The following is a 56,214-nucleotide window of genomic DNA, read 5'->3' as shown; positions in this document are numbered from 1 at the left end:
GGACCAGCTCTCCCAGGACGTCCAGTCCCTGACGTTCTCCCCGGACGGCTACACAGGCCTGTACGACACCACCCTGGCCGCCTACCGCCAGGTGCTCCACGACGACGCCCCCGGTCACCTGCGCACGGTCATCGTGCTGTCCGACGGCATGAACCACGACCCCGACTCGATTGCGCTGGACGAGCTGCTCTCCACGCTGAAGGCCGAGCAGGACGCCGAGAACCCGGTGCGGATCATCACCGTGGGGGTCTCGAAAGACGCGGACGCCACGGTGCTGCGGCAGATCGCGGAGGCCACCGGCGGCTCGTCCCACGTGGCGCGCACGCCGCAGGACATCCAGAAGGTGTTCGTGGACGCGCTGACGGGGGCCTGAGGGGCGCCCGTCGCAGACGCGGGCGCGGTCTCGGGCGGCGACGCGTGAGGTGCGGTTCTGCCAAGGATTTTCGCGACTAGGCGGGCAGAAATGCACCTCATGCGCTTCGGGCGCTGAGAACACCTCGGATCTGGCGGTGGACCTCCCGACGGTGTCCGATCCTCCGCACCAGGATCACCAGCTCCCCATCGAGGATCTCGTAGATGACGCGATGGTCGCCCACCCAGATACGCATCTCCCCCGCGCCGCCCTTCAACTGGATGAAGCCCGGTGGGCGTGGGGCCCGGGCAAGTTTCCCGATTGCTTCCCGAAGACGCCGCGCAGTGCGCTGGCCCAGCTTGCGCAGCGTCGTCGACGCCGAGGCCGCATAGCTGATCGCGTAGGCCATGGCAGGGTCTCAGATGCCGAGTTCTCGCCGCAGGTCCTCGTGGGAGACCCGTGGCTCCTGCTCGGCGCGCGCTTCTGCCGCCGCCCGGGCATCGGCCACGTCCTTGAGGGCCGCCACCACACGGTCGTAGAACTCGGGCGAGACCACGACGGCGCGTCGTCCCGCGCCCCTCGAGGTGATCTCGACTGGCTCGCGCTGAGCTATTGCGATGTAGTCGCTCTGCTGGTTGCGGAACTGGGAAAGCGTCACGGAGACCATACCGAAAGCGTGCACCTTGTACGTTTGCACCGCTGCTGATGGGGGTAGTGATGTGCGAACAGATATTCAATTGGTGCTTTGGCTTTGTCCCCAGGACTAGTATTCGGACATGATTGAGACCAGTCGTCTCCTACTTCGCAGGCCCTGCCCCGCTGACATCGATGCCGTCTATGCCTACCGGTCCCGAGCAGATGTCGCCCGCTACTTGAGTGCAGGAACGTGGACCCGCCAGAAAACTGGCGAGGAAATCGATACCTATGCCGATGCACAGCTGAATGGACCCGGCGACGAATTGGTGCTCCTGGCCGAGCTCCGCGCCACCCGGGAAGTCGTGGGCGAGGTGGGGCTGACGTGGACCGACGCGGACAACGCCGCCGAAATCGGGTACGTGTTCAACCCTGCTTACATGGGGCTGGGCCTGGCCTCCGAAGCTGTCTCCGGTGTTCTCTCCGCAGCCCTCGGCGCATGGGGCTTCACCCGGGTCAGTGCGCGAACCGATGCTGACAACCGGGCCTCCCGCTTGCTGTGTGAGCGGGTGGGAATGACGCTCGCCTCCCGCTCTCTGAGCACAGATGGGCGCGACGTGGAAGAAGTAACCTACATCAAATCCCGCGCGCAGTGATCTCTGTACGGGATCAGGACACCATCAAGCCCCCGCAGCCACAAGTTCCGCTGTGAATCCTGCGGAATTCACCAGCCAGCCAGCATAGTGCTCAGGGCCACCGGCACGGGGATAGCGCTCCTGGTACAGCGGGCGCCAGCCATGCTCGGGGGCAGCTCGCATGATCTCATCCACACGTGCGGATCGGCCCGCGGTGAATGCGAGATGGTTCATCCCCGGGGCTCGACGGTCGTGGACAGCACCGGAAAGATTTGGCGACGTGGTCAGCGTGAGATAAGCGCCCCCTCCTGACCAGGACTCGCCCTCAACCCACTTACCCGACTGGCTGAACCCAAGTTCCTCGAGGAGCCAACCCCACTCGGACCGCGCCTGAGCCAGATCAGCCACCCACACTTCGACATGATGAAATCCCGTCATGGATCCCTGGTGCCACCCTCGAAAAGACTGGCCGTTCGACCATGGTGCCGCCTCCCCGGTCGCACCTACCGTGGTGGGATGGCTACCACCACTTCGTCCCGAGCCCCCTGGCTCGTCGTTCTCGGCGTCCTGCTGGCCGTCGCGGCCGCGGCGCTGATCACGTTCACCGACCTCGCCTGGCGCGGCCTCATCGGCTGGCCACTGCTGCTGGTGGCACTGCTCCTGGTGGTGACCGGCGGCATCCGTCGCGGTCAGCAGCGGAGGGACACCCACCGAGCCTGAGACCCTCGAAGCGGCCCGCGCTTCGCGGGGTCGCACCGCCCCACCGCACCCGGACATGACACGAGCCGCGCCCCCGGCCTCCCGGGAGCGCGGCTCGCGTTCGCTCCGATCCCAGACCTCGAATGTCCGGGGCCAGCAGCCGGTCGGCCTGCGAGCGCCCGGCCCCCGGGACCCGCAGGCCGCCGAGCGCCGGGCGTCAGGCACGACGCCGCCGGGTCAGCGCACCAGCTCGTCCACCACCCGCTGCATGGACTGGCTGTGGTTGCCGAAGCGGTGCATGGTGATGGACACGGCCTGCTCGGCCAGCATGTACATCATCTCCACGCGCCCGGTGCCCACCACGTCCTCCGTGATCAGGGCGATGTCCGGGTGCTCGGCGCGCACCGCGTAGAGGTCCTTGAGGTCCTCCTCGGAGCCGTCCCACGGGGAGATCACGCGGACGCGGGCGCCGTGGCGGACGTCGAGGGCGTCGTCGTCCAGGGCGCGCAGGTCCGAGAGCTGACCCAGCGGGCCCAGGGAGCCGGTGCCCAGGGCATGCGCGAACTCGGCGTCGGACGCCGGGTTCAGCACCGTGGCGAACAGCCCGTTCACGGCTGCGGGCAGCGAGTCCGCGGCGCTGAGGACCACCTGCGAACCCGAGCGCACGGCCGCGAGGCCCACGCGCAGGACGTCCGTGAGGGACGCACCCTCCTGGGCGCGCACCACCACGGTGCGGGGGCGGTAGCGGAACAGGTTGGCCTCGCTGCGCAGGGCGGTGGGGTCCTTGACCTGGCCGAACTCGCGCTGCCACTCGGACTGGTCCGACTGCGCGGCACGGCGCAGCCACACGAGGTCATCGGCCGAGATCAGCGGGGTCACGGCGTCCAGCGCGCGGTGCACGCGCGGATCGAGGACCCACGCACCGGCCGCACCCCGGTCCGTGCTGGAGTCCGAGAACCCGGCGCGCTTCCAGCGGCCCAGCGACGCCAGGTAGTTGGGGCCACCCGCCTTCGCGCCGAGACCCACGGAGGAGCGCTTCCAACCACCGAACGGCTGGCGCTGCACGATCGCACCGGTGATCCCGCGGTTCACGTAGAGGTTGCCGGCCTGCACGGAGTCGATCCAGCGCAGGATCTCGTCCGCGTCCAGGGAGTGGATGCCCGCCGTGAGCCCGTAGTCGGTGGCGTTCTGCAGCTCCACCGCCTCCTCGAGGCTGTCCGCGGACATGAGCCCCAGGACGGGGCCGAAGCACTCGGTGAGGTGGAAGAAGGATCCGGGCTTCACGCCCGTGCGGATCCCGGGACGCCACAGCCGACCGGAGTCGTCCAGCTGCTTCGGCTCGATGAGCCACTCCTCGCCCGGCTCCAGCTTGGTGAGCCCGCGCAGGAGCTTGTCCGAGGGCTGCTCCACGGTGGGGCCCACGGTGGCCTGCAGGTTCACGGGCCAGTCCACCACCATGGAGGAGGCTGCGTCCACGAGCTGGCGGCGGAACCGCTCGGACGTGGCCACGGAGCCCACCAGGATGCCGAGCGACGCCGCGGAGCACTTCTGCCCCGCGTGCCCGAAGGCGCTGGAGACGAGGTCCCACACCGCCTGGTCCCGGTCCGCGCTGGGGGTGATCACCAGGGCGTTCTTGCCGGAGGTCTCCGCGGTGAGCGGGCGCTGCGGATCCCACGAGGCGAACAGCTGCGCGGTCTCGTACGCGCCGGTGAGCACCACGCGCTCCACGTCCGGGTGGGAGATCAGCGTCTTGCCGGCCTCGCCCTCCACGGCGTCCACGAGCTGCAGCACGTCGCGCGGCACACCGGCCTCCCACAGCGCCTCGCACACCGCGGTGGAGCAGCGGCGGGACTCGGGGGACGGCTTGTGGATCACGGCCGAGCCGGTGGCCAGTGGCGCCACGGTGGTGCCCGTGGGGATGGCCAGCGGGAAGTTCCACGGCGGGGTCACCACGGTCACGGCGTGCGGCACGAAGTCGCCGCCGTCCACGAACTCCAGCTCCAGCGCGCGGCGGGCGTAGTAGCGGCAGAAGTCCACGGCCTCGGAGACCTCGGGGTCCGCCTGCTCCAGCACCTTGCCGGTCTCGGCACCCGCCACGGCCATGAGGTGGCCGCGGCGCGCGGCGAGGATGTCCGCGGCGCGGTTGAGGATCTCGGCGCGCTCACGGGCGGGGGTGTCCGCCCAGCGCGTGCCTGCGGCCTTGGCGGTGGCCACGACGTCGTTCACGGCCTGCACGGCCTCGTCCGAGTCCTGGTCCAAGTCCTTCAGCAGCTCGGGCACGGCCACGGAGGCGTACCACTCGCTGCTGCCGATCTTCTCGGCCAGGGTCTCGGCCCAGCGCTGGTTGGCGGGCACGGAGACGTCCGTGTCCGGCTCGTTGCGGAACGGCTCGTCCAGCGGGATGGTGGGGGTCTCCCCCACGGTCTCCGCGCTGCGGTCCTGCACGCGGCGCGGTGAGGGCACCTGCGGGTCCTGCTCGAGGTCCGCGAGGGCGGCGCGGAAGCGGCCCTCCTCGCGCTGGAACACCCAGTTGTCCGGACCCAGGTCGAAGATCCCGGACATGAAGTTCTCGCTCGCGGAGTTCTCCTCGAGCCGGCGCACCAGGTAGGACACGGCGACGTCGAACTCCGCGGGCTTCACGGCCGGAACGTAGAGCAGCAGCTGGCCCACGTCCGTGGCCACGGCCTCGCTCTGCGCGGTGGCCATGCCCTGCAGCATCTCGAACTCGATGCGCTCGGTCACGCCGCGCTGCTCCGCGAGCAGGTGCGCGAACGCGATGTCGAACAGGTTGTGCCCGGCCACGCCCAGGCGCATGCCCTTCATGCGCTCGGGGTGGAACAGCCAGGCCAGCACCCGCTTGTAGTTGGTGTCCGTGGCCTGCTTGGACTCCATGGTGGCCAGCGGCCAGCCGTGCATCTCGGCGTCCACGTTCTCCATGGCGAGGTTCGCGCCCTTGACCAGGCGAACCTTGATCTGGGCGCCTCCGTCCGCCACGCGCTGCGCGGACCACTCGGAGAGCCGCTCCACGGCGCTGAGCGCGTCCGGGAGGTAGGCCTGGACCACGATGCCGGCCTCGAGGTTCTTCAGCTGCGGCTTGTCGAGCAGCCGCTTGAACACCTCGATGGTCAGCTCCAGGTCCGAGTAGACCTCCATGTCCAGGTTGATGAACATCTTCCCGGTGCCCTTGGTGGCCGCGGTCTCGTACAGCGGCAGCAGCCGCTCCACCACGCGCTCGGCGGTGCGCTCGAAGCCCCAGTGGGACAGCTGCGGCACCACGGAGGAGACCTTCAGGGAGACGTAGTCCACGTCGTCGCGGCGCAGCAGGCCCTCGGCGTCCGCGAGGTGCTTCTTGGCCTCGTCCTCGCCCAGCACCTCCTCGCCCAGGAGGTTGATGTTGAGCCGGTGGCCCTGCTGCTTGATGTTCTTCACGGACTTGCCGAACGGCCCGGGGCGGGCGTCCACGACCATGTGGCCCACCATCTGGCGCAGCCGGGTGCGCGCGGCGGGGACCACCACGGAGGGCAGCGCTCCGGAGAGCACGGTGCCCGCCTGGATCTGCGCACGGTCCGCCACGGACATGGACTGCGGGGTCAGCTTGGTGATGTCCTGCAGCGCCTTTGCCGCAGCCTTCGTGTCCTCCGTGCGGATCACGCGGTCCACGAAGCCCACCGTGAACTCCAGCCCGTTCGGGTCCTGGAGCACGGCGGCCAGACGGTCCTCCGCAGGGTTCTTCTGCTTGTTCCTGCGCTGATTCTCCTGCGCCCGCTGCAGCCAGGTGCGCACGAGCTCCACGGCGGAGTCGGCGAGGGCGTGGGGATCAGTCACGGTATTGACGGTGCGTGCCATTGCAGCGCCTCCAAGGTCTCGGCCCGGCGACGGTGCCGAGGCACTCCCTCGGCCACCAGCCGAGTCACACCGGGCCCGGCGTAGCTGGTGCGCTCACGCTACCGTGCGCCTCTGGGTCGCCAGTAATCGGTTCCGCCCCGAACCCGGCACATGACGCCCCGCACCGTCGTCCGCCTCGCACGGGGGTCACGACGACGCCGCACGGCCGCCTCCCGCGCGCCCCGCACCCGGCTGCCGGCGGCCGTGCACGGCTCCCCGGGCGGCGTCGTGGCCCGTTGCGTCAGGAGGCGTCCGGGGCGGTCTCCGCCTGCAGGATGTCGAGCACGCGGATCAGGCGAAGGTGCGCCTCCACCTGGGGGAAGTTGCCCGTGGCGCGGTGCTGGGTGGGCGAGTACGTGGAGGGCAGCAGACCCAGCTCGTTGGCGGTGCCCAGGGCCACGTCCGTGAGGCGCACCGCGTCCTGCGTGTGCCCGCACAGCGCGAGCTGCTCGGCGAGCTGCAGCGTGGCGGAGACGGACGGCGCGGACTGGCCCGCGAAGCCGTCCTGGCCGATCGAGGACGCGAACGCCTCGACGTCGTCCAGGTCCGTGAGCTGCGGCAGGTTGCGGTAGCGGTGCAGCAGCCCGGAGCTGTCCGTGAGCTCGGTACGGATGCGCTGGACGGTGCCGAGCATGCGCTCGTCGTCGTAGGCCACGAAGCCCACCATGGGCAGGTGCAGCAGGGAGGCGTCCACGTCCGTGGAGCCGTAGTACTGCACGAACGATCCCACCTGGGGGTCGTAGCCGCTGGTCCAGATCTCGTGCGCGAGCTGGTCCCGGTGCTCCTCCCACGTCTCCACGTCACCGGGCAGGCCGTGGATGCGCACCGCGTCCACACCCGCCTGCATGGCGGCCCACATCATCACGCGCGAGTGCGTGTAGTACTGGGGCTCGCCGCGCATCTCCCAGATGCCCTGGTCCTTCTCCTCGTAGTTGGCCACCACGGCGCGCAGCAGCGCCTGCTGCAGCGGCCACGAGAGGTGGTCCTCCTGCACACCGCGCCGGCGCAGCATCTCGAACACGCGCAGCACGTGCCCGGCCACGTCCGACTGGTAGTGGCTGCCGGAGGAATTGCCGTCGCGCACGGGCCGCGAGCGCTCGTAACCCGGCAGGTCCACCAGCCGCTCGCGGATCTGGGGTGAGCCGTCCAGCGTGTAGATGTTCGAGGGGTTGTTGACGTCCCCGGCCACCGCGCGCAGCAGCCAGTTGCGCAGCTGGGCGGCCTCACGGTCGTGGCCGTGGTCCAGCATGACCTCCAGCGCGGACGCGGCATCCCGGGGCCACGAGAGCCGGTGGTCCCAGTTGCGCTCCGCGCCCACGACCTCCGGCAGGGACGTGGTGGGGGCACCGATCAGCCCGCCCGTGGCCTGGTGCATCAGTCCGCGCACCACCAACAGGCTGCGCCGGACGAGGTCCGCGGGCTCGTCGTCCGTGGCCGTGAGCGTGAACCCGCCCAGGGCGGCGCCCTCGTGGTGGGGGCGGTCCCCGTGACGACCCACGTCCCGTGCCGAGGGGCGCTCGGAGGTGTCGAGGTCCCCGGCGCCCGCACCGGAGGCGTGCAGCGCGGGCGGCTGCTCGTCCGGGTCCGTGTGGTTCATGGCCGCGGGATCCGTGAGGGGGTCGTAGGGCTCGTAGCGCTCTGTCCACTCCTGCCACAGGTTCACGGTGGCCGTCAGCGTCTCGTTCACGTCCACCGCCTCCGGGGGCACGCCGTGGGACGGGAACCACGTGAGCGTGAAGTCCCGGGTCTGACCGGCCGCCACCGTGAACGAGCCCGCGTGGCGGCGCTTGGTCTTGTCCGGATCCGCCTCCGGCAGCGGATCGCCGTGGAAGACCACGGAGTCCGGACCGGCCATGCCCACCAGCACGGACTCGGCCTCGGCGTCCTCCGACTCGTCCTCGAGCACGTCGAAGCGGCTCAGCCACGGCACGGACGAGCCGTAGTTGAAGCGCAGCCGGAGGTCCTGGAACATCTCCACCTCACCCGTGAGGCCCTCCACCCGGCGGATCAGCTCGGTGCGGGCGTTGAGCGGCATGAAGTCCGTGACGCGCACCGTGCCGGTGTCCGTGGACCACACCGTGTGCAGCACGAACGTGTTCTCCGCGTAGAAGCGCTCCACCGCGATCACACCGGGCAGGGACATGTCCACCGCGGCGTCGTCGTCCACCGCGCAGTACGGCGCGAGCAGCCAGCGGCCGTGGTCCGGGGTGCCCAACAAAGCCGCGAACAGTGCCGGGGAGTCGAAGCGCGGCACGCACCACCAGTCCACCGACCCGTGCCGGGAGACCAGCGGCCCGCTGCGCATGTTGGACAGCAGGGCGTAGTCCTCGATCTTTGAAGCCATGCCCCCAGAATCTCACGAACGCGCGGGCGGCTCACCTCGCACGGGACACTGGCCGTGCGGCCGATGTGGGCTGAATGAATCCTCGGTACGGTGGATGGCTCACTGGTTTCCGGCCGAGCGGTTCCAGGGCCCTCTGCGGCCCTCGAACCGCATGGACGGGGCCGCAACCAATGCAGGAGGACAGCACCCATGACCATGCCGTACCAGCCCGCGGCCCGGGGCACCCAGCCCGGCGAGCCGGTGGGTCCGATCAAGGCGATCGGCAACTACTTCCGCAAGGGGTTCCAGTTCTCCGGCAGAGCCTCCCGCTCCGAGTACTGGTGGATCGCGCTGTACTCGTTCCTGTTCGCAGGCGCCCTGGAGTTCGCCCAAGCCCAAAACGAGAACTGGTTGGAGAACACCGGTGTCTTCGGCAGCGCCCTGGGGATCGTCGTGGCCTTGATAATTCTTGTTGTGGGCCTTCTTCTGACCATTTTCACCATCGCCCTGAACGTCCGCAGGCTGCACGACTGCAACCTGTCCGGCTGGTTGTACCTGCTGATCCTCGTGCCGTTCCTGGGCAGCATCGCCCTGCTGATCATGGCCGCCCTGCCCCCGGACCCGCGGGGTGTGCGCTTCGACGCCCAGCCCGCCCCCGGGACCGTCATGCCCGCCGGGAGGTAGGACTGCGTCGCTCCTTGCCCGGGCCACCTCCCCGGTCTAAAGTTCGGTACACCGAACTTTAGGATCCACGGGAGCGAGGAATTGGGATGGGACGTCGTCCGGGATGGGCAGTGGCGGCTACCGCAGCCGCGGGTGTGCTGGTGCTGAGCGGCTGCGCGGGGGCCGAGCCCGGCGGCGGCAGCTCCGAGAAGCCCACCGTGCTGACTACGTTCACCGTGCTGCAGGACATGACCGCCGCGGTGGCCGGTGACCACGTGAGCGTGGAGTCCATCACCAAGCCGGGCGCGGAGATCCACGACTACGAACCCACCCCGCAGGACGTCACCAAGGCCTCCCGCGCGGACCTGGTGCTGGACAACGGCCTGCACCTGGAGCAGTGGCTCGAGCAGTTCACCTCCTCAGCCAACGTGGCCCACAGGGTGGTCTCCGAGGGCGTGGAACCCCTGGACATCGCCGACACCCCCGGAACCCCCAACCCCCACGCGTGGATGAGCCCGCGCAACGGCGAGCGCTACGTGGACAACATCGTCACCGCACTCAGCGAGCTGGACGGAGAGCACGCCCAGCAGTTCCGGGACAACGGGGAGAAGTACAAGGAGCAGATCCGCGCGATCGGCACGGACCTGACCCGGAAGCTGGAGGCCCTGCCCCGCAACGAGCGCGCGCTGGTCACGTGCGAGGGCGCGTTCTCCTACCTGGCGCGGGACACCGGGCTCACTGAGAAGTACATCTGGCCCGTCAACGCGGAGCAGGAGGCCACCCCGCAGCAGGTCAGCTCCGCCATCGAGTTCGTGGACCGGCACAGGGTGCCCGCGGTGTTCTGCGAGTCCACCGTCTCGGACAAGCCCATGCAGCAGGTCGCGGAGGCCACCGGCGCCCGCTACGGCGGCACCCTCTACGTGGACTCCCTCTCGGAGCAGGACGGCCCGGTGCCCACCTACCTGGACCTGTTGCGCCACGACGCGGACACCATTGCCAACGGCCTGTCCGGGAGGGCGCGGTGACGCCCGCGATCCGGGCGAGCGGCGTCGTCGTGGACTACGGCCGCGTGCGCGCCCTGGACGGCGTGGACCTGGAGATCGCCCACGGGCAGGTCACCGGGCTGGTGGGCATGAACGGCTCCGGGAAATCCACGCTGTTCAAGGCGCTCATGGGCACCGTGCGGCTCGAGGCCGGCGAGGTGCGGCTGGACGGGCTGGACCCCCGCACCGCGCGGAAGCAGGGCGTGGTGGGGTACGTGCCGCAGAGCGAGGACGTGGACTGGACGTTCCCCCTGTCCGTGCGGGACGTGGTCATGACCGGGCGCTACGGGCACATGGGCCCCACCCGGCGGGCGCGTCCCGCGGACCGGACCGCCGTGGCGGACGCGCTGGAACGGGTGGAGCTCACGGAGCTGGCCGGGCGGCAGATCGGGCGGCTGTCCGGCGGGCAGCGCAAGCGCGTGTTCGTGGCCCGGGCGATCGCCCAGGGCGCGCGGACCCTACTCCTGGACGAACCGTTCGCGGGCGTGGACAAGCGCAGCGAGGCGACCATCGTGAGGCTGCTGCACGAGCTCGCCGCACAGGGCTGCGCGGTGGTGGTGGCCACCCACGACCTGCACGCACTGCCGCAGCTCGCCGAGAGCGTGGTCCTGCTGCGCCGCCACGTGCTCTTCCACGGGCCGGTCGCGGAGGGGCTCGCACCCGAGCACCTCGTGCGCGCGTTCGGCCTGGACGTGCTCTCCGACCCGTCCTCCACGCGGTCCCCGGGGGACGACGACGCCGCTCCCGCGGACCGCACGCCGCTCACCGCGGGCGCGGCCCACGAGGGTCCGCCACCGGGCCCTGCCGCGGGGGACACCCCGGCGCCGGGCACCGTCACGACCCCGGGCGGCGTCGTGCCCCCGCGCAACGGATCCGCCGCCGCGACGAAACCCGGCGCACCCACCACGCACCGAGGAGGCCGCGCATGAGCGCCCTGGAGCTGTTCACCCAGCCGCTGGAGTACGAGTTCATGCTGCGCGCGCTGGTCACCACCGTGGCCGCGGCATCCGTGTGCGCGGTGCTCTCGTGCTGGCTGGTGCTCGTGGGGTGGTCGCTCATGGGCGACGCCGTGTCCCACGCGGTGCTGCCCGGCGTGGTGCTCGCCTACATCCTGGGCATCCCGTTCACCGTGGGGGCACTGGTCGCGGGCGTGCTGGCCGTGGTGCTGATCGGCGGGCTGCGGGGGACCAGCAGGGTCAAGGAGGACGCGTCCATCGGGATCGTGTTCACGTCCCTGTTCGCGCTGGGCCTGGTGCTCATCTCGGTCACCCCCAGCCAGACAAACCTGACCCACATCATCTTCGGCAACGTGCTGGGCATCTCCGCGGCGGAGCAGCTGCAGATCTGCGCGCTGGCCGTGGTGGCGCTGGCGGTGATGGTGCTCAAGCGGCGGGACCTCACCCTCTACGCGTTCGACCCCCAGCACGCCCACGCGATCGGGCTCTCCCCCCGGTTCCTGGGCGGGCTGCTGCTGGGGCTGCTCGCGGTCACCTCCGTGGCCGCCCTGCAGGTGGTGGGAGTGGTGCTCGTGGTGGCCATGCTCATCATCCCGGGCGCCACCGCGCACCTGCTCACCGACCGGTTCGGGGCCATGCTGGTGATCGCGCCGTGCGTCTCGGCCACGTCCGCGGTGCTGGGCATCTACCTCAGCTACTGGCTCAACGCCTCCCCCGGCGGGCTGGTGGTGCTCGTCCACGCCGCTGCCTTCGCGCTCGCGTACCTGCTCAGCCCCGCGCACGGGGTGCTGGGCAGCAGACTCGCGGCACAACGTCGCCGGCGGGCGGTGGCGGGGTAGGTCGCCTCCGCGCCCGGGCAGGGTCGGGGTGTCCCGTGCCCTTCCCCTGCGACACGAGACCTGCGTGTGCGCGTCGAGCAGGCGTCGTTCCCCGCCATGCCTCGCCGCCCGAGCGGCAGCGCTATGAGCTCCGGTCCCTGGCCCGGGCGGCACGCTTCCGTTCCTGCTGCCGCGCGTAGTAGGCACGGGAGCGGTTCCGGTCCCCGCAATCTCTCGTGACGCACCAGCGCCGGTTCCGCCGGGGGGACGTGTCGAGGTAGACCCATCCGCAGGTGGCGTCCTCGCACTGGTGGAGGCGGTCGAGGTCGTCCCGGTTCATGAGTTCCACCAGGCCGCGCGTGATGCGGTGGCGGACGGTCGCCAGCGTGAGCTCGTTGTCGGACCAGCACCAGCCCGCACCGCGCCGGGACAGGTGGGAGTGGCCCAGGGTGTCCCGGAAGGCAGTGGCAATGGTCTCTGCGGCGTGCTCGTCACCGTGGAACAGGGCCTCGTAGAGCCGCTCGCGCAGCGCAACAACCCGATCCAGTTCAGCGGCGGCGGTGCACGGATCCTCTCCGGCAAGAACCCGGAGCTGTTCCTGCTCCGTCGCATCGAGCAGCCCGGACTCCCGGCACCACGTGAGCACGCGGTCGTAGGAGGTCAGATCCTCCTCCCGCGCGGGGCCGCCGAGCCGCCACTCCACGGTGTTGACCAGGTCGAGCATCCGGTCGCCCGAAATGTGGCTGAACGCCGCCATGCACCCTCCTCACAGACAGGTCAAGTCTTGCATGTGAGGGGGATCCGGGTTTGACTCTCACAAGCAACAGCAATTTCACCCGTGAGAGCCACGCACCGGCCGGCCACTCGAGAAAAGAGACCCCTCATGTCGCTCCGCCTGTCGCACACCACCTGGGACGCCATCGACCCGCACGCCGTCGCCGAGTTCTGGCGCGAGCTCACGAACTGGGCGATCCACGAACCCGACTGCTACCACCCGGGCTCCGACGAGTGCTACCTGGTGACCCCCGACGGCTACATCGTGCTCTTCTTCCGGGTCCCGGACGCCAAGAAGGTGAAGAATCGGGCCCACATGGACCTCGTTCCCCAGGGAGCCTCCCAGGAGGAGGAGGTCGCGCGGGCACTTCGACTGGGGGCAGTCATGGTCGACGACCGCCGCCACGACCTGGGCTGGGCCGTCATGGCGGACCCCGAGGGCAACGAGTTCTGCATCCTCTGACCCGCGGCCTGGCACAGGGTGGCGCCCGAGGGCCACGGGACAGAAAGTCTCCGCCTTCGCACCCCTCTCTGTCGTTGGGCTTGCCGGGCTCGCCTCGACGGCCCCGGTCCTGTCAGGAACCGACCTCGCCCAGCGAGACCCAGACCGCGTCGGTGGCGGTCTGCCCGAGGGGGACGCTGCGAGCGCCGTCGTCCAGCACGGCCTGGACCGAGCCCGAGTAGGGGCCGCCGGAGCGGATGTCCAGGGGGACCCCCACGCCGATGCCCTGCTCGGCGAAGAAGCGCAGCAGTCCCGAGTCCCGGTCCGAGATCCGTTCCACGCGCACGCGGGAACCGTCCGGGACGGTGGTGAGGGAGACGGCGTCGGGAGAGGTGATGGTGCCGTCCTTGGCGGGGATCGGATCGCCGTGCGGGTCGCGCGAGGGGCGCCCCAGGAGGTCGTCCAGGCGGTCGATCATGAAGTCCGAGACGGCGTGCTCCAGGTGCTCCGCCTCGTCGTGGACCTGGTCCCAGCGGTAGCCGAGCATCTCCACCAGGAAGGTCTCGATCAGCCGGTGCCTGCGCACCATCTCCACCGCGAGCGCCCGGCCCTGCTCGGTGAGCTCGATGGCGCCGTACGGGCTGTGCGCCACGAGACCCTGCTCCGTGAGCTTCTTGAGCGCATCCGAGACGGTGGACAGTCGCAGACCGACCTTCGCGGCCACCGCGGAGGTGCTGACGGGCTCCGCAGACCACTCCCCCAGGTTCCAGATGGCCCTCAGGTAGTTCTGGTGGCTCACCGAGAGCTTCGCGACCGACATGATGGGGAGACTAGCAAAACGGGAGCCGGGAGCTCTGGCGGCGGCAGTCAGGTCCTGCTCCAGCGGTCCAAGCTGAATTGACGGTAGTGCGTGGCCCGGCCGAGGTAGGTGGACGCCGCACCTCGCCCGGTCTCTGTCATACCCAGTCGTTGCAGGATCTTCACTGACGCGGCGTTCGCATCCAGGGCCTCCGCCCAGACCGTCCCCAGCCCCATGCGGTCAAAAGCGAAATGGACCCCGGCCCGCGCAGCGGCCAGGCCCAGCCCCCGCCCCCATGAAGTGCTCGGACCGATGAGGTATCCCAGTTCACGCCGGGTGGGCTCAGTGCCCTGAATATCCACATACCCCACGAGTACCCCGTCGCACCAGGCGCTCAAGCGCAGGAGGTCGACGGGCGGGGCCGTGTTCAGGCCTCGTAACGAGGCCGCGCGATCGGCCAGCGGGATCCCAAGGGTCCATTCCGCCGCCCGGCAGAAGAGCTCGTCGGTTCCCCAGAGTGCGTAAGTTTCTGCGTCCGCCGCTGTAGCGGTTCGCAGTTCGACAACGGGCTTTGTGGGCGTCATGCCCTCATAGTGCTCCCCCAAAGCATCTGAGCGCGGGAATGCCGCAACGCACCTCTCCCAACGGCGCCGGAGAATTCCTAAGGCGATACCGTGGACATCCGGGCGCTCCTCATCGCCTGGGCTTCGACCCTGGAAGGTGAATCCGCCATGTCGTACGAGCGCTACACGCCCTCCACCCCTGGGAAGCACCGCATCCATCCAGCGGTCCCCTGGGTTCTGTTCTTCGTGGCCCTGGCCATCCTGGTGGTGGGGACGGTGCTGGACAACCCCGTGTGGATGCTGTCGGCGCCCGTGGCACTGGGTGGGGCCATTACCGGGGGCCTCTCCCGCCGTTACCTGCCCATGATTCTGTGCATCCTGGTGGCGTCCGTGTTCGTCATGGCCATGCTGATCTTCGCGCCCTAGCTGCTGCGGGCATGAGGGCTCTCCGCCGTCTCGCCACCGGTGGGTGAGCGCTGCCACCGCACCGTCCGCGCGGGGTCTCACCGGGTCGACTCACTCACCGAGCGGCGGTGCCGCCGGCGGTTGCGTGACGCCCTCGATCATCCTCCGCAGGAAGTTCGCCACCACGTCCCGCTCCGCAGCGGACATCTCGTTGACCACGGCCATCATCCGACCGTGCATGTCCCGCAGGGTGGTGCGGACCTCTTCCGTGCCGTGCTCGGTGGGGACCACGGCCACGGACCGGCGGTCGTCCGGGTGGGGGATGCGTTCGGCGTAGCCGTCGCGGACCAGGCGGTCCACCAGCGCGCTCGTGGAGGCGTTGGTGATCCCGAGCATCGCGGCGACGTCCTTCTGGCGCAGAGCCGTGCCCGTCTTGTCCGCCGAGATCAGGTGCCGCAGAGCCAGGATGTCCTTCTCGCCCATGTCCATGTCCGCGCGCACGCGCGAGCGCATGGTGGTCTCCGCGTCGCGGTAGCGGCGCAGGAGGTTCAGAACGTCGACGCCGCTCGCGGACTCCACGGAGTCGTCGTACCAGAAGTGCCGGGGGACGGCGGGTTCGGACGTCATACAGCGTCGTTCTCGGCGCGATTCGCGGCTGGTGCACATGTCGTCTGCATAGGTCCAGTAGATTAGCTAACAGTTAGTTTCATCATCAACCTGTCGCCGCTCCCCCAAAGCCCTGTTCAGGAGGAGCGGAGGGCTCGCAATGCTGCTCGCACAGGACCCGGCACCGGACGCAGCCAACGTCCCCCCGGTTGTTTCCGCGCCCGCGGGAGACCGCGAGGAGCAGGTGTCCCTCGCCTCCGTGGCCCGCGCCGCCACCAGGGGTGTGCAGGTGTACCCCTCCGTGTCCTCCGCAGAGTTCGCCATCACCGGTGATCCCCGGGCGCCACACCTCACCCTCACCCTGGCGTTCACCCCCAGCCCCGAGAACCAGCGCATCAAGGACGAGATCCGGCACGAACTCCTCCCAGGCCTGGAAGCGATCATTGGCTCCCCGTTCGCGCAGGTCACCCTGGACTACACCACCGCCGAGCAGCCCGCGCCGCAGGCGCCGGTCGTCGCGGCCTGACTTTCCCGCACGACGACGCCGCCTCAGCTTCCTGTCCCGCAGCAGCAGGGCGTTCGAGCCTCAGCACCACCGTGAGACATAAGGGAGCAGCCCGCAGCTCACGGGTATAGTCGCGAGCCCTGAACGCCGCAGACGCAGCCTGGGCCGACCCGGGCAGAAAGGGCGGGACATGCCATGGCCGGAGTACTCCTCATAGCAGTCGGCGCAGCCTGCTACTTCTGGGGCATCCACGAGTTGAGCCGTGCGAACGCCGCATCGCGGATACCGATGTGGGCCGGTCTGCCCCCGCACAATCCCCCTCGGACCTACGTTCTGCGCATCGTAGGCGTCATTCTGGTCGGAGCCGGTTCTTTCGTGGTCACCGATTCCCTGGGGTACTGGGGCCTCCTGGTCCTCCTTCCCGTGGTCGTCCCCCCGATGGCGCGGCTGTGGATGCACAACCGTGCGGTGGAGCGCCGAGGACAGGACCCCGCAGTGGACGCCCCTCGGTAGGGTGCCGTCCTCCCGGCTCCGGCAGATTCGCGCCGGAGGGGACCGCACACAATGCCTGTCTGTCCCGACCGAAAACGGTCATGTCATCTTCCGGGTCTCACAACCGCACCGGAGCCGCTGCCGCAGTTCTCCTGCGAGCACCGGCGCCGACATTCACCGCCCTGGCGCGCCTGACGGGTGGACCCGCAGCCGACGGGTACAGTCGCGGGCCCTGCACGACGACCATCAATTTCGGCAACGTGAGGCGGTATCGGCAATGGTGTGGCTCATCGTCATCGCTCTGGGGGCGCTGCTCAACTTCTGCGTCATGCGCATGGTGGCAGCGGCCAACCAGAACTCCCGACTGCCGGTGATCTTCGGGCGCGCGCCGCACAGTCCTCGACGTCCCGCAGTTTTCTACCTCGTGCTGGCGGCCAGTCTTGGTCTGCTCATGTGGGGCGCGATCTGGGGAGTCCAGGAGATGGGCGCATGGGCCTCCGCCGCCGTGGTCGCGTTCATGATGCCGTCGCTCATTCTCACCGTGCGGCACAACCGCGGCGTGGCCCTGACTTCTCGGGCGAAGCGGGAGGCCACCCCCGGCTGAGGGGCGCCCCGGTCACGACAAGTGGTGGCCGGACCTGTTGCGCCCGCCCCACCAGCCGACCCCTAGACCGACGCCGCCGCCACGGCCGCCACGGTGCTGGCCTCTTCCCGTTCGCTCAGTACGGCGAAGAGGTGGCGGCGCTTCTGGCGCAGGGTGCCGAAGACGGCCAGGGCGATCCCGCCCGCGATCCACGCGATCATGATCCACACCGGGGCCGCGAGGGACACGCCCTGGAAGTAGATGGCGTCCCGGATGGCCGCCACGCCCTGGGGCGAGTACAGCCAGCCGTGCACCCAGCCGTAGAAACCGCCGACCATGTCGAGCGGCGTCGTCAGCCCCGAGGCGCCGAGACCCAGCAGCGGCATCAGGAAGATGCACACCGGCATGGCCACGGGCCCGAACACGAGCATGAGCCCGGTGGTCACGGTCACGCAGGACAGGCACAGCATGTAGAGCATGCACCAGGGCACGAACGCGCTACCGCTGAAGATCCCGAACACCGCCCAGCCGTAGACCACCATGCCCGTGGCCACCACGGCCGGCATGAGGAACCACAGGGCGACGCGCAGCTTGGTGCCGGCGGGCATGAGGCTGCTGACAATGCCCGTCATGAACCCGCCCAGGATCGCCCCGAGGGCCAGGTAGGTGATGGTGGTGCCGTTCGGGTCGTTCTCCGCCGCGGGGGCCACGTCCTCGGTGTGCAGCTGCTTCTGCGCCTTCTGCGCCACCGGGGTGAACAGCTGCGTCACGGCGGCGTTCACCTGGCGGCCGTTGGCCCCGGCGGTGTAGAGGGTGCCGGTGGCGGGGTCGTAGGCCGCACGGGCGTCGTGCGTGCGCACCTCGTGGCGACCGTCGTCCACGGCGTCCACGCGGTGGACGTCGAAGTCCCCCGCGGAGCCGTCCGTGAGCTGCTGGGCGAGGTCCGAGGTCTGCGCCCCGGTGCCGATCACGGCCACCTGCATGTCACGGGGTGTGACGTCCACGGTGGTGCCCACCATAAGCATGGGCATCACGAACATCATGAACAGCGGCAGCAGCATGCCCACCGTGACCATGCGCTTCTGCGTAAGCTTCGCGTCCATCGTGCGGCGCGGCGGGGCCGTGGGATTCTGCATCGCGCCGATGGCCGAGGCCGGGGGCATCTGCGCCATCCGGCCCATGAAGCCGTCCTCGAGCGGGCGCTCGGACTCGGAGACCACCGTGGAGCCCGCCGCACTCACTGGGGCATCCTCAGAGTCCTGGCCGGGAGTCGGGTTCTGATCGTTCATGCGTGCGTCACTTCCTGGGCCCGGTGCCGTGCGCGCGCGGGGCGCGCGGCGGCGTCGTCATCGGAGTCGTCGGAGTCGTAAGCCGTGAGAAGAGGCTCGTCGGGATGCTTGCGGGCGTGGTCCACCTGGTCCGCGATCACGCCGCGGTCCTCACCCGGGCGCGGCGAGCGCAGGGACCCCAGCCACAGCAGCCCGGCACCCAGCAGCAGCCAGGTGGCCAGCAGCAGGATCCAGGGGCCCACGCCGTGACTGTCGAAGTAGACGATCCGCTGCAGCAGCTCGCCGATGGCGCCGGTGGGCATCATGCGGTGGATCACCTGGAAGAAGCCGGGCATCAGGTCCGGGCTGGTGGCGATCCCCGAGGCCGGGATGCCCAGGATCACGAACACCGTGACCCCCATGATCGTGGCGGCCTGGCCCAGCAGACCGCCCACGCCGAGCTGGAACACGGCAGCGGTGAGGTACGCGCCCATAGCCACCAGACCGGCGGCCACCAGGTGCGAGTCGTACACCCCGTAGAAACCCCAGGTGACGCCGGTGGTGAGCACGGCGGCCACCACCGACAGCACCCCGATCAGCGCCAGCTTGGAGCGCAGCCGCATCCCCTTGCCCAGGTTCCCGAGCATCGTGGAGGTGACGTAGCCGGCCGTCACGCACGCCGTCATGAGGTACATGTACGCGATGCCCAGGGTGTCCTTGGGCTCGGGCTTGCGCTGGTCCTGGACCTTCAGCGGCACCCCCGTCTGGGAGGCCACCTGCTGGAACACCCCCTGCGCGACCCCGGTGGCCTGCCGACCGCCGGCGCTGGCCACGAAGAGGTCCCCGCTCGCGGGGTCGAACGCGGCCCGGGTCTTGCGTGCGAGCACGTCCTGGCGCGCGGTGTCCGCGTCCGCCACGGTGCTGACGTCCAGCGCGTCCTTGCCCTGCGCCGCCACCTGGCGGGCCACCCGCTGGGCGGGTGCCCCGGTGCCGATCACCTCCACCTCCATGTGGTGCGGCGCGGGCTGGTGCATGGCCGAGACGTAGGAGGCGGGGTACGCGAACGCCATGAACACGGGGAAGAGCATGGCCACGAGGATCATCGTGGCCGGAACGCGGGACCCGGCCACGGGTGGCTGAGGTGAGGACATGTCGGCCTACCTTACACCTGTAAATGTCCTTTTCAAATGTAAGGAAACGTCCGCCCACTGCTACCCTGGCCCCATGGACGCCCCGGCCGACGACACCCCCCAGGGCCCCCCGGTGGACGCCCGGGTGGCCCACACCCTCAACGCTGTGCGCGCCGCGTGCCTCCAGCTGCTGGAGGTCCAGGACGCCCGCAGCATCACCATCTCCCAGCTGTGCAAGAAGGCCGCGATCTCGCGCCCCACCTTCTACCAGCACTACTCGGGCCTCGACGACGTCTACGCCGACATCGTGAAGCAGGAGCTCTCGCACACCGCGCGCGAGTTCGAGACGTTCGAGGGCTCCGGGATCGATAAGCCCCTGGAGCGGCTGATCGACTTCGTGCACACCCACGGCATGGGGAATTTGGCCACCGTGGGCAACCGCCAGCTCGCCTCACGCGTGCGCCCCATCGTGGAGCTGTGGCTTGCCGAGCGCGTGGCGCGGGCCGCCTTCGACACGGGGCTGGACAACCTCGACCCCGACCAGTGGCTGCGGACCTACTTCGTGGCCGGCGGGCTCATGACGGTCCTGCGGCAGCAGGCCGCGGACTCCCCCGCCTCGGCGGTGGGCACCGAGGAGATGGCCCACGCGCTGCAGCGCACCATGCGCACGGTGCTGCGCAGCGGTTCCTGAGCCCTCGCCACCTCCGCAGCACCCGTCCACGACGCCGCCCGGTCGCCCCGGGCGTGCCTCGCGCCCCGATCCCCGCACCACTCCGCCCGGCATGGCCCGGCGATCCCGAATCGCCCCGACATCCCGCGTGACCGCCCCCACCTTGAACGCATACCCCCAAGGGGTATACCGTGGAGGCTATGAGCACCCAGGACACCCCCACCCACGGCTACACCCAGGACAAGGCCTCCTACGGCCGGCGCCTCAAGCGCATCGAGGGCCAAGTGCGCGGGATCCAGCGGATGATCGACGAGGACACCTACTGCATCGACGTCCTCACCCAGATCTCCGCGATCCAGTCCGCCCTGAAGTCCGTGAGCCTGGGGCTCATGGAGGAGCACCTGGGCCACTGCGTCAAGCACGCCGTGGAGCACGCCCACGACACCGGGGACACCTCGGAGATGGACGAGAAGCTCGCGGAGGCCAACGCCGCGATCGCGCGCCTGGTCAAGAGCTGACGCACGCCCCCTCAGACTTCCGGGCCCCCGGGCCCACCGACTCGAAGGAGAAATCCATGAACACCACCGTCAACGTCTCCGGCATGACCTGCGGCCACTGCGTCTCCTCCGTGACGGAGGAGCTGTCCGAGATCCCCGGCGTGACGTCCGTGGACGTGGACCTCCACGCGGGCGGCACGTCCCCGGTGAGCATCACGAGCGAGCGCGAGCTGAGCCCGGAGGAGATCTCCGCGGCCGTGACGGAAGCGGGGTACACCGTTGAGTGACCCCACCACATCCACCGACACCCTCGACAGCGAGGTCCACGGACCCCTGCGGGAGCTGGAGCTGGAGATCTCGGGCATGACGTGCGCCTCGTGCGTGGGCCGGATCGAGCGCAAGCTGCGCAAGATCGACGGCGTTGACCCGGCGGTGAACCTGGCCCTGGAGTCCGCGACCGTGAAGGTCCCGCAGGACGTCTCCGACGAGCAGATCGTGGACACCGTCCACCGCGCCGGGTACGAGGCCCGCATCACGGGCGGCGCCCAGCAGAGCGCGCCGGCATCCCAGGTGCGGGGCGGCACCGGCGGGCCCGCCGCCGCCCGGGGGGCCACCGCGAACCCCGCCCCGGGCGCGTCCCCGGCGCCGTCCGGGACATCCCCTCGTGGCACGGAACCCGAGCCCACCGGCACTCCCCGCCAGGGCGGGAACCCCGTCTCCCACGCAACCCCCGACCAGGCGGACGCACCGGACGCAACGGCGGGCACGACGTCGTCGCCCGCCTCCCCTGACGCAACTTCCGTGGGTGCCGTGCCCCCCGATGCCCCGGAACGCACCGCGGGACAGCCGGAGGACCTCGAGCAGGGCCCGGCCGAGAACGAGCACCGCGATCCGGCGCTCGAGACCACCCCGGCGCAGCGCCGGATGAACGACCTCAAGAGGCGGTTCTGGGTCGCGGCGGCCTTCTCCGTGCCCGTGTTCGTGATGTCCATGGTCCCGGGAGCCCAGTTCCCGCACTGGGGCTGGGTGGCGGCGCTGCTCGCGCTGCCCGTGGTCACGTGGGCGGCGTGGCCGTTCCACCGGGCCACCGCCGTGAACGCCCGGCACCTGTCCACCACCATGGACACGCTCGTGTCCCTGGGCGTGGCCGCCGCGTACCTGTTCTCGCTGTGGCACCTGGTGGCCGATCCGGGCATGACCGCCCACGCCCACCCGGGCGCGGCCATGGACATGTCCGGGCACCAGCTGTACTTCGAGTCCGCCGCCCTGGTGACCACGTTCCTACTGCTGGGGCGCTGGCTCGAGGCCCGCGCCAAGTCCCGCTCCGGTGAGGCCCTGAAGGCCCTGCTGGACCTCGGCGCGCAGCAGGCCACCGTGGTGGCCGAGGACGGCACCGAACGCACAGTGCCCGTGTCCGAGCTGCGGGTGGGAGACACCTTCGCGGTGCACCCGGGCGAGAAGATCGCCACGGACGCCGTGGTGCTGGAGGGCGAGTCCGCCGTGGACGCCTCCATGCTCACCGGTGAGTCCATGCCCTTGGAGGTGGGGCCCGGGGACGAGCTGACCGGAGCCACCGTGAACACCACGGGTCGGCTGCTGGCCCGCGCCACCCATGTGGGCTCGGACACCGTGCTGGCCTCCATGAGCCGCACGGTCGCGCGCGCCCAGGCCACCAAGGCCCCCGTGGCGCGGCTCGCGGACCGGATCTCCTCCGTGTTCGTGCCCGTGGTCATGGGCATCGCCCTGCTGACGCTCGTGATCTGGTTGCTGGTGACCGGGGACCCCAACCGCGCGTTCGTGGCGGCGGTGTCCGTGCTGGTCATCGCGTGCCCGTGCGCCCTGGGCCTTGCGACTCCCACGGCCATGCTCACCGGAACCGGGCGCGGCGCCCAGCTGGGCATCCTCATCACGTCCGCGGAGGTCCTGGAGGACACCCGTTCCGTGGACTCCGTGGTGATGGACAAGACCGGCACCGTGACCCACGGTGAGATGGCCGTGAGCGCGGTGACCCCCCTGAACGCGTGGTCCAAGGACCAGGTGCTGGACCTGGCCGCGGCCGTGGAGCGCTACTCGGAGCACCCGATCGCCCACGCCATCGCGGCCGCCACTCCCCACCGCTACCAGGTGACCCGCTTCGAGTCCGCACCGGGCGGGGGCGTGCGGGGCTACGTCCCGGACGGCATGAACGCCCGTTTCGTGGTGGTGGGCCGGCAGTCCTGGCTGCACGAGAACGGCGTGCGCCTGAACACCGAGGAGTCCGACGCCCTGGAGCTGGCCCGCGCGGGCGGCACCACCACCATCCTCGTGGCGGTGGACGGGCGGCTGGCCGGGTTCATCGACCTGCGGGACACCGTGAAGGACGAGGCCCCGGCGGCGATCGCCGAGCTCAAGGACCTGGGGCTGCGCCCCATTCTGCTGACCGGCGACAACGCCGCGGTCGCGCGCTCCGTGGCCGAGCAGGTGGGCATCGACACCGCGGACGTGATCGCGGACGTCACCCCGGACGGCAAGGTCCAGGCCATCGAGAAGCTGCGCTCCGAGGGCCACGTGGTGGCCATGGTGGGCGACGGCGTCAACGACGCCCCGGCCCTGACCACCTCCGACCTCGGGATCGCCATGGGCTCCGGCACGGACGCCGCCATGCAGGCCGCGGACATCACCGTGGTGCGCAGCGAGCTCACCGCCGTTCCGCTGGCCATCCGGCTGTCGCGCAGGACGCTGTCCACCATCAAGTCCAACCTGTTCTGGGCGTTCGCGTACAACACCGTGGCCATCCCGGTGGCCGCCCTGGGGCTGCTCAACCCCATGGTCGCCGGTGCCGCGATGGCGTTCAGCTCGGTGTTCGTGGTGCTGAACTCCCTGCGGCTGCGGGGCTTCGCCCGCTGAGGGCGCGGGCGGCGTCGGTGTCCGGCACGACGCCGCCGTGCCCCACCCCGCGAACGACCCCGCCCGAATGGGCGCAGACACTGCGCAGCCCCACGGAGTACGTGCCCCGTGGGGTTGCGCCATGCGGGGCTCCCTCGGTTCCGGAGCGGTGTGCCACAAACGGCTCCGCCCCGGGGACCAGAAGTCACCGGGGCGGAGCCGTCAAGAGATCAGTGAGCGGATCAGCGGGCGCTCGAGCCCGGCTCCTCACCCTGGGTGTCCGGGTGGACGCGCTGGCCGAACTCGGGCTCGTCCGAGGCCGTGGACGCGGTGCCGCCCTGCTCGGCGCGGCGGGCGCGCTCGGCCTCACGGCGGGCCTTGTTCTCCGCGAAGAGCTTGGCGGAGGAACGGTTCACGCCGGTGCCCTGGCCGAGCTCCTCGGCGTTGGGCTTCTCGATCAGCATGAGGGTGGCGCACACCACCACGGAGGCGATGAACGTGATGCCCGCGGCAATCAGCCCGAGGCCCACGCGCGCGGCGTTGTCCGAACCGCCGGCGGCCACCACGGACACGATCACGAACGCCACGACCGCGAGCACCGCCGAGATGACCAGGGGCCCCTTGATGTCGGTCTTGCGCCGGCCGTTGTGCTCAGTGCGCTGGGCCACGTGATTCCTCCTGGCAGTGCTGGGGATGTGCGTCGGGGGCGGCTTCCCGCCCGTCGGTTCAAGGGGTCAGTCTACGCCGTCAGGCCTCGCGGGCCGGGCCCGAGGCGGGGCCGTCCGCCACCCGCGCGTCGTGGCGCAGGCTCAGCGCGGCGATCAGCTGGGTCACGCCGATCAGGATGGCGGCACCGCCCACCACCCCGAGCTCGGCCTTGGCGCCGAGGGTCTCCACGAGCACCATGCCCATGGCCGCGAACACGGTGATGGCCCCGCACAGGGTCCAGTCCCGCCCCAGCGGGAACTGCCCGCGGAAGCGCATGCCGAGCACGAGTTCCGTGATCCCGCACAGCACGAGGATCACCGATGAGAGCAGCACGAACAGCCAGTTGCTCTGGGCCACCACCGCGGTGAGCACACCGCCCAGGACGTACAGCACGCCGTAGGACTGCGGGATGGACCGGCTGGCACCGAGGTCCACGTCCTCGCGGCGGTTCAGGCGCACCTGCAGGAAGATCGCGGACGCCCCGGTCCCCACCAGGAAGAACGCCATGACCCAGCGCCCAGCCTCGAGCGACGGCTCCTGCCAGAACACGGTCACCGCCGCGAACACGAGGGCCACCGCCGCGCGCACCAGCGTGGGCGCCCAGAGGTCGTGGCGCACATCGGTTCCCCGGGCAGCGCCGCGGTCTTGGCCGCCGTGCGGTGCGGAAATCTGTGGGGGCACGCGGAAACTCCTGAATTCTCCGAAGGTGTTTCGGTCAGTCTAGCGAGCGCCCCTGGTGGGTTCCCCGGCATCCGGAGCGCCGCCGGCCGCAGCGCCGCCCAGCACCTCCCGCAGCACACCCGTGCCTCGCGCGAGATCCTCGTCCCGTGCGGTCAGCCCCAGCACCAGCCCGCCCCCGGACGACGACGCCGCCCCGACCGGTTCCCCGCGCGTCGCACCTGCACCCCCCGCGTGCGGTGCGGACCGGCCCGCTCCTGCCCGATCCGTCCCGGAGCGCACCACGGTGCACTCCCGGGCTGCTGCTCCGGTCCCGCCCCTCCCTGCCTCGTCGGTCCCCGAGAGCACGGCCGTCCACGTCCGGGCCTCGCCACGCCCCCGCGCCGGATGCCCTGCGCCCCCGGCCCAGTAGTCCCCGAGACCGCTCACCAGCACACCCCGTTCACGGGCCCGGGCCACCGCGGCGTCCTCGTCCGGCACCTCGACCACCGCGTGGGCGCCGCCGGCCATGGGCACCACGAGCACCCCGGGGAGGTCCGCGAGCGCGTCCGAGACGAGCGAGCGGCGTCGTCGGAAGGAGCGGCGCATGCGCGCGGTGTGGCGCTGGAACTCGCCGGTGTCCATGAACCGGGCGATCGCGTCCTGCGCCACGCGGGACACGGGCGAGCCCAGTTCCTCCCGCGCGCGGATCAGCTCCGGCAGCAGCGGGTCCGGAGCCACCAGGTGACCCACCCCCACGGAGCTGCCGAGCACCTTGGCGAAGCTGCCGAGCGTGACCACGGTGTCCCGCGCGGTGTCCAGGGCCCCGAGGGCGGGCAGGGGCTGGCCGGTGTGGCGCAGCTCGGAGTCGTAGTCGTCCTCGATGACCACCGCGCCGTGCTCGCGCGCCCAGGACAGCAGCTCGGCGCGGCGGCTCACCGGCATGGTGCCGCCCAACGGGTACTGGTGACCCGGGGTGAGCACCAGGACGTCCGGGGGTGCGCTCACGTCCCAGCGGCTCACACCACCCCAGCGTCCGGTGGGCAGAGCCGCGGGGTCCAGACCGTGGTGGTCCACGGCCACGGGCAGTGCGGTGTGACCGGTGGCCTCCACCACCCAGCGCAGCGCGGGGTAGCCGGGGTTCTCCACGGCCACCCGCAGGGTGCGACGCCGCGCGAGACCGAGCACGCGCAGCACCAGCTGTAGCCCGTCCCGGACCCCGGCCGTGACCAGGACGTCCTCCGGGGCGCGCACGATGCCGCGGCTGAGGCGCAGGTACGCCGAGAGGTGCTCCTGGAGGGACGCTCCCGGCGTCTCCCCCCGAGCGGTCGCGCCCGCGGCGTCCCGCCACGCGCCGCGCCACGCGGGGGTGTCCAGGGCGGTGACGGAGCCCGTGCCCGGGCGCAGGTCGAGGACCCGATCCGTGGGGCTCACGCTCGGGCGCGGGACCCCTGGTGGCGTGGCGGCAGACCCGGGATGCCGCTCGGCGCCCGGGCGCGCGGACCGCGTCGTGAGATCGGGCGGCGTCGTGAGGCGGGGCGTGCTCGTGCGGTCCGTCGCGCGGGGCGGGGGCGTCTGAGACGAGGGCGGAGCTGGAAGGGGCAGGGGCGGCGTCGTGCGAACCGGGGGCGTCGTCGTGGCCGGTGCGAGCTCCCGGTCCAGGTGCAGGGACGGCGTGATCCGCGTGGCGCCGCGGTCCGCCACGAGGTAGCCCTCCCCCGTGAGGACGTCCCACGCCGCGGTCACGGTGCCGCGGGAGGTGCCCAGGCGGGCCGCGAGCGCCCGGGAGGAGGGCAGCGGATCCCCCGGGCGGAGCACGCCGCGCGCCACGAGGTCACGGACCTGACGCACCAGCTGCTCACCCAGGGGCACCCCGGAGGTGCGGTCCACGGCGAGGGGCAGGTCGATGTCCCGGGGGTGCCTCATGCCCCGAACTGCCGAGCGATGTATCCGGCCATACCAGGCACCGTGAAGGCCACCTTCCCGTGCTCAGGGGCGTAGATCATGCCCTTGTGGAGCAGCTGCGCGCGGGTGGGACCGAGCGTGCTCGTGGTGACACCGAGGCGTGCCGCCAACTCACCGGTTCTCGACGGCCCGTCGCCATCCTGTGCCATGGCGCTCATGTACTGACGCTCCCTGCCAGTGGCCCGCCCCCACCGTGCGGGGAAGAACCCGGCGTCCAGCTGCGCCCATCCCCGCTGGATGGCCAGCTCCGCATCCTCAGCGGTGAAAGGGGTGGACGGGGCGACCTCCCACACGGCCTGGCCGAACTCCTGGATGAAGTAGGGATAGCCGCCCGTGGCGGAGACGAGCGCATCGAGCGCCTCGGGCTCGAATGCTGCACCGACCTCCTTCGCGGGCCTGGAGAGGGCATGACCCGCCGCCTCTCGGTTCAGCGCTCCGATGCTCCGGTAGTTGAAGAGGCGCTCTGCGCAGCTGCGTGCGGCACTGAGGGTCGCGGGCAAGGTGGGCAGTCCCGCGCAGATGAGGTAGAACGGCCAGTCCCGCTGCCCGGCGATGTGCTGCACGGTGATGATGGCACTCATCAGTTCCGGATCCAGGTCCTGCATCTCGTCGACGAACAGGCCGAAGGCACTGTGCTCAGCCGCGAGGGGTTCGCTGAGGTCCGCCACGAGTTCTTCCACGTCCACGTCCAGACGCCCGGAACCGGCCCGCCCGCCCGTCAGATCCACCCCTGCGGACACCCCACCGGGGCCCACCGAGACGCTGAAGGACTGGATGGTGGACAGGGCTTCCGCGAAGCGGGGTCCCGGGTGACGCCCGTGGTGCCGCCGGGCGGCGACGATGAGCTCACGGGCGAGCCTGTCCCGGACTTCCTCCCGGCCCCGCCCCTCCGGACGACCCTCCAACTGGACCGTGAGCCAGCCGTGGTGGTCTGCCCGGGCCCGGAGAACGTTCAGGAGCACGGTCTTGCCCACACCGCGCAGCCCGGTGAGGACCATTCCCCGGTTGGGGCGGCGCAGCTTGGTACGGGCGATCATGAGGTCGAAGGCCTCGACTTCCGCCGCGCGGCCGCTGAGGACTTTCGGGCGCAGGCCCGAGCCGGGGCTGTAGGGATTGGCAGCGAGGTCCATGCAGGAAATTCTATGCGGGTATAGCAAATTTCATATACCCGCCACTATTTCCCTCGTTATCGCACCACCACCGCCCCACGGCATCTGGACCAGCCATTTCCCTCAGTTATGGCCCTGGCACTGGACCACTTCCGCGCGTCAGCATGGACCCCATGACTGAGACTTCCCAGACCTCCGCCCAGAACGCCACCCCCGTGACCGGCTCGCGCCTCGTGAAGCGCGGTCTCGCAGACATGCTCAAGGGCGGCGTGATCATGGACGTGGTCACCGCGGAGCAGGCACGGATCGCCGAGGACGCCGGTGCCGTGGCCGTGATGGCACTGGAGCGTGTGCCCGCGGACATCCGCTCCCAGGGCGGCGTGGCCCGGATGAGCGATCCGGACCTCATCGAGTCCATCATCGACACCGTCTCCATCCCCGTGATGGCCAAGGCGCGGATCGGGCACTTCGTGGAGGCACAGGTGCTGCAGCACCTCAAGGTGGACTACATCGACGAGTCCGAGGTGCTCTCTCCCGCGGACTACGCCAACCACATCGACAAGCACCGCTTCGACGTCCCGTTCGTGTGCGGCGCCACCAACCTGGGCGAGGCGCTGCGCCGGATCACCGAGGGCGCGGCCATGATCCGCTCCAAGGGCGAGGCCGGCACGGGTGACGTCTCCGAGGCCACCAAGCACATCCGCACCATCCGCGCGCAGATCGCGGAGCTGCAGGCGCTCTACACCGCCGCCCCGGACGCCCTGTACGTCAAGGCCAAGGAGCTGCAGGCACCCTACGAGCTCGTGGCCGAGGTGGCCCGCACCGGGTCCCTGCCGGTCGTGATGTTCACCGCCGGCGGCGTGGCCACCCCCGCGGACGCCGCGATGATGATGCAGCTGGGCGCGGACGGCGTGTTCGTGGGCTCGGGCATCTTCAAGTCCGGCAACCCCGCCGAGCGCGCCCGCGCCATCGTGGCCGCGACCGCCTACTACGACGACCCCGCCCGCATCGCGGACGCCTCCCGCGGCCTCGGCGAGGCCATGGTGGGCATCAACGTGGCGGACCTCCCCGCACCGCACCGCCTCGCGGAGCGCGGTTGGTGAGCGGGTCCCCCTCGCAGCACCACCCCCACGACGACGCCGCCCTGCCGGGCCCGAGCGCCCACCCCACTGTGGGCGTGCTCGCCCTGCAGGGCGGCGTCGTGGAGCACGTGCGCGCGGTGGAGTCCCTGGGCGCCCGCGCCGTGAAAGTGCGCTCCGCCGATGACCTCGTGGACCCGGACGGCGGCCCCCGCGTCGACGCGCTGATCCTGCCCGGCGGGGAGTCCTCCACGGTGGACCGGCTGTGCCGTACGTTCGGACTGTTCGACTCCTTGCAACGGGTGGTCCGCGGAGGCCTGCCCACGCTCGGCACGTGCGCCGGGCTCATCATGCTCTCCTCCGAGATCGAGGATCCGGCCCCCGGCCAGCAGTCCCTCGGGGTGCTGGACGTGAGCGTGAACCGCAACGCGTTCGGTTCACAGGTGGCCTCTGCGGAGGTGGAGCTGGCGTGGGAGGGCCCAGCGAGCGACGTCGTGGCGCCCGGTGACGTGGTGCGCGCGGCCTTCATCCGCGCCCCCGAGGTGACCCGTGCGGGCGACGGCGTGGAGGTTCTCGCGCGCCACCGGGGTGCGGTGGTGGCGGTGCGCCAGGGCAGCGTGCTGGGCATCAGCTTCCACCCGGAGCTCACGGGGGACACCACCCTGCACCGGATGCTGCTGGAGCAGGTGGCCGCCCGCCGGGGGTGAGCACGGTCGGGGTGAGCGCCCAGACGAACTCGGGCAGGGCGCAGGACGCCCCCCCGACCAGCACCGGGACGGGAAACCCCGGTGCGCCACATCACGACTTCCGGCGCAACAGACTCGCACCGGCGCGCCGATCCGTGTAGACCTGGCCTCTCCGACTACTCACGACGGAGGAACTCTTGGCCGGCTTCACCACACGCACCATCCACGCGCTGCACGACGTCGCCCTGGGTGCCGTGGTGCCCCCGATCCACACCGCCTCCACGTTCCTGCAGCCCACCGAGGGCGGTGAGGGTCCCTTCGAGTACCAGCGCGGGTCGAACCCCACGCGCACCGATGCCGAGACCACCCTGGCGGCGCTCGAGGGCGCCCGGCACTCCTTCGCGTTCGCCACCGGCATGGCTGCCACCGGGGCCGTGCTCGGCACCCTGCACGCGGGTGACTCGGTGATCATGGGCCTGCCCGTCTACGGCGGCAACTACCGGTGGGCCACCATTGAGCTGCCCAAGCGCGGGATCACCACGCACTTCCACGACGACCTCAACCGGCTCTCGGACGAGGACTTCGACGAGAGCACGCGCATCGTGTTCCTCGAGACGCCGTCCAACCCCACGCTGCGCGTGACCGACATCCGACGTGTCGTCGAGCTTGCCCACTGCCACGGCGCCATGGTGGTCGTGGACAACACGTTCCTCACCCCGTACCTGCAGCGCCCGCTGGAGCTGGGCGCGGACGTCACCGTGCAGTCCGCCACCAAGTACCTCGGCGGCCACGGGGACCTGCTGGGCGGCGTGGTCAGCACCAACGACGACGAGATGGCCCAGCAGGTGCACCTGGCACAGATGGTCTCGGGCGGGGTGCTCTCCCCCATCGACTCCTACCGCCTGATCCAGTCCGTGAAGACCCTCGGCATCCGCCTGGACCGCCAGCAGGAGAACGCCCATCGGATCGTAGAGTTCCTGCGCGGCCGGGACGAGGTGGCGCGAGTCCTCGTCCCCGGATCCTTCGACGAGGAGGAGGCCCGGATCCAGGAGGCCCAGGCGGACGGGCTCGGGGGGCTGTTCTCCTTCGAGCTCCTCCCGGGCAAGGACGTCCGGGCGTTCCTCGGCCGCCTGGAGATCTTCGGCTTCGCAGTGAGCCTGGGCGGCATCGAGTCTCTGATCTGCCTCCCCGCATCCATGACCCACGGGGCATACTCACCTGAGGACCGCGAGCTGGCGCACCTGAGCGAGAACCTGCTGCGCGTGGCCGTGGGCATCGAGGACGTCGAGGACCTCATCGCGGACCTCGCCCAGGCCCTCGACGCGGCCTGAGAGGGGAACCCACCGTGGACTCACGTCGAGCATCCCGCCGGGCCGTGCTCAGCGGCACCGGCCTGGCGGGGCTGGTTGCCGTGCTGGCCGCCTGCTCACCGGGCGGCGGCTCCGAGGACTCGGGTGCCTCCGAGGACCTGCTGGCCAGGATCCAGCGCACCGGTGAGGTGCGCATCGGGATGGAGGGCACGTTCCGCCCGTACGGCTACCATGACGACTCCGGCGCCCTGGTGGGCTATGAAAAGGAGATCGGGGACCTGATCGCCAAGGACCTCGGGGTGCGCGCCACCTACGTTGAGACCCAGTGGGACTCGCTGATCGCGGGGGTGGACGCGGGCCGCTACGACCTTGTCATGAACAACATCGCACCCACGGCCGAGCGCAGGGAGAACTTCGACTTCACCATCCCCTACGCGATCTCCCAGGGCCGCGCCGGGGTCGCCCAGGACTCCCCGCTGACGTCCGTTGACGAGATCTCCGGGCACACCTCCGCCCAGACCGAGACCTCCAACTTCGGCAAGAGCATGGCCGCCCTGGGGGCCCAGCTGGTGCCCACCACGGGGTTCGACGAGGCCATCATGCTCGTGACCTTCGGGCGCGTGGAGATGACCGCCAACGATTTCGTGACGTTCCAGGCGTTCTTCGAGCAGCGCCCTGACGCCAGGATCCGTCTCCTGGACGGCCAGGTGGGAGACGCCTCGGAGTCCGCGGTGCTCATGGCCCGCAACCAGCCACGGCTGCGAGCCGCCGTGGACAAGTCCCTGACCACCCACATGGACAACGGCGATCTGGCCAAGATCTTCGAGAAATACGTGTCCACCGACCTCACCCCGGAGTCATGACCGATTTCCTGAGCCTTTGGGCCGATTCCCTTCCGCAGCTGCTGCTGGCCACCGTCAAGGTGACCATCCCGCTGAGCATCATCGCCTTCGTCCTCGCCCTGGTGGTGGCGGTACTCGCCACCGCCATGCGCCTGAGCGGCATCCGCCCCCTGCAGTGGATCTCCCGCTTCTACGTGTGGCTGTTCCGCGGCACCCCGATCCTGGTGCAGCTGTTCATCATCTTCTACGGGCTGCCCGCCGCCGGCATCACGCTCTCCGCGTGGACCTCCGCGATCCTCGCGTTCACCCTGAACACGGGGGCCTACGCGGCCGAGACCCTGCGGGCCTCCGTGCAGTCCATCCCCCGGGGCCAGCTCGAAGCCGCCCGGACACTGAACTACACGGGCTGGCAGACGGTGCGCCACGTCGTCGCGCCCCAGGCCCTGCGGATCGCGCTGCCTCCCCTGGGCAACGACCTCATCGACCTGGTCAAGGGCACCTCCCTGGTCATGGTCATCACCCTGGCGGACGTGTTCCAGGTGGGCCGTCAGATCGCCGCGACCAACTTCCAGCCCCTCGCGCTCTACGCGGAGGTGGCTGTGATCTACCTGGCGATCTTCACTGTCCTCTCGCTGCTGCAGTCCCGCCTCGAACGGGTGTCCAACCGCTACATCAGGAGTTCCCATGCTTGAGCTGACAGACGTCTCCAAGAGCTTCGGGGACACCACCGTCCTGCGGGGGATCACCCTGGCGCTGCCCAACGGGGAGACCACCGTGATCCTCGGGCCGTCCGGCTCCGGGAAGTCCACCCTGCTGCGCACCATGAACCTGCTCGAGGTCCCCGAGTCCGGGCGCCTGGACATCAACGGGGACTCCGTGACCTTCGGTGCGCAGCTGACCCGCAGGCAGATCTCCGCGATCCGCCGCCGCTCCGCCATGGTCTTCCAGAGCTACAACCTCTTCCCGCACGAGACGGTGCTGGACAACGTGGCCATGCCCCCGGCACTGAACGGCAAGGCGGACCGCGCCACGGCCCGGGCTCGCGCAGTGGAGCTGCTGGAGTCCGTGGGAATGGGCCACCGGTTGGAGGAGTACCCGGACAACCTCTCCGGCGGGCAGCAGCAGCGCGTGGCGATCGCCAGGGCCCTGGCCGTGGAGCCGGACTACCTGCTCTTCGACGAGCCCACCTCCGCCCTGGACCCCGAGCTGGAGGCCGAGGTCATCAGGGTCATGGTGGACCTGGCCCGCGAGCGCCGCTCCCTGGTGGTGGTCACGCACAACATCGGCTTCGCCCGCCGGGTCGCGGACCGCATCGTCTTCCTCGCGGACGGCGGGATCGGCTTCGACGGCACCCCGGAGGACTTCTTCGCCTCGGACAACGAGCGGATCCAGCGCTACCTCAACGTCTTCGACGCCGTCTGAGCACGTTCTCGCCTGCCGTCCCGTGCGAGCACCACGGAGCACGACGACGCCGCCCGGCACTCGCCCGGGCCACCGCGCCCCCGCGGGCGGCAGCGCAGCGGCGTCGTTCCCCGGCGGGCCGAACGGGCCGCGCTCAGAAGCTGCCGGACGCACCGCCGCCGGTGAAGCCCCCGCCGCCGCCGAACGAGCTGGACGCCCCGCCGCCGTAGTTGGACCCCGAGGCGCCGGGCGTGTGCGCCGTGCCGTTGTACACGGACGGGTACATCGCGTACAGCGGCAACCAGGCGCGGAACGAGGGCGCGTACTGGACCTCGCGCTCCACGCCGCTCTTGTCCTTGACCCGGCGGGGTTTCTGGTTCAGACCGGGCGCCTTCCGGTTCTGCTGCCGGTAGCGGTAGTAGGCCCGGCGCATGCCCTCCGTGACCTTCTCCTCGGGGTGCTCGCGCTGGAACTGCTCGATCTCCCGGTCCGCCTGCGCCCGGATCCGCTTGTTCCGGCGCGCGCCCACACCGAAGGCCGTGGCCACGGCCGCCACGGCGCCCCCGACGACCAGCAGCACGATGCCCAGGACCGTCTTGCTGTCCGCGTCGCGCTGCGCGGCGGCCTCCGGGGTGGCCTGGTCGTAGACCTCGGTGAGGGTGTCCGTGAACGCCCCGGCATAGTCCTCGTCCTTGAACCCCGGTTCGAGCTGGTCCTTCATGATGTCCTCGGCGTCCGCGTCGGAGAGCACCTCGCGGGCACCGTCCGCCACCTCGATGCGCAGCTTGCGGTCCCCCATGTCCGCGACCACCAGCACGCCGTTGTTGCGGCCGTCCTCCCCCACGCCCCAGTCCGTGGCCACCCGCCGGGAGAACTCCTCGATGTCCTCGCCGCGGGTGTCGTTGACGGTGAGCACGGCGGTGCGGATGTACTCGTTGTCCTTGTTCCGGTCCCCGATCAGCCGGTTGAGAGTGGCCTCCTGCTGGGTGGTGAGCAGGTCCGCCTGGTCCTGCACGGCGCCCTCGGTCGGCCGGGGCGGGAGGTCCACGGCGTGGGCGGGGGCGGCGCTGCCCAGCAGCAGCAGGGCGCCGACCGCGGCGGTGGCCAGGGTGCGCCCCACCGGGGCGGTTCTCGTTTCTCGGCCGTGCACGGGTCCTCCAGGTTCTCGACGTCCGGCGCCTCGCGCCGTCTCCTGCCCCCAGGTTACGTGCGCGGGACGGCATACACCGCGCCGGTGCCCCGTGAGTCGTGGCCGCACCGCCCTGCGGTTCCGGCACCTGGGCGGGGACCACACCGCCCGGCAGGGTTCTCGGATCATCGTCCGGGCCGCGGGGTCCGGGCGCTCCGGATCTCCCCCGGAACACGGCCGCGGGCCGGCACCCCGGGGAGGGGAACCGGCCCGCGCAACCCAGCCGTGCGGCGTCGTGACCGTCAGCTGCGGGCGGTGGGGACCACCATCACAGGCGACTCGGTGTCCGCGAGGACCGCCTGGGAGACCGAGCCCATGAGCAGCCCGCGGAAGCCGCCGTAGCCGCGCGTGCCCACGACCAGCAGGTCCGCGGTGCGCGAGGCGTCCACGAGGGCGTCCGCGGGACGGCCGTCGAGCACGCGGGTGACGATCTGCAGGTCCGGGAAGTCACCGCGCAGCTCCTGGGCCACGGACTCCGTGAGCTCCTTGGCCGGGGCCTTCAGCTGCTCCTGGACGGCACGGTCCAGCTCGTAGGAGTTCATGGGCAGGTAGCTGGTGGTGGGGACCACGCTCACCACCGCGAGCGTGAGGCCGTGCTCCGCGGCGTAGCGGGCGGCCAGCGGAACCGCCTGGTTCTTGGCGCCGAGTTTGTCCACACCCACCACCACGCAGCCCGCGAAGGTCTCACCCTCCGGACGGGACTCCCGCTCGTCGGGGTTCCAGCTCTCCGGGAGGATCACCACGGGCACCTGCGAGTGGGAGGCCACGGCCGCGGAGACCGAGCCCACCCGGCCGCGCACCCCGTGGTGGCCGCGCTTGCCCATGACCACCATGGCGGCGTCCTGCGCCTCGTAGACGATCACCCCGGCGGCGTCGCCGCGCTCGATGATGCACTGCGCCGTGACCCCGGCGGTCTTGGCCGTCTCCACCGCGTGCTTGGCCAGCTTCTCCGACTCCTCCTGCAGGGCCTCCGCGAAGACCCCGTAGAGGGACTGGTCCAGCCCGGTCTGGCGCCCCGTGGAGAGCACGATCTTCACCGGCAGCTGCCGCTGCTGCGATTCCGCGATCGCCCAGTCCAGGGCGCGCTCACTGTGGTCGGAGCCGTCGTACGCCACCACGATGTTCTGTGTCATGTCTGTGCACCTGCTTGTCTCGGTTGGAGGATGGGGGTGTTCGGGGCGGGCTCAGTGCTTGGTGGGGACCACCATCACGGGCCCGGCGGCGCCGGCCAGCACGGCCTGGGAGACGGAGCCCAGCAGCAGGCCCGTGAAGCCGCCCACGCCGCGGGAGCCCACCACCACGAGGTCCGCGGTGCGGGTGGCCTGCACGAGCACGCGGCCGGGGCGGCCCAGGAAGGCGTAGTCCGTGACCTCCACACCCGGTTCCCGCTCCGCGATGCTGCGGGCCAGCGCCGAGAGCTTCTTGAGGGACTCCTCGAAGTAGTAGGTCTGGTTGTACTGGTCCTGGAACCACTCGGGGGTCCCGGACAGGGCGCCGTTCACGGACACCAGGCTGAGCCCCAGCCCGTGGGCCGCGGCGTACTCGATGGCCTGGGCCACCGCGGGGTTCTCGTCCCCGGCGGCGTCCACGCCCACCACCACGGTGCCGGAGAAGTCCGTCTCGGACGCGGGCACGCGCTGCGTGTCCTGCCGTTCGGTGAGCTGGACGTCCTGCGCCTCCTGGGCCTGGGATGCGGCCTGCTCCCGGTCCGAGGAGTCCTGGTGCTCACCGGGCGGGACCACGATCACGGGCACCGGGCAGTGGGCGGCCACGGCGTTGGACACGGAGCCGATCCGTCCGCGCAGGGCACCCCCGCGGCCGCGCTTGCCCAGCACCACCAGGCTGCAGTCCTTGGCGGCACGCAGCACCGAGCGGGCGGCGTCCCCCTCCGCGGAGATGGTGTCGATCGGGACCTGCGGGTCCTGCTGGCGGGCGTGCTCCACGGCGGCCAGGAGGTTCTTCTCGCACTCCTGGCTGACGGCCTCCCGGTAGCGGGCCTCCAGGCCGGGTTCCCCCACGATGGCCACGGGGTAGGCGCCGATCAGCCGGACGGGAACGTTGCGGGCGCGGGCCTCGGCGAGGGCGCGGTCGAGGGCCCTGAGGGCGATCTCGGAGCCGTCGATGCCCACGAGGACGGGAGCGGTGGACGAGGTGCTGCGAACGTCTTTGTTCATGCCTTAAGGATAGTCCCGTGAGCTGTGAACGGAACGGTTCACCACGCGTCGTACCGGTGCTCGCGGGCCCCGGTGCACGACGCCGCCCGGCCCGGTGCCGCGCTCCCCGCAGCGGCACGCCGCGGCAGGTCCCGGGGCGACCCATGCAGGTCCCGGGGCGCTTCACGCAGCTGCCGCGGGGCTGGAGAGCGGTGCCGCCCCGGCCTCACGCCATGGCGAACATCCACCGCGAGCCGCGGATCCGCCAGCCCAGGGTGGCCGCGCGGGCGCCCGTGTAGCCGCCGGCGTACGCGAGCCACAGCCACACCGCCCCGGCCGCCCCCGCGCCGCCCCACTGGGCCACGGCCCACAGCAGAGGGAGGTAGACCACCAGGTTCACGACCCCGGCCAGGGCCAGGTAGCGGGCGTCCCCGGCGCCGATCAGCACGCCGTCGAGCACGAACACGAACGCCGCGACCGGCTGCCCCACCGCGACCACCAGCAGGGAGACGCCGAACAGCGCCTGGACGTCCTGCGAGTCCGTGAACAGGAACCCCAGCCGCGGGCCCAGCACGCCCACCAGCAGGCCGGTGACCACGCCGAAGCCCAGCCCCCAGCGCAGCAGCCGACGCATGAGCAGCCGCACCGCGTCCCGGTCCTCCTGGCGGTCCAGGTTGCGGGCGCCCAGCTCCTTGCCGAGCAGCGCCTGCGCGGCGATCGCGAGGGCGTCCAGGGCGAAGGCCAGGAAGTTGAAGATGGTCATCGTCAGCTGGTACGCCGCGAGGTTCTCCGCGCCCTGGGCGGTGGCCACCACCACGGTGGAGAGGATCGCCACTCGCAGGGACAGGGTGCGCAGCATGAGCCACGAGCCCACGGTGAGGTGGCCTCGGATCCCGGCCCAGCCGGTCCGCACCGCCACGCCCTCAGCGCGGAACCGGCGCCCCAGCATCACCAGGTAGGTCAGGGCCATGCCCCACTGGGTGATGCTGGTGCCGATGGCGGCGCCCGCGACCCCCAGGTCCGCACCGTAGACGAGCGCGACGTTCAGCCCGGCGTTCACGGCCGCGCCCACACCGGCGACGACCAGCGGGGTGGTGGTGTCCTGCAGTCCGCGCAGCACCCCCACCGCAGCGAGCACCACGAGCATGGCCACCAGGCCGGGCAGGGACCACAGCGCGTACGATGTCGCGTGGTCCAGCACCTCCCCCTGCGCACCCATTGCGCGCAGCACCGGCCGCATCACCACCGCGCCCACGGCCGCCAGGAGGATGCCCAGCCCGGCGGCGGTCCACAGTCCGTCCCGGCCCACGCGCAGGGCGTCCGCCATCCGCCCGGCCCCGAGGTGTCGTGCCACCGCCGGTGTGGTGCTGTAGGCCAGGAACACCATGAGCCCCACCACGGTCTGCACCAGGGTGGACGCGACCCCCACACCCGCGAGCTCCGCGGTGCCCAGGTGCCCGATGATCGCCGAGTCCGCGAGCAGGAACAGCGGCTCCGCGATCAGCGCCCCGAACGCGGGCACGGCGAGCGCAAGGATCTGCCGGTTCAGGCTCGGACCCCGGGAGGGGGCCGACGCCGCAGGGTCGCCCGGCGCGCCACGGCCACTCTTCGGCCCGGTGGCGGTCCGAGACGATGCGGGGTGGTCGTCAGAGGCCGGTGCGGGAGCATCGGAGACGGGCTGAGCGGGGTCGTCGGGCGTGGGCTGCTGCGCGGGGGAGGAGGGCACCGCTCCAGGGTAGGCGGGGTCCGTGGTCGGTGCCCACGGGGCGGCGCACCCGTGCGCCGTCGACCTGACGTCTGCGGACCCGCGGGAGCGGGCGCGCCTGCTCGGGTGACCGGGGCGGCGGTGCGGCGAGCCGCTCGGGCGGCCCGGGCGGCGTCGTCCCCCGCGAGGGTCCAGGACGGTCAGGGCTGGGGGTCGCGCGCGTCGTAGCGCAGGAAGCCGGGGAACACCCGCACCAGCAGGAGGACGAGCACCAGGCACACCGCCGCTCCGCCGAGCGCGGCCCAGCCCGGGCCGAGCAGCTGGCCGCCGGCGCCCAGCACGGCGTCGCCCAGGCGGGGTCCTCCGGCGACGACCACGATGAAGATGCCCTGCAGCCGGCTGCGCAGGGCGTCCGGGGTGGCGGCCTGCAGGATGGTGGTGCGGAAGAGCATGGACACGGAGTCCATGACCCCGGCGGCCACGAGGGTCGCGCAGGCGAGCGCCAGAGGCCAGGCGGTGTCCGCCCCCGCGCCCCGGGAGGTGAGCAGCACCACCGCGCCGAACGCCATGATGCACACGGCCCAGCCCGCCACCGCGGCGGCGCATGCTTGGCCGTGATGGTTGATGCGTATGAATATTCCTGAGAACACGCCCGCGATCACGGACCCCGCTGCCAGGGAGGCGGTGAGCAACCCGACCGTGAGCTGGTCCCCGCCCAGCACGGACGCCCCGAGCACGGGGAACAGGACGCGCGGCATCGCGAACACCATGGCGGCGATGTCCAGCAGGAAGGTCATGCGCAGGTTCGGGCGGGTGGCCAGGAAGCGGAAGCCCTCCACCACGGAGCGGAGCCCGGGCCTGGTGACCTCGCCGTCCCCCGGTTCGGGCGGCAGCGGCGGGAGCTTGTACATGGCCCACAGGCTCACCGCGAAGCTCAGCGCGTCCAGCGTGTACGCCCACGCGAAGCCCAGACCGGCCACCGTGAACGCGCCGAGCAGCGGCCCCACCATGAGGCACGAGCCCATGGTCAGCTGGAACAGCGCGTTGGCCGCGGGCAGCTGGCGGGCGGGCACCAGGCGGGGCACGATCGCGCCACGCACGGGCTGGCCGAGCCCCTGCGCGAAGGAGTGCAGGGACACGATCGCGTAGAGCACCCCCACGCTGCGGACGTCCAGCCACGCGTGGGCGGCGAGCGCCACGGTCATGGCGAACAGTCCCACGGTGGTCCACAGCCCGGCCAGCCGGCGGTCGTGGGCGTCCCCGATGGACCCGCCGTAGAGCCCAGCGACGATCAGCGGCACCAGGGCGAACACGCCCACCAGCCCCACCGCGAACGTGGAGTGCGTGAGCTCGAAGACCTCCAGGCTGATGGCGATCACCGTGAACTGGCTGCCCAGCATGGACAGCGTGGAGCCCGCCCACAGCCGGCGGAAGGCGGGGATCTCGCGCACGGGCGAGACGTCGAGGAGAAAGCGGGCCACGCACCGATCCTAGGGTGCGCGCACACCGCCCCGGCCCCGCACTGCGCACGCACCCTCCGTCCCTGCGGTCGAGCGCCGTCCGCCGCGGCCCCGGCGCCCCGCGCGAGGCACCTCGCGCCGTCCGCCGCGGCCCCGGCGCCCCGCGCGAGGTGCCTCGTGCGTGTCCGCCGCACCGCCTACGCTGAGAGCACCCCACGTCCCCGGGATCCCAGGAGCACCCATGCGCACACGCGAGCAACGCTGGGCCGCGCGCTCGGCCCGCGGCTGGCCGCGCCTGCGCTTGCACGCGGTGCTCAACGGCCTGGGTGCGCTCGTGGCGGGCGCGGGCCTGCTGTGGTTCACGCACGGGCCCCTGCAGTTCCGCAACTTCCCGGCGGGGGACGTCGCCTGGGTGTGGCGGGCGGTGACGCTCGCGCTGGCGGTGCTCGTGCCGTACGTGCTGGTCTCCACGGGCGGCTACCTGCTGCTGGCCGGGGCCACCGCCACGCAGCGGGCCGCGCTGGCCGCCGGGCGTGCCCGCACGGTGGTGCTCAACCCGGACGAACCGGACGAGCCACCCGTCACGGTGCTGAAGCTGACCGAGCACACCCCGCCGGGCGTGAAGATCCGCGCCCACGCCCTGCACGGACGCCACCACGACAGCCGCTACAGCAGGGATCTACTGGGCCTGCTGGCGGTCCAGTCCCCCGTGGCGCTGGCCCCGCTCGTGGTGGGTGTCCTGGCACTGGTGGTGGCCACGGTCTACTACTCCACCGGCTATGGCGAACCCGCCACGGTGCTGCTGCTGGGCGTCGCCCTCCTGGGCTGGAAGCTGTTCCGTGGCTGGCGCAGTCACCGGGTCTTCGCGGACACCCGCTGGGAGACCCCCGCGGAGCTGGTGGTGGACACCGGCCCCGTTCCCCGAGTCACCCCGCTGTCGGAGGACTCCTACGGCCCGGAGCCTGCCCCGCGCGTCACCCACTACGCGGACGACGACGCCGCGGTGCCACCCGCGCGCGGCCGGGAGCGGGCGGCGTCGTCGTACCGCCAGGACGCGGGGTACCCCGAGGAGCCCTACGAGACCACGGACGAGCTGCCCGTGATCGAGCAGATCCGGGAGCGGTACGCGGAACCGCGGCGGCAGAGCAGGTCCCAGCGGCGCCTGGCCGAGCGCGCCGAGCGGGAGGCGGTCCGGCGGCGGCTGCCCCGCGTGGAGGCCGAGCGCGAGGCCGAGGAGCGCACCGCACCGCTCACCCGGGTGGCACCGGGGCGGCATCCGGCCCGTGAGGTGGAGGACCCGGGCGGCGAGGCCGCGGAACAGCAGCAGCAGCGGCTGAACCAGAAGCGCTACGAGGACCACCTGCAGCGCCACCGCGAGAAGCGCGAGGACCGGCTGCGCAGCGCCGAGGCCCGCCAGCCCGAGGAGGCCCCCTCCCTGCTGAGCTACGCGATGCACCGGATCAGGCGCCGCGGGGACGACTCGTAGCAGCCCAGCCTCGGTGCGGGCGCACTCTCGCATGACCCCCACCCGAACCGGGTGACCCGGGGGACCGCCCGACCTGCCCACCGTCGACCTCTGGAGCGCCGCTGTGAACCACCGCTGGAAGAGCGTCCTCACCTTCATGGGCGGGTGGTTGCTCGGGGCCGTGTTCGTGCGCCTGGCCCTGGACTGGTCCGACGCCCAGCCGTACGAGGGCGCGGTGACCGAGCGGCGATACGTCGTGGTCGCCGGGCTGACCCTGGCTACGAGAGCCGGGGCCAGCATCGCGGCGGCCGGGTGGCGAAGACGCGTCACTTGCCGGAGCCGGACGCGGGGGCGTCTGCCCGTTCCACGTCCCGGCACTGCGAGCGCAGGACGAAGTCCGCTCCGATCAGGGCGCCGCCCCAGGCAATCGCGAGGACGCCCAGCCACAGGGTGATGGTCAGCGCACCGATGCCCGGGTTGACCATGAACAGCACACCGCCCAGGATCCACAGGACGGCGCTGACCACGAGCCAGACCCGGGACCTGCCGCCCGCGGGCCCCCTGATGTCGGCCACGAAGTCGATGGTGCCGCGCAGCACCAGCAAGATGCCGATGAGGAACGTGCGCGCGGCCACCCCGGCGAAGGGGTGGATCAGCGCCGCGGTGCCCACGACCACGCCGATGATCCCGGCCACGATACCCAGCCCGGTTTCGTGCGGGGACCGGTGCCGGAGGGCGCCACCCCCGGTGACACCGTGCCGCTGCCCGGTCCGGCCGCGCCGGTGTGGCGCGGCCGGGCAGCGGGGCATGAGCGGGGGGCACCCCACCGGGTCAGGAGATGGCGCTCCACCCCAGGTCCGCGGCGTCCACCGCGGCACGGCTTCCCAGGCGCCAGATCCGCCGCACGGTCCACACCAGCAGCGCCACGAGCAGGGCGTTGCGGGTGGTCAGCACCGCGGCCATCACCGGGTTGGCGTGGATCAGGGGCGTGTAGAACAGCGGGTAGATCACGAACGTGGTGGCCGCGATCCCCAGGGTGAGCAGGGCCGGGGTGCGCCACCGCACGCGGTCGTGGAGCAGACCCACCATGATCACGGGGGCCAGCCAGATCATGAACTGCGGGGAACCCACCTTGTTGAACACGATCAGCACCAGGGTCAGCAGCAGGGATCCCGCGTACACGAGCCGTCCGCGGTCCGCACCGCGGCGCAGCGCGCGCACCAGCAGCAGCGCGGACGCGAGCACCGCCACGAGCAGCAGGGGCTGCATGAGGGAGGCCATGGTCTCCACACCGGGGCCGTACACCTCGGTGGAGTTGATGGCGGTGTTGTCCGCGATCCGCGAGCCCCCGATGCCGAGCACGGCGGCCCACACCCACGGGGTGGAGAGCGTGGCCTCGAGCTGCATCCCGCGGGAGCCCTGGTTCAGGGCGAAGTCCGCGATCTTGTCGATCCCGCCGATCACGAGCACCCCGGCGACCACGGCGGCGCTCACCACCACCCCGGTGACCACGATGCGCACGCGCTGGCGCAGCGCGATCACCATGGCCAGGACGGTGGCGGCGGGCCACACCTTGATCCACGTGGCCACGCTCAGCAGGGCGGAGCCCACCACGGGGTGGCGCACCGCGTGCAGCAGCCCGATGAACACGATGGGCGCCGCCACGCCCTCCACCCGGGCGAAGCTCAGGTAGCCCATGAAGACGGTGAACACCACCCACCACCAGCCGGCCACCACGGCCGCGCGGCGTCGGCTGAGCACCGCGGAGCTGCCGTGCGCCACGGCTCCGGGGTCCGGGGTGCCGCCGCGCGGTCCGGGCAGCTCCCACGCGGCGGGGCGGTGGGCGCGGTGCAGCAGGAACCACAGGGCCACCGCGTCGAGCACGGTGATCATCAGCGTCCAGCCCAGCAGGTAGAGGCCGTGGCCCATGATCCTGGGCAGCAGGATGAACGGCTGCGCGAGCACGGGGTACACCCACGGGCTCACCGAGCCCTCCACCGGGGCGTTGTAACCGGCCATGGCCCACTCGCGGTACTGCTCGGTGTCGCTGAACGCCCAACCGTGCAGGAAGAAGGACGCCATCCACCCCAGGAAGTAGAGGTGCGCCACGGCGAAGCCGCACCACACGGCGGCGGGGCGCATGAGACGCTCGAGCCCGCGCGGCCTGGCGGCAACGGCGTCGTCGTCAGGCGTGGGGCGCCGCACGGGGAGCCTCCTCCGGGGCGGAACCCAGGCGGTGCAGCCTGCGCGCGGACCACCACATGAGCACTACGAGCAGCGCGTTGCGCGCGGTGAGCACCAGGGCCATGACCGGGTTGTTGTGGCTCAGGGCGGTGTAGAAGAGCGGGTAGATCAGGAACGTGGCGATCCCGATCAGCACCGCGAGCGCGGCGGGGGTGCGCCAGGCGTGCCGGTCGTAGACCAGACCCACCGCGATCACGGGGCCGAGCCACACCATGAACTGCGGCGAACCCACCTTGTTGAACACGATGAACGCGGTGACCATGGTCAGCGAGCCGGCCAGGAACAGGGCGGTGCGGTCCAGGTGCCCGGCGGCCACACCGCGGCGCAGGCCGCGCACGATCAGCCAGACCACCACGAGCGCGGCCACGACGAACAGCGGCTGCATGAGCTTGGACATCACGTCCGAGCCGGGGCCGTCCACCTGCATGGAGTTGATGTCCGTGTTCATGTACATGTGCGAGTCGCCGAGGTGCAGCACGGACAGCCACAGCCACGGCGTGGTGAAGGTGGCCTCGAGCTGCATGCCGCGGTCACCCTGCTGGGTCAGGAAGTCCGCGATCTTGTGCACCGAGCCCGACGCCGCTGCCACCGCCACCGCGCCCAGCGTCACCAGGACACCGGCGAGCAGCACCGCGCCGCGGCGTCGTGCGGCCGCGAGCAGCGCGAGCACCACCGCGGCGGGCCACACCTTGACCCACGTGGCGGCACTGAGGATCGCGGAGGCCACGAACGGGTGGGAGACGCCGTAGACCAGGCCGACCAGCACGATCGGGGCGGTCAGGCCGTCCACGCGCGCGAAGCCCAGCCAGCCCATGAGCAGGATGAACACGAGCCACCACCACGCGGCGGGCAGGGCGGCGCGGTTGCGGCCCCAGCCGGTGAGCGTGCCCATGGCCAGTGCGTTGAGCACGCTGATGATGAGAACCCACAGGAAGAAGAACGGGCCGGGGCCGAACATGCCTGCGAGCGCCATGGGGATCTGCGCAAGCACGGGGTACACCCACGGGCTGGGGCCGGAGGGGAGATTGGCCTCGTCGAAACCGGCCGCGGCCCACGCACGGTAGATGTTGGTGTCGCTGAACGCGTTGCCCTGCAGGGACACGATCAGCGCGAAGATCAGGAAGCCCAGGTGCACCACCACGAACCCGGCGAGCAGACCGCGGGACGTCAGCAGCCGCTGCTGCCAGCTGCGGGGGATCGCGGCGTCGCGCAGCCGGGTGAGGGCCGCGAAGTATCTCTCAGTGGGCACGAAAGGTCCTTGTCCGAATGCGCGCGGGATTCTGTTCTGGCTCGGCGGGGCCGGTCCGGGGTGCGGTGACCGCGGGTCGGTCGGGCGGCGTGGGCGGGACGCGCACCCCGGTGGCTCCGGGCGCCGTTCCACACCGCCCCGATTCTATGGGGTTCCGGGCGGTGGGACCCGTGTGAGCGTCCCGGGTTGGGCAGGGGGCGTCCTGTAAAGTCGGGGGGCGGAGCCGCTGATCACCTCGGCTCGCCCACCACTGGTTGGTCGAGGGGGCTGGAGTCCATGAGCGCGTCAGGTCCTGTGGCCCCGCCCGCCGACCCCCACACCGGCTCCACCGCCACCGTCGAGCTGCGGGCCCACGTGGCCGTGATCCAGGGTTTCGTGGGCTCCCTGATGATGTTCCTGGGGTCCCTGGGGACCGGGTGGATCGCCAACGGCTCCCCCATGGTCCGCCACCCGCTGGTGATTGAGCTGCGGGTCAACGTGTGGGGCGTGTACACGTGCACCGTGCTGCTGACCCTCGGGGCCATGCTCCTGATCCGCTCGTGGCTGCGGCTCGGGCAGCGGCTGCGCGGCTGGCCGCCGGGCTCCCAGCGCACCGTGGTCACCGCGGTGATCGCATGGTCCCTGCCCCTGCTGTTCGCGGTGCCCATCTACTCGCGGGACGTCTACGCCTACATCGGCCAGGGGCGGCTGATGCTCGCGGGCAAGGACCCCTACGTGGAGGGCATCTCCTCCCTGGACAACTGGTTCATGCTGGGCGCGGACCCCGAGTGGGCGGAGGCCCGCACCCCGTACGGGCCGTACTTCCTGTGGATCGCCGCGGGGGTGGTGCGCCTGACCAACGCGCAGCCGGACCTGTCCGTGATGCTGTTCCGCCTCGCCGCGTACGTGGGCGTGGTGCTGTGCATGGTGTACGTGCCCAAACTGGCCCGGCTGCACGGGGTCAACGGCGCCCGGGCGCTGTGGATCGCGGTGGCCAACCCGCTGTTCCTCATCAGCTTCGTGGCCAGCGCGCACAACGACGCCCTCATGGTGGGCCTCGCCGTGGCCGGTGTGTACGCCGCCGCGAGAAAGCATCCCCTGCTGGGAATACTCCTGGTCACGGGGTCCATCGGCATCAAACCCATCACCATCCTGCTGCTGCCGTTCATCGGTCTGCTGTGGGCCGGCAAGGGTGCCTCCTGGCTGCGGCGCTTCGTGATCTGGGCGGCCACCGCCCTCATCAGCTTCGGGCTGCTCGCGCTCAGCGGGGCGGTGGACGGGCTCGGCCTCGGCTGGGCGTGGGCCCTGCTGGACCCCACCCCCGGCTACACGGGATACTCCCCCTCCGGGTTCCTCGGCCAGCAGGTGGAGCGCGTGGGTGACGCCCTCGGCCTCGACGGTGGCGGGCTCGCCGGAGGGTTCCGCCGGCTGCTCCAGGGCAGCGCGATCCTGCTGGTGCTCGTGCTCATGTTCGTGGGCGGAGACCGCAAGATCGTGCGCCGCATGGCCGTGGCCTTCGCCGCCGTGGTGCTGCTGTCCCCCATCATCCAGCCCTGGTACATCCTGTGGCTGCTGCCCCTGCTCGCCGCCACCGGCATCAAGGACAACTGGCAGATCCGCATCATCTACGTGGTGATCACGTTCTTCGTGGTCTTCGGCGCCCAGGACCAGCTCTCCGTGTGGCCGTTCATCGACCTCAGCGTCAGCGTGTCCCAGGTGGCGTTCGTGATCGCGGTGGCCTTTACGCTCTACCTCGCGCTGCTCGACCGCCGCACCCGCGCCCTCCTCACGCACGGCGGCTGGAAGGGCTGGTTCGGGCCCACCCCCGCCAACGGGTCCACGGACCTGCGCTGGGCTTCCTGAGCCCGGGGGACGACGACGCCGCACGGCCGGGTTTCCGGCGGCCGGTCCCGGCTATCGCTGACCCCTCAGCCGCTCCAGCTCCCGGCGGTCCTTCTTGGTGGGCCGGCCCGCACCCCGGTCCCGGCGAGCCACCGGCACACTGATTTCCGCGGGGCGCGGCGGGGAGTGGTCCACGTAGCACTTCACGGCCACCGGAGCGCCCACACGCTTGACGATCAGCCGGGTAACCTCGAACTCCTGCTGCCACCCCGGGCGCTTCACGCTCACCCGGTCCCCCACGCGCACCGGCTGGGCGGCCTTCACGGGGGCGCCGTTGAGCCGCACGTGCCCGGCACGGCAGCCCTGGGTGGCGGAGGAACGGGTCTTGAACAGCCGGACGGACCACAGCCACACGTCCAGCCGCACGCTCGCGGGATCACTGGTGGGCATGGATCCCACGGTACTCCGCGGAGGGACAACGCCCCGGTCCGGCCTCGTTCTCGGTGCGCGAGACGTCAGCGCGAGCCCCTTGACCGCATGTGATCCACCTCATACCGTGAGCCTACCAACTGGTTGGGAGGTGACCCGTACCTCCCCGGAGAGGACGTGGGTTCCATGACACCTTCCGCCCCGGATCACGGTGTGACCGGCAAGGGCCTGGCGGCCGGAAAGCTCGGACTCCTACCGTCCACGGTGATCGGACTCGGCTCCACGGCACCGCTGTACTCGCTCGCGGCCACCCTCGGCTTCGTCGTGATGGCCGTGGGCGCCCAGGCCCCCATCGCCCTGATTATGGCGTTCGTGCCCATGTGCCTCACCGCGTTCGCGTACCGGGAACTCAACACCGCGGTGCCCGACGCCGGCACGGCCTTCACCTGGGCGGCCAAGGCGCTGGGCCCCCGCACGGGCTGGTTCGCCGGATGGGGTGCGTTCGTCTCCGGGGTCATCGTCATGTCCAGCCAGACGCAGGTGGCCTCCCGCTACCTGCTGCTGCTCGTGGGAGGGGAGACCCTCGCGGACTCACCCGTGATCGTGACCTCCCTGGGGGCCGTGATCATCGCGGTGATGACCTGGGTCTCGTTCCGCGCGGTGGAGGCGGGCGCCAAGGCCCAGTACGCCCTGATGGCGCTGCAGTACATGGCGATCATCGCGTTCTGCATCGGGCTGTGGCTCGCGATCAGCGACGACCGCCACGCCCTCGACTTCTCGTGGGAGTGGTTCAACCCGTTCGCCGCGGACAACCCCGTGGGCTTCATGCAGGCGGTCCTGCTGGCCATCTTCATGTACTGGGGCTGGGACACGTGCCTCTCGCTCGCGGAGGAGACCAAGAATCCCCGCACCACGCCGGGACTCGCCGCCCTGCTGTCCACGGTGTGCCTGCTGGTCACCTACGTGGGGATGACCGTGCTGGCCATGATGTACGCCGGGGTGGGCACCGAGGGCAAGGGACTGGCCAACCCGGACGGCGCGGAGGACGTCTTCTTCTCCCTCCGCGAGGACACCCTGGGGTCCTACGGGTGGGTGCTGGTCTTCGCGATCTTCGTATCCGCACTCTCCACGTGCCAGACCACCATCCTCCCCCAGGCCCGCGCCACCTTCGCCATGGGCATCTACAAGGCCCTCCCCCGGCGGTTCGCCCACATCAATCCCAAGTACCAGACGCCCGGCTTCTCCACGATCTTCATGGGCGTGGTCTCCGCGGCCTTCTACGTGGGTATGACCATCCTCAGCGGGGACATCCTGGCCGACACGATCGAGTCCACGTCCCTCGCGGTGGCCATGTACTACGCGCTGACCTCGCTGGCCTGCATCCTCTACTTCCGCAAGCACCTGTTCGACTCCGCACGCAACGTCGTCTTCCGGCTGGTCCTGCCACTTCTGGGAGGGTTGATGATGACCGCGGTGTTCGTGTACTCCGCCATCAACATGTTCGACCCGGACTACGGAACCACCACGCTGCTCGGTACCTCGGGCACCTTCGTGATGGGCGTCGGCTCCCTGGCCCTCGGGCTGGTGGTCATGTTCGTGTGGATGCGCTTCGCCGAGGCCCGCCCCTACTTCGAGGGTCGCACCCTGAACCGGGACACGGAGGTGCTGGTGCCGGAGACTCCCTGAGACCCCGCCGCTGCAACCCCCACCCCCCCACCGAGGAGAACCCCATGCTCGTCCACGTCCCCACCGGCTGCACCGGTCCGGCAGCTACCCGGGCTGCCGTCCGCCGCTCCGCACCCGGAACCCCCACCCGGCGCCCCGGCGGGGTGAGCTGACCGTGCGGCACGAGCAGCCGGACCGGATCCTCGACACCTACGTGCAGATCCTGGTGGAGTCGGGGGTCCGGCAGGCCACCATCGAGGCCGTGGCCCGCCGGTGCGGGCTCTCCAAGGCGGGACTGCTGCACCACTTCGGCTCCCGCGCCGGCCTGGACGCGGCTCTGCTGGCGCGGCTGCGAGACCTGGTGGAGCGCGACGTCGTGAGCATGCGCGATGCCCCGGAGGGTGCGGTGCACTACTACCTGGCCACGTCCCTCGACTCCAAGTCGGAGCTGGAACGGATGGTGGTCGCCGCCACCAGACTCGCCCACTCCGGCAGCACCGACGCCGGAGCCGTGCTGCGCTGGGCGCGGGACCGGTGGTTCGACGTCATGGTGGCCCACCTGGGGCACCCGCTCCTCGCGCGCCTGGCCATCCTGGCCGGTGACGGCGTGAGCTACCACAACGACATCTCGGACGAGCACGGGGACCGCTTCATCAGCCCCGATGACCTGGACGCCTTCACGCAGCTGGTGGAGGGCAGGCGCGACACGTAGACCCGCCCCCCACCGTGCGGGAGCACCTCAGTCCACGACCGGCAGCTCCGTGGTCTCGAACCGCTGCTGGAAGAAGGAGGGGCTCCGGAGCCTCTGGATCACCATGACCACCAGGCCGAGCGCCAGGATGCCCGCCCCCAGGATGAACACGAGACCCACCCCGCCGATCTGCGACCCGGAGCCGTAGGAGGGGTCCATGGAGTCCACGGAGGTCTGCACGAAGAACACGAGCAGCAGCAGACCGCCCACCAGGGGCGCCACCAGGTTCACCAGGCAGCTCTTGACGGAGCGGAACCACGACCGCCGGAAGTACCAGACGCACGCGAGGGCGGTGACGCCGTAGTAGAAGCAGACCATCATCCCCAGCGCGGTGATGGTGTCCCACAGGACGTCCTCGCTGACGATGCGCATGAACGTGTAGAACACCGAGGACACCACCGCCGCGGCCACCGTGGCGAAACCGGGTGACTGGAACCGCGGGGTGACCTTGGCGAACTGCCGGGGCAGGGCACCGTAGTACCCCATCGCCAGCAGCGTCCTCGCGGGTGAGACGAACGTGGACTGCAGGGACGCCGCGGAGGAGGACAGCACCGCGAGGGACAGCAGGATCGCGGCGGGGCCCATGACGGGCCCGGCGAGTGCCGCGAACACGTTCTCCTGGATGTCGGGGTTGGTCAGACCCACCCCGGTGTCCCCGAGCCCGGCGAAGCTCACCACGGAGACGCCGATCAGCAGGTAGAGCACCACGATGGAGAAGATGGTGGCCAGTGCCGCGCGGCCGGGGGTGGTGGAGGACCCCTCGGTCTCCTCGTTGATGGTGAGCACCACGTCCCAGCCCCAGTAGATGAACACCGAGAGGGACACCCCGGCGGCGAACGCCGAGAAGGAGCCCACGCCCAGGGGGTTGAACCACTCAGCGTCGATGTGGATCCCGCTCTCCGCCGTCCCGTTGGCCACGTGGACCAGCGCGGCCACGGAGAACCACACCAGCACGACCAGCTGGAACGCCACGAGGACGTACTGCACCTTTTTGGTGGTCTCCATCCCCCGGTAGGAGATCCAGCAGGCGAGCGCCATGAACACCAGGCACGTGGCCACGTTGACCACCACGTTGTCCGCGAGGTCCCCGAGTTCGGGTCTGCCCGTGACCTGCGCCAGCAGGAGGTAGAAGAACTCCACCGCGATGCCCGCGAGGTTGGAGAGCACCAGGATGGTGGCCGCCAGCAGACCCCAGCCACCCATCCACCCGAGCCACGGGCCAAAGGCCTTGGAGGTCCAGGTGAAGGTGGTGCCGGAGTCCGGCATGGCGCGGTTGAGCTGCCGGTAGCCCACGGCCACGAGCAGCATGGGCAGGAACCCGACCAGGAAGATCGCGGGCAGGTGCGTGCCCACGGCCGCCGCAGTGGGACCGAGGGCCCCGGAGAGCGTGTAGGCGGGCGCGATGCAGGACATCCCGATCACCACGGCGCCCAGCAGCCCGACCGACCCGGAGCTCAGGCCCTTGCCCCCGGTGGTGTCCACGGCCTCGCTCATGACACGTCCCCGGTGGGGTCCGCTGCCGCGGGCAGGATGATCATGGGCACGGGCAGGTGCCGCAGGACCCGCGCGGCCGTGGTCCCCAGGAAGATCTGCCGGTGCTGGGCGAGCCGGGAGGATCCGACGAACAGCACCGAGCCGGGGGCCCAGTCCATGTCCGCCACCGTGCGCCGGATGTTCTTGCCGGTGGCCACGTGAACGCTCACACGGTGCTCGGCGGGCAGCTCCCGGGCCGCCTCGCGCAGCATGGCGTCGGTGGCGGCCACCGCCGCTTCGGGCTCGTCCGCCACCTGGTCCAGGGGCAGGAAGTTCAGCAGCACGAGCTCCTGGCCGCCCCGTTCCACCGCCTGCTGGGACTCCCGCAGGATCTGCTGGGCTCCCCGGCGGGCGCCCACCCCCGCGTAGAGCCGGGTGATGGGCTCCGTTGCCCGATAGCCGCGCGGCGCCATGGCCACGGGCACCGGGGCGCGGTGCAGCAGCGCGTCCACCACGGGCCCCACGGAGAACTTCACCGCGTACTTCCCGGCGGCCGCGCCGACGACCAGCAGACCGGCGTCGAACTCCTGGACCGCGGAGACCAGACCCTCGGCGATGGACTGGGCGGTGCGCACGTGGCTGCGGGCCACCACACCGTCCGGGACGAGCGCCTCAGCGTCCTTGAGCCACGAGACCGCCTCCCGCCGCACCACGGGGGAGATGTCACCCACGGGCGGATAGGCGGTACTGAAGGGATCGCCCGACCGGACCACGTACACGATCTCGAGCTCCGCGTGGAACGCCTGGGCCAGGGCCACCGCGAGCCGCACGGCCTCCTTGCTGCGCTTGTCCGCCCCGTACCCCACCACGTAGCGCATGGGGGATGTTCCGGCCGCGCCGGACGACGACGCCGTGTCCCGTTCCGCAGTCGTGCGCGCCATCACGCGCCCCGCTTCTGGTTGATCTGCGCCGCGGCCAGTGCACCCTGGCGCAGGGCCCCGTCCACGTGCTGGTAGCCCTCAGCGGCGAGGTCCGAGCAGGCCCAGCGGATGGGGCCCACGGGCTCGGACTGGATGGCGCCGTAGCGGTGCAGGCCACCGAGGTCGTAGGACGCCGCGTAGGCACCGCGGGTCCACTCCTCGGAGCCGAAGTCGGACTCGTAGTAGACCACCGGGTTCTTGGCCTCCTCGCCCAGGTAGTGGGAGAGGGACTCGAGGACCTGCCGCTTGCGCTCCTCGGCCGGGAGCCGGAAGACCTCGTCGGCCTTCTCGTCCGAGACGAAGCCCACCAGGGTGCCGCGCTCGTCCTCGTGGTTGGTGTTGTCGTAGACCTCCTGGGAGAGCTCGTGGGCGCAGAAGCCCGTGCCGGACAGGCCCTTCTCCCGCCAGAACGGGGTCTCGTACACGGCGTGGATCTTGATCACGATGCCCAGGGACTGGTGCTGGTGCATCTGGTGCTGGGCCCGCGGCAGGGGCGGCTCGAAGGAGATGCGCGAGTACAGGTTGGGCGGCACGGCCACCACCACGTCCTTGGCCTTGACCGTGACCCGGTCCGAGAGCACGCGGACGGTGAAGTCCGGGTCGTGCTCCTCGTACGTCTGGTCCTCGCCCGCCCACTGGATGGTGCGCACCGGGGAGTTGAGGAACACCACGGAACCTGGATCCCGGGTGACCACGTCGGTCCCGGCAGCCACACCGAGCTGCTCCGCCATGGTGGTGGAGACCGACTGCATCCCGCCCACCACGCGGCGGTCCAGGATGAAGTCCTCGTCCACCAGGTTGGAGAAGGAGCCTGCGGAGGCGGCCATGAGCACGGCCTGCAGCGCCGAGAACGCGTGGGACGGCTTGGTCAGCATGCCACCGGCGATGAAGATGCCGATGTTATTGCACGCCTCCTCGTCGTCCGAGTTCTGCCGCAGCCAGTCCCGGAAGGACACGGTGTCCAGCTCGCGGGCCTTGGGGTGCGCCCACGGCTCGGTGGGCCCGATCTCCGCGGCGAGCTCGTCCATGAGGTGGATCAGCCGGTCCATCTCCTTCTCCGTGCCCTCGGAGGTGGGGAACATGTGGCCGTCGTACAGGTGCCGGGAGCCGTCCGGGGCGATGTACACGGACTGCCCCTCGCGGTAGCGCTCGAACGTGGTGAGCCCCAGCTCCTCCACGAGTCCCAGCAGCTCGGTCTGGTCCGGGGAGATCCACTGACCGCCGATCTCCAGGAACGCCCCGTCGATCACGTTGGACCAGGTGCGGCCGCCCACGCGGTCGCGGGCCTCCAGGACTGCCACGGACCTCCCGGCCTCGGACAGCCGACGTGCGGCCATGAGTCCGGCCGGTCCTGCGCCGACGACAACGACGTCGCGCTCGATGGCGTCGACGGACCCTACGGTGCGCTGTTCAGTCATGGTTCTCACCTTTCAGTGGATAATGAAAAAGGTTCATTATGGGAGATGCGTGAATCCCGCCCGCCCGCCGTCCGGCGGTGCGGCCGGAGTAGGAGCGATGGGCGGAGGACAGTGTTGTGAGTGACGTGAGATCAGGGCGAGGCAGAGGACGACCCACGGCACCCGTGCTGACCCAGCGGAGAATCGGGGACGCCGCCCTGCTGATCATCCAGTCCCACGGCTACCGCGCCCTGACCATGGCGGCCCTGGCCCGGCAGCTGGGCGTCTCCACCTCCGCCCTCTACAACCACGTGGGCTCCAAACGGGAGATCCTGATCCTGCTCCAGGACCGGATCAACCAGGAGATCGACTGCTCCGGGTTCCTCTCCGAGCCCTGGGACCGGGCCCTGGAGCGCTGGGCCTGGTCCTACCGGGAGGTCTACTCCCGCAACATCCCGCTGATCGCGGTCATCGCGGTCATGCCAGTGGCGGACTCGCCCCACACCCTGCGGATGTACGAGACGGTCACCGCCGCGCTCTCGGAGGCCGGGTGGCCGCGCGAGTGGATCGTGGACGCCATCGTCTCGGTGGAGTCCCTGGTGTTCGGCTCGGCCTACGACTCCGTGGCCCCGCCGCACATCTTCGACCCCGGCGCCCTGCGCGACGCCGCCCCGAACTTCGCCGCCGCGGTGCAGCACCGTGACGAGCACGCGACGACGCCGCCTGCGCTCTCCCCGGCAGATCGCGCCTTCCAGCTGGCGCTGGACGCGATGCTGCACGGGCTGCGCGCACGGCTGTCGGAACTCACCACGGCGCGGTGACACCCGGCTACGCCTCCAGGGAGTGCATCACGTGCTTCACACGGGTGTACTCCTCCACCGAGTAGATGGAAAGGTCCTTGCCGTAGCCGGAGTTCTTGAACCCGCCGTGCGGCATCTCGGCCACGAACACCACGTGGGTGTTGACCCAGACGCACCCGAAGTCGAGCTCCCGGCTGACCCGCATGGCCGTGCCGTGGTCGGAGGTCCAGACGCTCGAGGCCAGGGCGTAGGAGACGTCGTTGGCGAGCTCCACGGCCTCTTCCGGGGTGCTGAAGCGCTGCACGGTGAGGACCGGGCCGAACGTCTCCTCCTGCACCAGCTGGTCGTCCTGGCGCAGCCCGGTGATCACGGTGGGCTCCACGAAGAACCCCGGGGTGTCGGCCACGGGCCTGCCACCGGTCACCACGGTGGCGTGGGACGGGATGTTCTCCAGCTTCTGGCAGACGTCCGCGTAGTGGCGCTCGTTGATGAGCGGGCCGAAGTCGTTCTCGGAGTCGTCCGCGGAGCCGGTCCTCGCGGCCTCGGCGTACTTGGCGAGCAGCTCCACGAGCCGGTCGTGGGCGCTGTCCTCCACCAGGATGCGCGTGACTGCGGTGCAGTCCTGCCCGGCGTTGAAGGTGCCGAAGGCGATCAGCTGCTCCGCCGCGCGCTCCAGGTCCGCGTCCGCGAACACGACGGCGGGGGCCTTGCCACCGAGCTCCAGATGGGCCCGCTTGAGACCGTCGGCGGCGCCGCGCGCCACGGCGCGCCCGGCCCGGACCGAACCGGTGATCGAGACCATGGCGGGCGCGGGGTGGCGGGTCATGAGCTGCCCGGTGCCGCCGTCGCCCAGGACCACGTTGAAGACGCCCGGGGGCAGGATCTCACCGGCGAGACGGGCGACCACCAGGGTGGACTCGGGGGTGGTGTCGCTGGGCTTGAGCACGATGGTGTTGCCCGCGGCGAGCGCGGGGCCGATCTTCCAGATCCCCATCAGCAGCGGGTAGTTCCAGGGGGTGACCTGCGCGACCACACCCACGGGCTCACGCCGCACGTAGGAGGTGTGGTCCGTCATGTACTCGCTGGCGGCCCGCCCCTCCAGGGTGCGGGCGGCCCCGGCGAAGAACCGGAGGTTGTCGACACCGGCGTCCACCTCCTCCGCGCTGATCTGGGCGCGGGGCTGCCCGGTGTTGCGGTGCTGCGCCTCCACAATCTCGTCCTTGTTGTCCCGCAGCGCGTCCGCGAGCGCCAGCAGCGCGTTCTGGCGCTCGGCCGGGGTGGTCCGGCCCCACGCCTTGGACGCGGCGACCGCGGCCTCGAAGGCGTCGTTGACGTCCTCCTCGTTCGACACCGGGGACACCGCCACCACGGAACCGTCGGTGGGGTTCTTGATGTCGATCCGGTCCTGCCCCTTGGCGGGGACGAATCGTCCGTTGATGAAGTTCTGCAGCATGTCCGACATGGGAAGTCTCCTCGCTGTGGCTGTCTCGTCCGGCTCGCGCGCCACCCAGGTGAGGTGGGGCCGCGACGGTGAGTAACTGGGATCACTCTAAATGATTGCTGTTCATTATTGAACCCCTCCTCCGGACCCCACCCCTCCACAACACCCCGGCGACGCCGCGCGCGGGCGCGGCCTCAGTCGCCGTGCCCCTCGCCACCCGGAACCTCGGACCGGCCCGTGGTCACCGCCAGCTCCACCGGGGCATGCGGCAGGTCGACGGTCCTGGCCACCGTGCCCGCGGAGAGGTCCACCACGTGCAGCTTCCGGTGCTCGGCGTCCGTGACGTAGGCCTTGCCCCCGGCGACCTTCACGGCCGGGCCGGGCTGCTGCCAGTCCTCCTTCTCCTGCCACGGCTCGACCACCGCGATCCGCTGCGTGATCTTCCCGGTGTTCTGGTCGATCACGGCGAGCGTACCGTCATAGGTCAGCACGAGTCCCTCGCCGTGGGGCCCGCGGGCCAGGGAACGGAACCAGTAGGAGGAGCCCAGTTCCACGAGCCGGTGGGTGTCGTTGCGGGTGTCGAAAAGGGCCACACGGGTGGGGTGCTCGTGCTCCGCGTCCTTGTCCAC

General features: G+C 71.0%; 55 protein-coding genes (2 of these 55 only partly in view). 26 read left to right on the top strand and 29 right to left on the bottom strand.

The window, feature by feature from the left end; all coding sequences use genetic code 11:
* On the top strand, window positions 1-373 hold the final stretch of the coding sequence (locus DNL27_RS01295) for a VWA domain-containing protein (RefSeq protein WP_112234467.1). 941 nt of this gene lie to the left of the window's left edge; only the last 373 of its 1,314 coding nucleotides appear in the window; the start codon falls outside the window, past its left edge; it ends in the stop codon at window positions 371-373.
* Between the two features lie 97 nt (window positions 374-470).
* Here DNL27_RS01295 and DNL27_RS01290 read toward each other — a convergent pair whose 3' ends face one another.
* Window positions 471-761 (bottom strand): type II toxin-antitoxin system RelE/ParE family toxin, encoded by a 291-nt coding sequence (locus DNL27_RS01290; protein ID WP_112234466.1) that lies wholly within the window; start codon window positions 759-761, stop codon window positions 471-473.
* A 9-nt stretch (window positions 762-770) separates the two neighbouring features.
* The gene (locus DNL27_RS01285) at window positions 771-1,019 is read right to left on the bottom strand and encodes a type II toxin-antitoxin system prevent-host-death family antitoxin (RefSeq protein WP_112234465.1); all 249 of its coding nucleotides are present in this window, start codon (window positions 1,017-1,019) and stop codon (window positions 771-773) included.
* Between the two features lie 109 nt (window positions 1,020-1,128).
* Here DNL27_RS01285 and DNL27_RS01280 point away from each other — a divergent pair, with 109 nt between their 5' ends.
* Window positions 1,129-1,641, top strand: a complete 513-nt coding sequence (locus tag DNL27_RS01280; RefSeq protein ID WP_112234464.1) for a GNAT family N-acetyltransferase — start codon at window positions 1,129-1,131, stop codon at window positions 1,639-1,641.
* Between the two features lie 24 nt (window positions 1,642-1,665).
* Here DNL27_RS01280 and DNL27_RS01275 read toward each other — a convergent pair whose 3' ends face one another.
* Window positions 1,666-2,058, bottom strand: a complete 393-nt coding sequence (locus DNL27_RS01275; RefSeq protein WP_019309760.1) for a VOC family protein — start codon at window positions 2,056-2,058, stop codon at window positions 1,666-1,668.
* Window positions 2,059-2,136: 78 nt separating this feature from the next.
* On the opposite strand from DNL27_RS01275, the gene DNL27_RS01270 reads away from it, so the two are divergent.
* Complete coding sequence (locus DNL27_RS01270) at window positions 2,137-2,340, top strand: hypothetical protein (protein ID WP_019309759.1); 204 nt, start codon at window positions 2,137-2,139, stop codon at window positions 2,338-2,340.
* 216 nt (window positions 2,341-2,556) lie between these two features.
* On the opposite strand, the gene DNL27_RS01265 is transcribed toward DNL27_RS01270, so the two are convergent.
* Window positions 2,557-6,165, bottom strand: coding sequence for a bifunctional proline dehydrogenase/L-glutamate gamma-semialdehyde dehydrogenase (locus DNL27_RS01265; protein WP_112234463.1), 3,609 nt, complete (start codon window positions 6,163-6,165; stop codon window positions 2,557-2,559).
* Between the two features lie 280 nt (window positions 6,166-6,445).
* Window positions 6,446-8,548 carry a glycoside hydrolase family 15 protein gene (locus DNL27_RS01260; RefSeq protein ID WP_112234462.1) on the bottom strand — a complete coding sequence of 701 codons (2,103 nt, stop codon included), beginning with the start codon at window positions 8,546-8,548 and terminating at the stop codon, window positions 6,446-6,448.
* Between the two features lie 189 nt (window positions 8,549-8,737).
* Between DNL27_RS01260 and DNL27_RS01255 the strand changes: the two genes are divergently transcribed.
* From DNL27_RS01255 to DNL27_RS01240, 4 genes are all read left to right on the top strand, one after another.
* Window positions 8,738-9,211 (top strand): DUF805 domain-containing protein, encoded by a 474-nt coding sequence (locus DNL27_RS01255; protein WP_112234461.1) that lies wholly within the window; start codon window positions 8,738-8,740, stop codon window positions 9,209-9,211.
* Window positions 9,212-9,297: 86 nt separating this feature from the next.
* Window positions 9,298-10,215: a metal ABC transporter substrate-binding protein gene (locus DNL27_RS01250; protein WP_112234460.1), complete on the top strand. Its 918-nt coding sequence runs from the start codon at window positions 9,298-9,300 to the stop codon at window positions 10,213-10,215.
* Window positions 10,212-11,162, top strand: coding sequence for a metal ABC transporter ATP-binding protein (locus DNL27_RS01245; protein WP_112234459.1), 951 nt, complete (start codon window positions 10,212-10,214; stop codon window positions 11,160-11,162). Before DNL27_RS01250 ends, DNL27_RS01245 begins: the two co-directional genes overlap by 4 nt.
* Window positions 11,159-12,028 (top strand): metal ABC transporter permease, encoded by an 870-nt coding sequence (locus tag DNL27_RS01240; RefSeq protein ID WP_112234458.1) that lies wholly within the window; start codon window positions 11,159-11,161, stop codon window positions 12,026-12,028. Before DNL27_RS01245 ends, DNL27_RS01240 begins: the two co-directional genes overlap by 4 nt.
* Window positions 12,029-12,149: 121 nt before the next feature.
* On the opposite strand, the gene DNL27_RS01235 is transcribed toward DNL27_RS01240, so the two are convergent.
* Entirely contained in the window at window positions 12,150-12,764 is a 615-nt protein-coding gene (locus DNL27_RS01235) for a CGNR zinc finger domain-containing protein (RefSeq protein ID WP_055085566.1), read from the bottom strand.
* A 126-nt stretch (window positions 12,765-12,890) separates the two neighbouring features.
* Between DNL27_RS01235 and DNL27_RS01230 the strand changes: the two genes are divergently transcribed.
* A complete protein-coding gene (locus DNL27_RS01230; protein ID WP_012397200.1) occupies window positions 12,891-13,244 on the top strand; it encodes a VOC family protein in 354 nt (117 codons plus the stop codon).
* A gap of 112 nt (window positions 13,245-13,356) precedes the next feature.
* On the opposite strand, the gene DNL27_RS01225 is transcribed toward DNL27_RS01230, so the two are convergent.
* Both DNL27_RS01225 and DNL27_RS01220 read right to left on the bottom strand, forming a co-directional pair.
* Window positions 13,357-14,043, bottom strand: coding sequence for a metal-dependent transcriptional regulator (locus tag DNL27_RS01225; protein ID WP_012397199.1), 687 nt, complete (start codon window positions 14,041-14,043; stop codon window positions 13,357-13,359).
* A gap of 47 nt (window positions 14,044-14,090) precedes the next feature.
* Window positions 14,091-14,606, bottom strand: a complete 516-nt coding sequence (locus tag DNL27_RS01220; RefSeq protein ID WP_059281663.1) for a GNAT family N-acetyltransferase — start codon at window positions 14,604-14,606, stop codon at window positions 14,091-14,093.
* Between the two features lie 147 nt (window positions 14,607-14,753).
* Here DNL27_RS01220 and DNL27_RS01215 point away from each other — a divergent pair, with 147 nt between their 5' ends.
* Window positions 14,754-15,011 carry a hypothetical protein gene (locus DNL27_RS01215; protein ID WP_019309750.1) on the top strand — a complete coding sequence of 86 codons (258 nt, stop codon included), beginning with the start codon at window positions 14,754-14,756 and terminating at the stop codon, window positions 15,009-15,011.
* A gap of 90 nt (window positions 15,012-15,101) precedes the next feature.
* On the opposite strand, the gene DNL27_RS01210 is transcribed toward DNL27_RS01215, so the two are convergent.
* Complete coding sequence (locus DNL27_RS01210) at window positions 15,102-15,617, bottom strand: MarR family winged helix-turn-helix transcriptional regulator (RefSeq protein ID WP_019309749.1); 516 nt, start codon at window positions 15,615-15,617, stop codon at window positions 15,102-15,104.
* Window positions 15,618-15,756: 139 nt separating this feature from the next.
* Between DNL27_RS01210 and DNL27_RS01205 the strand changes: the two genes are divergently transcribed.
* Window positions 15,757-16,122, top strand: coding sequence for a hypothetical protein (locus tag DNL27_RS01205; RefSeq protein ID WP_019309748.1), 366 nt, complete (start codon window positions 15,757-15,759; stop codon window positions 16,120-16,122).
* 748 nt (window positions 16,123-16,870) lie between these two features.
* Window positions 16,871-17,197 carry a hypothetical protein gene (locus tag DNL27_RS01200; protein ID WP_112234457.1) on the top strand — a complete coding sequence of 109 codons (327 nt, stop codon included), beginning with the start codon at window positions 16,871-16,873 and terminating at the stop codon, window positions 17,195-17,197.
* 62 nt (window positions 17,198-17,259) lie between these two features.
* Here DNL27_RS01200 and DNL27_RS01195 read toward each other — a convergent pair whose 3' ends face one another.
* Window positions 17,260-18,465 (bottom strand): ABC transporter permease, encoded by a 1,206-nt coding sequence (locus tag DNL27_RS01195; protein ID WP_162627083.1) that lies wholly within the window; start codon window positions 18,463-18,465, stop codon window positions 17,260-17,262.
* The gene (locus tag DNL27_RS01190) at window positions 18,462-19,595 is read right to left on the bottom strand and encodes an ABC transporter permease (RefSeq protein ID WP_162627082.1); all 1,134 of its coding nucleotides are present in this window, start codon (window positions 19,593-19,595) and stop codon (window positions 18,462-18,464) included. The genes DNL27_RS01195 and DNL27_RS01190 overlap by 4 nt, the downstream gene beginning before the upstream one ends.
* A 73-nt stretch (window positions 19,596-19,668) precedes the next feature.
* On the opposite strand from DNL27_RS01190, the gene DNL27_RS01185 reads away from it, so the two are divergent.
* From DNL27_RS01185 to DNL27_RS01170, 4 genes are all read left to right on the top strand, one after another.
* A complete protein-coding gene (locus DNL27_RS01185) occupies window positions 19,669-20,265 on the top strand; it encodes a TetR/AcrR family transcriptional regulator (RefSeq protein ID WP_112234454.1) in 597 nt (198 codons plus the stop codon).
* Between the two features lie 179 nt (window positions 20,266-20,444).
* Complete coding sequence (locus tag DNL27_RS01180) at window positions 20,445-20,762, top strand: metal-sensitive transcriptional regulator (protein ID WP_204360314.1); 318 nt, start codon at window positions 20,445-20,447, stop codon at window positions 20,760-20,762.
* Window positions 20,763-20,818: 56 nt separating this feature from the next.
* Complete coding sequence (locus DNL27_RS01175; RefSeq protein WP_012397193.1) at window positions 20,819-21,028, top strand: heavy-metal-associated domain-containing protein; 210 nt, start codon at window positions 20,819-20,821, stop codon at window positions 21,026-21,028.
* Window positions 21,021-23,627 (top strand): cation-translocating P-type ATPase, encoded by a 2,607-nt coding sequence (locus DNL27_RS01170; RefSeq protein WP_112234452.1) that lies wholly within the window; start codon window positions 21,021-21,023, stop codon window positions 23,625-23,627. Before DNL27_RS01175 ends, DNL27_RS01170 begins: the two co-directional genes overlap by 8 nt.
* A gap of 221 nt (window positions 23,628-23,848) precedes the next feature.
* Here DNL27_RS01170 and DNL27_RS01165 read toward each other — a convergent pair whose 3' ends face one another.
* The 4 genes from DNL27_RS01165 to DNL27_RS01150 form a co-directional block, all read right to left on the bottom strand.
* A complete protein-coding gene (locus DNL27_RS01165; RefSeq protein ID WP_012397191.1) occupies window positions 23,849-24,274 on the bottom strand; it encodes a hypothetical protein in 426 nt (141 codons plus the stop codon).
* Window positions 24,275-24,353: 79 nt separating this feature from the next.
* The gene (locus DNL27_RS01160; RefSeq protein ID WP_224764898.1) at window positions 24,354-24,995 is read right to left on the bottom strand and encodes a hypothetical protein; all 642 of its coding nucleotides are present in this window, start codon (window positions 24,993-24,995) and stop codon (window positions 24,354-24,356) included.
* Window positions 24,996-25,034: 39 nt separating this feature from the next.
* On the bottom strand, window positions 25,035-26,897 hold the full coding sequence (locus DNL27_RS01155) for a PLP-dependent aminotransferase family protein (protein WP_112234451.1): 1,863 nt from the start codon (window positions 26,895-26,897) through the stop codon (window positions 25,035-25,037).
* Window positions 26,894-28,066: an ATP-binding protein gene (locus tag DNL27_RS01150; protein WP_112234450.1), complete on the bottom strand. Its 1,173-nt coding sequence runs from the start codon at window positions 28,064-28,066 to the stop codon at window positions 26,894-26,896. The genes DNL27_RS01155 and DNL27_RS01150 overlap by 4 nt, the downstream gene beginning before the upstream one ends.
* Window positions 28,067-28,218: 152 nt before the next feature.
* Between DNL27_RS01150 and pdxS the strand changes: the two genes are divergently transcribed.
* From pdxS to DNL27_RS01120, 6 genes are all read left to right on the top strand, one after another.
* The gene (gene pdxS / locus DNL27_RS01145; protein WP_012397187.1) at window positions 28,219-29,148 is read left to right on the top strand and encodes a pyridoxal 5'-phosphate synthase lyase subunit PdxS; all 930 of its coding nucleotides are present in this window, start codon (window positions 28,219-28,221) and stop codon (window positions 29,146-29,148) included.
* A complete protein-coding gene (pdxT, locus tag DNL27_RS01140) occupies window positions 29,145-29,831 on the top strand; it encodes a pyridoxal 5'-phosphate synthase glutaminase subunit PdxT (protein ID WP_204360313.1) in 687 nt (228 codons plus the stop codon). Before pdxS ends, pdxT begins: the two co-directional genes overlap by 4 nt.
* A gap of 176 nt (window positions 29,832-30,007) precedes the next feature.
* Complete coding sequence (locus DNL27_RS01135; protein ID WP_112234449.1) at window positions 30,008-31,141, top strand: PLP-dependent aspartate aminotransferase family protein; 1,134 nt, start codon at window positions 30,008-30,010, stop codon at window positions 31,139-31,141.
* Window positions 31,142-31,155: 14 nt separating this feature from the next.
* Window positions 31,156-31,983: an amino acid ABC transporter substrate-binding protein gene (locus DNL27_RS01130; RefSeq protein WP_239494406.1), complete on the top strand. Its 828-nt coding sequence runs from the start codon at window positions 31,156-31,158 to the stop codon at window positions 31,981-31,983.
* Entirely contained in the window at window positions 31,980-32,654 is a 675-nt protein-coding gene (locus tag DNL27_RS01125; protein WP_012397183.1) for an amino acid ABC transporter permease, read from the top strand. Before DNL27_RS01130 ends, DNL27_RS01125 begins: the two co-directional genes overlap by 4 nt.
* Window positions 32,647-33,384, top strand: coding sequence for an amino acid ABC transporter ATP-binding protein (locus DNL27_RS01120; protein ID WP_012397182.1), 738 nt, complete (start codon window positions 32,647-32,649; stop codon window positions 33,382-33,384). Before DNL27_RS01125 ends, DNL27_RS01120 begins: the two co-directional genes overlap by 8 nt.
* Window positions 33,385-33,517: 133 nt before the next feature.
* Here the strand turns inward: DNL27_RS01120 and DNL27_RS01115 are convergent, their stop codons facing one another.
* The 5 genes from DNL27_RS01115 to DNL27_RS01095 form a co-directional block, all read right to left on the bottom strand.
* Window positions 33,518-34,513, bottom strand: coding sequence for a YgcG family protein (locus tag DNL27_RS01115; protein ID WP_239494405.1), 996 nt, complete (start codon window positions 34,511-34,513; stop codon window positions 33,518-33,520).
* A 281-nt stretch (window positions 34,514-34,794) separates the two neighbouring features.
* Window positions 34,795-35,685 carry a universal stress protein gene (locus DNL27_RS01110; protein WP_012397180.1) on the bottom strand — a complete coding sequence of 297 codons (891 nt, stop codon included), beginning with the start codon at window positions 35,683-35,685 and terminating at the stop codon, window positions 34,795-34,797.
* A gap of 51 nt (window positions 35,686-35,736) precedes the next feature.
* On the bottom strand, window positions 35,737-36,726 hold the full coding sequence (locus DNL27_RS01105; protein WP_112234446.1) for a universal stress protein: 990 nt from the start codon (window positions 36,724-36,726) through the stop codon (window positions 35,737-35,739).
* A gap of 205 nt (window positions 36,727-36,931) precedes the next feature.
* The gene (locus DNL27_RS01100) at window positions 36,932-38,431 is read right to left on the bottom strand and encodes an MATE family efflux transporter (RefSeq protein WP_239494404.1); all 1,500 of its coding nucleotides are present in this window, start codon (window positions 38,429-38,431) and stop codon (window positions 36,932-36,934) included.
* Between the two features lie 179 nt (window positions 38,432-38,610).
* Window positions 38,611-39,891, bottom strand: coding sequence for an MFS transporter (locus DNL27_RS01095; protein ID WP_112234445.1), 1,281 nt, complete (start codon window positions 39,889-39,891; stop codon window positions 38,611-38,613).
* A gap of 220 nt (window positions 39,892-40,111) precedes the next feature.
* Between DNL27_RS01095 and DNL27_RS01090 the strand changes: the two genes are divergently transcribed.
* Window positions 40,112-41,356, top strand: a complete 1,245-nt coding sequence (locus DNL27_RS01090; protein ID WP_112234444.1) for a hypothetical protein — start codon at window positions 40,112-40,114, stop codon at window positions 41,354-41,356.
* 305 nt (window positions 41,357-41,661) lie between these two features.
* On the opposite strand, the gene DNL27_RS01085 is transcribed toward DNL27_RS01090, so the two are convergent.
* The 3 genes from DNL27_RS01085 to DNL27_RS01075 all read right to left on the bottom strand — a co-directional run bounded on the left by DNL27_RS01085 (window position 41,662) and on the right by DNL27_RS01075 (window position 44,828).
* Window positions 41,662-42,030, bottom strand: a complete 369-nt coding sequence (locus DNL27_RS01085; protein ID WP_162627081.1) for an HdeD family acid-resistance protein — start codon at window positions 42,028-42,030, stop codon at window positions 41,662-41,664.
* A 136-nt stretch (window positions 42,031-42,166) separates the two neighbouring features.
* Window positions 42,167-43,540 carry a glycosyltransferase 87 family protein gene (locus tag DNL27_RS01080; protein ID WP_204360312.1) on the bottom strand — a complete coding sequence of 458 codons (1,374 nt, stop codon included), beginning with the start codon at window positions 43,538-43,540 and terminating at the stop codon, window positions 42,167-42,169.
* Window positions 43,521-44,828 carry a glycosyltransferase 87 family protein gene (locus DNL27_RS01075; protein ID WP_112234442.1) on the bottom strand — a complete coding sequence of 436 codons (1,308 nt, stop codon included), beginning with the start codon at window positions 44,826-44,828 and terminating at the stop codon, window positions 43,521-43,523. The genes DNL27_RS01080 and DNL27_RS01075 overlap by 20 nt, the downstream gene beginning before the upstream one ends.
* Before the next feature lie 276 nt (window positions 44,829-45,104).
* Between DNL27_RS01075 and mptB the strand changes: the two genes are divergently transcribed.
* Window positions 45,105-46,670, top strand: a complete 1,566-nt coding sequence (mptB, locus tag DNL27_RS01070) for a polyprenol phosphomannose-dependent alpha 1,6 mannosyltransferase MptB (RefSeq protein ID WP_112234441.1) — start codon at window positions 45,105-45,107, stop codon at window positions 46,668-46,670.
* A 51-nt stretch (window positions 46,671-46,721) separates the two neighbouring features.
* Here mptB and DNL27_RS01065 read toward each other — a convergent pair whose 3' ends face one another.
* Complete coding sequence (locus DNL27_RS01065; protein ID WP_204360311.1) at window positions 46,722-47,108, bottom strand: RNA-binding S4 domain-containing protein; 387 nt, start codon at window positions 47,106-47,108, stop codon at window positions 46,722-46,724.
* A gap of 156 nt (window positions 47,109-47,264) precedes the next feature.
* Here DNL27_RS01065 and DNL27_RS01060 point away from each other — a divergent pair, with 156 nt between their 5' ends.
* Window positions 47,265-48,764, top strand: a complete 1,500-nt coding sequence (locus tag DNL27_RS01060; protein ID WP_112235714.1) for an APC family permease — start codon at window positions 47,265-47,267, stop codon at window positions 48,762-48,764.
* A 154-nt stretch (window positions 48,765-48,918) separates the two neighbouring features.
* A complete protein-coding gene (locus DNL27_RS01055) occupies window positions 48,919-49,455 on the top strand; it encodes a TetR/AcrR family transcriptional regulator (protein ID WP_162627080.1) in 537 nt (178 codons plus the stop codon).
* Between the two features lie 27 nt (window positions 49,456-49,482).
* Here DNL27_RS01055 and DNL27_RS01050 read toward each other — a convergent pair whose 3' ends face one another.
* Genes DNL27_RS01050 through DNL27_RS01040 form a run of 3 tightly spaced genes read right to left on the bottom strand, consistent with a single transcriptional unit; the run spans window position 49,483 to window position 53,365 of the window.
* Window positions 49,483-50,988 carry an APC family permease gene (locus tag DNL27_RS01050; protein WP_012397162.1) on the bottom strand — a complete coding sequence of 502 codons (1,506 nt, stop codon included), beginning with the start codon at window positions 50,986-50,988 and terminating at the stop codon, window positions 49,483-49,485.
* Window positions 50,985-51,908, bottom strand: a complete 924-nt coding sequence (locus tag DNL27_RS01045; protein ID WP_229577046.1) for a universal stress protein — start codon at window positions 51,906-51,908, stop codon at window positions 50,985-50,987. The genes DNL27_RS01050 and DNL27_RS01045 overlap by 4 nt, the downstream gene beginning before the upstream one ends.
* A complete protein-coding gene (locus DNL27_RS01040) occupies window positions 51,908-53,365 on the bottom strand; it encodes an NAD(P)/FAD-dependent oxidoreductase (protein ID WP_112234437.1) in 1,458 nt (485 codons plus the stop codon). The genes DNL27_RS01045 and DNL27_RS01040 overlap by 1 nt, the downstream gene beginning before the upstream one ends.
* A gap of 116 nt (window positions 53,366-53,481) precedes the next feature.
* Between DNL27_RS01040 and DNL27_RS01035 the strand changes: the two genes are divergently transcribed.
* A complete protein-coding gene (locus DNL27_RS01035) occupies window positions 53,482-54,165 on the top strand; it encodes a TetR/AcrR family transcriptional regulator (RefSeq protein WP_012397159.1) in 684 nt (227 codons plus the stop codon).
* A gap of 7 nt (window positions 54,166-54,172) precedes the next feature.
* On the opposite strand, the gene DNL27_RS01030 is transcribed toward DNL27_RS01035, so the two are convergent.
* Entirely contained in the window at window positions 54,173-55,606 is a 1,434-nt protein-coding gene (locus DNL27_RS01030) for an aminobutyraldehyde dehydrogenase (protein WP_012397158.1), read from the bottom strand.
* A gap of 173 nt (window positions 55,607-55,779) precedes the next feature.
* A protein-coding gene (locus DNL27_RS01025; RefSeq protein ID WP_239494403.1) for a hypothetical protein crosses the window boundary here: on the bottom strand, window positions 55,780-56,214 show its 3' end. The gene runs 726 nt beyond the window's last position; only the last 435 of its 1,161 coding nucleotides appear in the window; its start codon lies beyond the right edge, outside the window; its stop codon occupies window positions 55,780-55,782.

This window comes from Kocuria sp. BT304, from assembly GCF_003290245.1.
Taxonomy (GTDB): Bacteria; Actinomycetota; Actinomycetes; order Actinomycetales; family Micrococcaceae; genus Kocuria; species Kocuria rhizophila_A.
This window is presented reverse-complemented; position numbering and strand designations above follow the sequence as displayed.

Coding starts and splice junctions, on each gene's coding strand:
- DNL27_RS01290 (WP_112234466.1), bottom strand. CDS start 761: ATGGCCTACGCGATCAGCTATGCGGCCTCGGCGTCGACGACGCTGCGC.
- DNL27_RS01285 (WP_112234465.1), bottom strand. CDS start 1,019: ATGGTCTCCGTGACGCTTTCCCAGTTCCGCAACCAGCAGAGCGACTAC.
- DNL27_RS01280 (WP_112234464.1), top strand. CDS start 1,129: ATGATTGAGACCAGTCGTCTCCTACTTCGCAGGCCCTGCCCCGCTGAC.
- DNL27_RS01275 (WP_019309760.1), bottom strand. CDS start 2,058: ATGACGGGATTTCATCATGTCGAAGTGTGGGTGGCTGATCTGGCTCAG.
- DNL27_RS01270 (WP_019309759.1), top strand. CDS start 2,137: ATGGCTACCACCACTTCGTCCCGAGCCCCCTGGCTCGTCGTTCTCGGC.
- DNL27_RS01265 (WP_112234463.1), bottom strand. CDS start 6,165: ATGGCACGCACCGTCAATACCGTGACTGATCCCCACGCCCTCGCCGAC.
- DNL27_RS01260 (WP_112234462.1), bottom strand. CDS start 8,548: ATGGCTTCAAAGATCGAGGACTACGCCCTGCTGTCCAACATGCGCAGC.
- DNL27_RS01255 (WP_112234461.1), top strand. CDS start 8,738: ATGACCATGCCGTACCAGCCCGCGGCCCGGGGCACCCAGCCCGGCGAG.
- DNL27_RS01250 (WP_112234460.1), top strand. CDS start 9,298: ATGGGACGTCGTCCGGGATGGGCAGTGGCGGCTACCGCAGCCGCGGGT.
- DNL27_RS01240 (WP_112234458.1), top strand. CDS start 11,159: ATGAGCGCCCTGGAGCTGTTCACCCAGCCGCTGGAGTACGAGTTCATG.
- DNL27_RS01235 (WP_055085566.1), bottom strand. CDS start 12,764: ATGGCGGCGTTCAGCCACATTTCGGGCGACCGGATGCTCGACCTGGTC.
- DNL27_RS01230 (WP_012397200.1), top strand. CDS start 12,891: ATGTCGCTCCGCCTGTCGCACACCACCTGGGACGCCATCGACCCGCAC.
- DNL27_RS01225 (WP_012397199.1), bottom strand. CDS start 14,043: ATGTCGGTCGCGAAGCTCTCGGTGAGCCACCAGAACTACCTGAGGGCC.
- DNL27_RS01220 (WP_059281663.1), bottom strand. CDS start 14,606: ATGACGCCCACAAAGCCCGTTGTCGAACTGCGAACCGCTACAGCGGCG.
- DNL27_RS01215 (WP_019309750.1), top strand. CDS start 14,754: ATGTCGTACGAGCGCTACACGCCCTCCACCCCTGGGAAGCACCGCATC.
- DNL27_RS01210 (WP_019309749.1), bottom strand. CDS start 15,617: ATGACGTCCGAACCCGCCGTCCCCCGGCACTTCTGGTACGACGACTCC.
- DNL27_RS01205 (WP_019309748.1), top strand. CDS start 15,757: ATGCTGCTCGCACAGGACCCGGCACCGGACGCAGCCAACGTCCCCCCG.
- DNL27_RS01200 (WP_112234457.1), top strand. CDS start 16,871: ATGGTGTGGCTCATCGTCATCGCTCTGGGGGCGCTGCTCAACTTCTGC.
- DNL27_RS01195 (WP_162627083.1), bottom strand. CDS start 18,465: ATGAACGATCAGAACCCGACTCCCGGCCAGGACTCTGAGGATGCCCCA.
- DNL27_RS01190 (WP_162627082.1), bottom strand. CDS start 19,595: ATGTCCTCACCTCAGCCACCCGTGGCCGGGTCCCGCGTTCCGGCCACG.
- DNL27_RS01185 (WP_112234454.1), top strand. CDS start 19,669: ATGGACGCCCCGGCCGACGACACCCCCCAGGGCCCCCCGGTGGACGCC.
- DNL27_RS01180 (WP_204360314.1), top strand. CDS start 20,445: ATGAGCACCCAGGACACCCCCACCCACGGCTACACCCAGGACAAGGCC.
- DNL27_RS01175 (WP_012397193.1), top strand. CDS start 20,819: ATGAACACCACCGTCAACGTCTCCGGCATGACCTGCGGCCACTGCGTC.
- DNL27_RS01155 (WP_112234451.1), bottom strand. CDS start 26,897: ATGAGGCACCCCCGGGACATCGACCTGCCCCTCGCCGTGGACCGCACC.
- DNL27_RS01150 (WP_112234450.1), bottom strand. CDS start 28,066: ATGGACCTCGCTGCCAATCCCTACAGCCCCGGCTCGGGCCTGCGCCCG.
- pdxS (WP_012397187.1), top strand. CDS start 28,219: ATGACTGAGACTTCCCAGACCTCCGCCCAGAACGCCACCCCCGTGACC.
- DNL27_RS01125 (WP_012397183.1), top strand. CDS start 31,980: ATGACCGATTTCCTGAGCCTTTGGGCCGATTCCCTTCCGCAGCTGCTG.
- DNL27_RS01120 (WP_012397182.1), top strand. CDS start 32,647: ATGCTTGAGCTGACAGACGTCTCCAAGAGCTTCGGGGACACCACCGTC.
- DNL27_RS01110 (WP_012397180.1), bottom strand. CDS start 35,685: ATGACACAGAACATCGTGGTGGCGTACGACGGCTCCGACCACAGTGAG.
- DNL27_RS01105 (WP_112234446.1), bottom strand. CDS start 36,726: ATGAACAAAGACGTTCGCAGCACCTCGTCCACCGCTCCCGTCCTCGTG.
- DNL27_RS01090 (WP_112234444.1), top strand. CDS start 40,112: ATGCGCACACGCGAGCAACGCTGGGCCGCGCGCTCGGCCCGCGGCTGG.
- mptB (WP_112234441.1), top strand. CDS start 45,105: ATGAGCGCGTCAGGTCCTGTGGCCCCGCCCGCCGACCCCCACACCGGC.
- DNL27_RS01060 (WP_112235714.1), top strand. CDS start 47,265: ATGACACCTTCCGCCCCGGATCACGGTGTGACCGGCAAGGGCCTGGCG.
- DNL27_RS01050 (WP_012397162.1), bottom strand. CDS start 50,988: ATGAGCGAGGCCGTGGACACCACCGGGGGCAAGGGCCTGAGCTCCGGG.
- DNL27_RS01045 (WP_229577046.1), bottom strand. CDS start 51,908: ATGGCGCGCACGACTGCGGAACGGGACACGGCGTCGTCGTCCGGCGCG.
- DNL27_RS01040 (WP_112234437.1), bottom strand. CDS start 53,365: ATGACTGAACAGCGCACCGTAGGGTCCGTCGACGCCATCGAGCGCGAC.
- DNL27_RS01030 (WP_012397158.1), bottom strand. CDS start 55,606: ATGTCGGACATGCTGCAGAACTTCATCAACGGACGATTCGTCCCCGCC.